This window comes from Kitasatospora sp. NPDC001261 (assembly GCF_042896795.1).
GTDB lineage: Bacteria > Actinomycetota > Actinomycetes > Streptomycetales > Streptomycetaceae > Kitasatospora.
In genome coordinates this window covers 1-47,974 of record NZ_JBIAXP010000013.1, presented here as the reverse complement: position 1 = coordinate 47,974, position 47,974 = coordinate 1, and the positions used below count along the sequence as shown (strand labels likewise).

Genomic DNA, 47,974 nt, shown 5'->3' with positions numbered 1-47,974 from the left:
CCCGGGTGCGCGGGCCCGGGGCCCCCCCCCCCGCCGCGGCGCCCGGGGGGGGGGGGCGGGGGCGCGCCCCCCCCGGGGGCCCCCGGGGGGGGGGCCGGCGCCCCCCCCCCCCCCCCCACTCCCCCACCAGCGGCCGGGCGCGTGGAAAACCGCAGGACACCGCGGGAAATCACGACAGAAGGTGTCGGGTTTCGCGGGGACAGTAGGGGGCGCCGGTCGGTGTCGTGGTGGCACGGGCCGGGACGACGGACAGACAAGGACCCCCCATGCGCGAAACACCCGACGAGCTCCACCGGCTCCAGGCCCTCCTCGACGCCTCGCTCGCCCGCTCCACCGCGCACCTGCGGTCGATCATCAACAGCGAGCGCTCGCTCACCGCCGACCAGCTCACCGGTGTGCTCACCGGCATGTGCACGCTCGCGCTGTCCACGGTGACGGCGAAGGGCGAGCCGCGGATCAGCGGCGTGGACGGGCACTTCCTGCACGGCATGTGGCACTTCGGCACCGCGCGCGGCGCCGCCAAGGCCCGGCACCTCGCCGCCCGGCCCGCCGTCAGCGCCGCGCACCTGCGCGGGGAGGACCTGGGCGTGTTCACCCACGGCACCGCGGAGGTCCTCAACCCGCACGGCGGCGAGCCGGCCGCCGACTGGCCGGAACTGCTCGCGTACTTCCGGGACTTCTACGGCCCCGACGCCTTCGACTGGGACAACGACGTCGTCTACTACCGGCTGCACCCGCAGTGGATGACCGCGTTCGCCCCCGACCCCGCCAAGCTCGACGCGGCCGCCGACGAGGCCTGACCCCGCCCGCACCGGGCCCGCCCGCACCCGGCCCCGGGCCCGGCGACAATGGAGCCGGGCCACCGCACCGCGCAGCCGGCACACACGGGCGGGCCCACCAGGCAACACCAGGCAGGCGACGGAAAGGGGCGACGTGCGGGCGAGCCGGGCCATCGCGCTGCTGCTGCTCCTGCAGAACCGGCGGACGATGACCGCCACGGAGCTCTCGGCCGAACTGGAGGTCTCCGAGCGCACCGTGCAGCGCGACGTCGCCGCGCTGGTGGAGGCCGGGGTGCCGGTGTACGCGGAGCGCGGCCGCGGCGGCGGCTACCGGCTCGTCGACGGCTACCGCACCCGCCTCACCGGCCTCGAACGCGCCGAGGCCGAGGTCCTGCACCTGGCCGGGCTGCCGGGCCCGCTGCGTGACATGGGCCTGGCGGGGCAGGCCCTCGCCGCCCGGCTGAAGGTCGCCGCCGCCCTGGGCGACGCCCCCGCGGCCGCCGCCCGGCGCTTCCACCTCGACGCGCCGGCCTGGTTCCGCGACGCCCCGACCCCCGCGCTGCTCGCCGAGGTGTCGCGCGCCGTGTGGGAGGACCGCGTCCTGCACGCCCGCTACGCGGCGCGCTCCGGCACCCGGGAGCGGCGGCTGGAACCGTACGGCCTGGTCCTGAAGGCCGGGCAGTGGTACCTCGCGGCGCGCGGCCCCTCCGGCCGGGTCGGCTCGTACCGCGTCGACCGCTTCGAGAGCGCCGAGGCCGGCGACGAACGGTTCGAGCGCGACCCGGAGTTCGACCTCGCCGCCTACTGGGCCGCGGCGGCCCGGGAGTTCACCCGCGCCATGCTGCGCGAGCGGGCGGTGGTGCGGCTGAGCCCGTTCGCCGTCGAGAACCTCGCCGCCCTGCTGGAGCCGACGGCCGCCGCCGACGCCCTCGCCACCGCGGGCCCGGCGGACGCCGACGGCTGGGTCACCGCGACCCTGCCGGTCGAGACCTGGGACATCGGCTACCTCGAACTGCTGCGCCTGGGCCCGGAGGCCGAGGTCCTCCACCCGCCCGAGCTGCGCGCCCGCCTGGCCGAGGCGACCCGCCGCGCCGCCGCCCTCTACACCTGACCGCCCCGCCCCCCGACCGGCCCCGGAGCGGGCCCGCCGCCGTCCGCGCCGCCCGGGATAGGTTTCCCCCTGCCGCACACGGCGGTTCGCGAGAAGGGGGCGTACGGGATGACGGACGGATCCGCGGACCGTCCCGCCGAGTCGTTCGTCCGGCTCGGCGGGCGCCGGTTCGCCTACCTGGACTTCGGCGGCCCCGGGCCGGCCGTGCTCGCCCTGCACGGGCACTTCGGGCGGGGCCGGATCTTCGCGCCGCTGGCCGCCGCGCTCGCCGGCCGCTACCGGGTCCTCGCCCTCGACCAGCGCGGGCACGGACTGTCCGACAACGGGGGCGAGTTCACCCCGGACGCCTACGCGGCCGACGCGGCGGCGTTCCTGGAGGCGCTCGGCCCGGCACCGGCCGCCGTGCTGGGGCACTCGATGGGCGGCGCGGTCGCCTTCCACCTCGCCCACCGGCGCCCCGACCTCGTGGCAGCCCTCGTGGTCGCCGACATGACGACCCTCAACCGGGAGCCCGAGACCAGCCCCGTCCTGGACGTGTCCGGCTGGCCCCGCCGGGCCCCGACCCGCCGCGCCCTGGCCCGGGCGCTGGCGGAACGCGGCGTCCCGGCCGGCTACTTCATGGACAGCGCCGCCGAGTTCCCCGACGGCTGGGGGTTCCTCTTCGACACCGCCGACATGACGGCCTCCCAGGCCGCCCTCACCGGCGACTTCACGGCCGTCTGGAACGCCTCCGCCCAGCCCGCCCTGCTCCTGCGGGCCGCCGACAGCTTCCTCCTCACCCCCGCCACCGCACGCCGGATGGCCCGCGAACGCCCGAACACCCGCCTGGCGGAGGTCCCGCACAGCGGGCACTGGCTCTACGCGGACGCCCCCGACACCTTCGCCCACCAGGTCCGCGCCTTCCTCGACCACACCCACCCGGCGGCCCCCGCGACCGCGGCCGGATGACCCGCACCACCCGGCGCGAGGGCCCGGGCAGCCCGTACGGCAACGGCCGCACCTGCGGCCCCGGCCGCGCCTTCGGAACCACGGCCGGAACGCCTTGTTCACCTGCGGGAGAGGAACCCGGCCACTAGAGTCGCGTCCATGACAGACCGCCGCCGGTTCGCGCGGCCCGGGTCTTCGGCCGCACACCGGCGGCAGCACGCGGTCCATCCCGTTCCACCGCACCACCGGCCCGCCCGGCCCGATCCGGCGCGATCCGCATCGCGGCAGGCCGGCCGCCATGTCGCCGAGCAGACGAGGGAACCCGTGTCATGACCATCCGCACCGCCCTCCGCCGCACAGCCGCCGCGGCAGCAGCGGCCGCGCTCGCCACCGGGGCACTGCTGGCAGCCCCGGCCGCCGCCGCACCCGCCCCCACGCCCGCCCCCGCCTCCGCCACCCCGCCCATCACCGTGCTGGCCACCGGCATGCCCGACAAGCCCTTCAGCGATCCCACCGCCGTCAACAACGCCGATGTCGTCGTCGGCTACGCCTGGGCCGACGGACAGAGCAACCAGACCAGCGCGATCCGCTGGAACCCCGACCACCAGCCCACCACCCTGCCGCCACTGCCCGGCGAGGACTACGCGCGGGCCCTGGGGGTGAACGACGCCGGCACCGCCATCGGCACCTCCTGGCCCGCCCCCCGGGCCTACTCGACGGCCACCGCCGTGCGCTGGGCCGCCGACGGCACACCCACCGCCCTGCCCCCGCTGCCCGGCGACACCCACAGCAACCCCACCGCGATCGGCGGCAGCGGCATCGTGGTCGGCGCCTCCACCGACGCCACCGGAAAGAGCCACGCCGTCGCCTGGCACCCGGACGGCACCACCGTCGCCCTCGCCCCCCTGCCCGGCGACGACAACGCCGTGCCCTACGACGTCAACAGCACGGGCGTCGCGGTCGGCCAGTCCTACACCTGGACCGGGCTGCGGCACGGAACCGTCTGGAACCCCGACGGCACCGCCACCGCGTTCGTGACCGACCCGGCCGCCGCCGCCAGCTCGGCAGACCGGATCAACGACGCCGGCGCCATGGCCGGCAGGGTCTCCCTGCCGGAACCGGGCATCGGGAGCGTCTGGCACGGCCTGCTCCGCTCGGCCGACGGCACCCCGCACGACCTGGGACCGCGCACCTACCCCGGGGCGATCAACAGCTCGGGCGCCACCGTCGGCGACCACCAGCCCGACCCGGACCTCCCGCGGACGTACGCCGCGCGGTGGAGCCCGGACGGCACCCTCACCCGGCTCGAACTGGACCGGCCCACGGTCGGCAGGACCACCGCCGCGGACATCAACGACTCCGGCACCGTGGCCGGCTACGCGTGGGACGGCATACCCTCCCGGCAGTACCAGTCGGGCAAGGTCTGGGCCCCCGACAACACCGTCACCGACCTCGACCCGGCCGACACCACCAACAGCGCCCGGTTCGTGAACAACACGGGCCTGGTGGTCGGCGTGCGAATGCTCCGGCCGCCGGGCAGCCTCTACCCCTACCGCCAGGCCGCCGTCTGGCGCCCGTGACACCCGGCCGCCCCCGCCCAGCCCCGGGTACGGCCCGGGACAAGGGGACGGGGCACCCCCGCGGGCGGGCGGCCGGATGACCCGCACCACCCGGCCGCTCCCGGCCGGGGCCGGGAGACCGCTCACGGCGGGGAGGCCGCGCCCGCCCCGGCGTCCTCCCGGCCGCGCCGGCTCTCCTCGTGCCACTGCCGGATGCCGCGGACGATGTCCTGGCCGATCCGGTCCAGCAGCGCGGCCGCGCCGTCCATCCGGGCTCCGGCCGCGGTGGCCGGGCCGAGCAGTTCGGCGCCGTGGCGGGTGATCCCGGCGAGCACCGCGTTGCGCTCGGCGCTGGCCAGCAGCGCGCGGTGCCAGACGTCGTCGTCGATGACGTACCGCTCGCGGCGGTTGCGCCCGTCGCGCTCCCGGCGGACCAGGGCCTGGACCTCCAGGTAGCCGACCGCCTTCGAGACGGACGCCGGGCTGACCCGCAGGCGCCGCACCAGCTCACCCGCCGTCAGGGCGCCGTCCTCGGTGAGCTGGAGGCAGACCAGCACCCGCGCCGTCATCCGGGGCATGCCGCCGAGCGCCAGGAACTCGGCCAGCCGGTCACCGAACTGGCGGACCTCCTCCGTGTCGCGCCCGGGCACCGCCGGCTCCGGCACCGCCTCCCGGCCGGCCGCCGCCCGCCCGCGCCGGGAGCGCTGGACGGTGGCCCGCTGCGCCCGGTCGGCGCGGTAGCCGGACGGGCCGCCGTTGCGGGCGATCTCCCGGGTGACGGTCGACGTCGGCCGCCCGAGCTGCCGGGCGATCTCGCCGTACCCCCATCCCTCGGCCAGCCCGGTGGCGATCCGGTGGCGCTCCTGCTGGGTCAGTCTGGCTCCGGGCATCCGTCCCCGCCCCTCCTCGGTCGGACTCGGTCGGCCCAGTATCGGCCGACCCCGGCGACTGTTGCAATGGAACGCGGGCAGCTGTTGCATTCGTCGGCACGACCATTGCAAGGATGTCCCCGCTCCCACCTGCACAGACCATGCACGGCAATGGAGTTGACGTTGACCCGACCGTGAAGCGGCTCCTAGTTTCTTCCCAGGCCACGAACACCACGCCGAGGGGGAACACCAGCATGGGAATCACCAGGCGCGCCACCGCGCTGACCGCCACCGCCCTGACCACCGCCCTGACCGCGGGCGGCACCGCCACCGCCGCGCCGGCGCCCGCGACCCCGGACGCCCGGAACGGGCACCCCGGCGTCCAGCGGGTCCTGGAGCGCGCCGTGACCGAGGGCGGCGTGCCCGGCATCGTCGCCGAGGTCCGCGACGGGCACCGCGCCTGGTTCGGCACCGCGGGCGTCGCCGACCTGGCCACCGGGCGCCCCCGCCACGCCCAGGAGCGGTTCCGCATCGGCAGCACCACCAAGACCTTCGTCGCCACCGTCGTCCTCCAACTCGCCGCCGAGGGCCGGCTGGACCTGGACGACAGCGTGGAGCGGTGGCTGCCCGGCCTCGTCGACGGGCCCGGCTACGAGCCGGACCGGATCACCGTCCGGCAGCTGCTCGGCATGACGAGCGGGGTCTACAACTACGCGATGGACGCGAAGGTCCGCGCCGAGAACGAGGGCACCGGCTTCCTGCTCCACCGCTTCGACGACTACACGCCCGAGCAGCTCGTCCGCACCGGCACCGCCAACCGCCCGGACTTCGCCCCCGGCGCCGGCTGGACGTACTCCGACACCGGCTACGTCCTCGCCGGGCTGATCGTCGAACGGGCCACCGGGACCAGCCTGGCCGAGCAGGTCGACCAGCGCGTCATCACCCCGCTCGGCCTGAGCGGCACCTACACCCCCGGGCCCGACGACACCGCCCTGCGCGGCCCGCACGCACGCGCCTACTCCCGCCTGGGCGACCCCTCCCCCACCGCCCCCGTCCACGACGTGACCGAGCTCAGCCCCTCCTGGGGCTACGCCGCCGGCGACATGGTCTCCACCACCCGCGACCTCGACACCTTCTTCGCCGCGCTGCTGGGCGGACGGCTGCTGCCGCCCGCCCAGCAGCGGGAGTTGTTCACGATGGTCCCCACACCGCCCGGCGCGTGGATCCCGAACGCCGCGTACGGCCTCGGCGTCGGCTCCGTCACCCTGGACTGCGGACCGACCCTCTGGGGCATGGGCGGCGCCATCAACGGCTCCTGGACCTACACCTTCGGCACCCGCGACGGCGGCCACCTGCTCACCACCAACATCAACGGCGACTGGACCAACGGCAGTTGGCCGATCGCGGTGTTCACCTCCGAGCTGGAGGCCGAGTTCTGCCCCCGGCCCTGACCCCACCCGGGCCCCCGGACGCCGCGGCCCAGGGGGGCGGCCGGGGGCCGGGCGTAGCATCGGGCGGGTGTGGGAGCGACTGGAGATCGAGGGTTTCGTGGTCCTGGCCGAGGAGTTGCACTTCGGGCGGACGGCCGAGCGGCTGGGGGTCTCCAGGGCGCGGGTGAGCCAGACGATCCAGCGGCTGGAGCGCCGGGTGGGCGCGCCGCTGTTCGAGCGGACCAGCCGGCGGGTGCGGCTGACGGAGCTGGGGCGGCGGCTGCTGGAGGACGTCGGCCCGGCGTACCGGCGGATCGGGGACGGGCTGGAGCGGGCGCGGGCCGCGGCCCGGGGCGTCGAGGGGGTGCTCACGGTCGGCTACCTCGGCGGTGCGGCCGGGGAGTTCGTGATGGAGGTGATCGGCGCCTTCGCCCGCCGGCACCCGGGCATCGACGTGCGCATCCACGAGACGCAGGTGGCGTCCATGTTCGAGCCGCTGCGCGGCGGCGGGGCGCAGGTGCTGGTCACCCAGTTCCCGGTGGAGGAGGAGGACCTCGTGCGGGGCCCGGTGGTGCTGCGGGTGCCGCGGATGCTGGCGGTGCCGGCCAACCACGTGCTGGCCAGGCGGGAGTCGGTCGGGGTGGAGGACCTGGCGCGGGACCGGGTGTTCGCCTGTTCGGGGCACGTCCCCGGGTACTGGCAGGAGCGGTTGGCGCCGTCCGTGACGCCCGGGGGGCGGGTGGTGGAGCGCGGGCGGTCGGCGGCGACGCTGGCGGAGACCCTGGCGATGGTCGGGGCGGGGCAGGGCATCTCGCCGGTGGGGGCGGACGTGGCGGCGCACTCGGCGCCGCCGGGGGTGGTGTTCGTGCCGTTCGTGGACGCCGAGCCGCTCGAGTACGGGCTGGTGTGGCGGGCGGGCGGGGACAGCGCGCGGGTGCGGGCGTTCGCGGCGGTCGCGGTGGAGCGGGCCCGGGGGTGGAGCCGGGAGTGGGCGGAGCCCCCGGCGGCGGCGGTGGCGGTGGGGGCGGCGGGCCGGGACCGGTAAGCCTGGCTTACCGGTCGTTGCGCGTTCGGGGGCTGATCCGCGGGGCGGCGGCGGCCAGGCTGGTGCCATGACCAGCGATCTCTCGGCGCGCCGCGCCCCCTGCCCCGCATCCGCCCTCTCCCCCACCAACGCCCGTGCGCCTGAACTTCCGGCCGGGGCCGCCCTGTTCGCGCTCGCCCTCGGCGCGTTCGCGGTGGGCTCCGCCGAGGTGGTGGTCGCCGGGCTGCTGCCGCGGATCGCCGAGGACACGGGGGTGTCCCTGCCGACGGCGGGGGTGCTGGTGTCCGGGTACGCGGTGGGCATGGTCGTGGGGGCTCCCCTGCTGACCGCGCTCGGGGTCCGCGTCGCCCGCCGGCGGATGCTGCTGTACCTGGTCGGCCTGTTCATCGCGGCCGGCCTGGTCACCGCGCTCGCGCCGGGCTTCGGCGCGCTGCTGGCGGGGCGGGTGCTGTCCGCGCTGGCCGGCGGGGCGTACGTGGGGATCGCCTCCGCGGTGGCGACCTCGCTGGTGCCCGAGCGGCGCAGGGCCGGCGCGATCGCCGCCGTGTTCACGGGGCTCGGCCTCGCCAACGTGCTCGGGGTGCCCGGCGGTACCGCGCTCGGGCAGGCGCTGGGCTGGCGGGCCACGTTCTGGGCGGTGACCGCGCTGGGCGTGGTGCTGCTGGTCGCGCTGGCCGTCCTGCTGCCGCACGGGCCGGCGGCCCCGCGGGCCGGACTGCGGGCCGAGCTGCGGGTGTTCCGGCGTGCGGGGGTGTGGCTGGCCCTGGCCGCGACGGCCTTCGGCTGGGCGCCCTTCCTGACCGTCCTCACCTACGTCTCGCCGCTGCTGACCGAGGTCACGGGCTTCGGGTCCGGCGCGGTGCCGGTGGTGCTGATGCTGGTCGGCGTGGGCATGGTGGTCGGCACCCCGCTGGCGGGCCGGCTGGCCGACCGGGCGCCGGCGGCCGCGCTGTACGCGGCGCTGGCCGGGGTGACGGCCGTTCCGCTGCTGCTGCTCGCCGCCGTGCACAGCCGGGCCGCCGTGGCGGCCGCCTTCCTGCTGTTCGGCCTGGCCGGCGGGGCGGTCATCCCGCCGTTGCAGGCCCGGGTGCTGGCGCGGGCGAGCGGCGCGGACAACCTCGCCTCGGCCGCGAACATCTCCGCCTTCAACATCGGCAACGCGGGCGGCCCCCTGCTGGCGGGCGCGGCCCTGTCCGCCGGGGCCGGGTACACCGCACCGCTGGGGATCGCCGCCGCACTCGGCGCGGCGGGACTGGCGCTGGCCTGGGCGGCGCAGCGCAGCGACCGGCGCGGGTAGCGCCCGGAGCGGCGGGCGGACCGGCCCGTCTGCGGGGTGTGATGCGACCGGTGGGCCCGAGCGCTCGCGTCACGCCGCCGCGCGTGCCCGACACCGGCGCCGTCGATCGTGGGCCGGCGGGCTCGGCGGTCGGGTGGCTCAGTGGTCGGCGACGAGGCGCAGGGCGGTGCGTGCGACGGCCTCGTGGACGGGGACGGTGCCGGAGACGAGTTCCAGGACGCGCGGGGCCGTGGCGGGTGTGGTGAGCAGGTCCGCGAGGACGGCCGCGACGTCGGCCCGGTCGATCTCGCCGGGGCCGGTGTGTTCGGCGAGGTGGACCCGGCCGGTGCCGGGCCCGTCGCGGAACCAGGCGGGGCGCAGCACGGTGCAGTCGAGGGCGGGGCGGGAGAGCAGGTCCTGGTCGGCTCTGCCCTTGGCCTGGAGGAAGGTCTCGACGAGGGGGTCGGGCGGGTAGTGGATGGCGGGGTCGGCGCCCATGGCGGAGAGCATGACGAAGCGTCGCACTCCGGCGAGTTGGGTGGCGTCGGCGAGGGTGAGGGCGGCGTCGTGGTCGACGGGGTCGGCCTGTCCGGGGGCGTTGCCGCGGCCGGCGCCGGCGGCGAAGAGCACCGCCTGGGCGCCGGTGAGCAGGTGTGCGAGGTGGTGGGGGGTGGTGTGGGCCAGGTCGGTGACGGCGGGTTGGGCGCCGGCGGCGCGTACGGTGACGGCTTGTTCGGGGCGCCGGATGATCCCGGTCACCGGTAGGCCCCGGGTGGCGAGGAGACGGGTCGTCAGGAGTGCGACCCTGCCGTGGCCGCCCGCGATCACAACCGACATGCCGGTACCTTACGGGGCCGGTGCCCGCCCGGCCGCGACCGGCGCGCGTCTCGGGGCGGGGCGGGCGAGGCGTGGCGGCGGCGCGCGGGGCGGGCGGAGCGCAACGGCGGCGGGCGGGGCGGGTGGTGTGTCAGACGGCGACGAAGCGGCGGTGGCCGTCGGCGGTGAGGATGCGGCCGAAGCGCATGCCGGGGAAGTGGGCGGCGACGAGGAGGTCGTCGGTGTCGGCGGCTTCGTCGGCGATGCGGTTGCGCGCCGCGGAGGCGGCGGCGGGGTCGAGGTCCCAGATCACCTGCCAGTCGCGTTCGCCGAACTGGACGACGGAGTGGGCGATGTCGCCGAGCAGCAGTGCGCGGCGGCCGCCGGAGGACAGGACGTAGGCGGTGGTGCCGGGGGTGTGGCCGGGCACGTGGAGGGCGTCGATGCCGGGGGCGATGGTGAAGTCGGTGTCGAAGAGCTCCAGCCGGGCTTCGACGGGGGTGAGTGTGGCGACGGCTTCGGGGGTGGCGGCGGGGCCGGTGACGAAGTGCTGCCAGTCGGCGCGGTGGGCGCGGTAGACGGCGTTCGGGAAGACGGGGCGGCCGTCGACGGCGGCCCAGCCGACGTGGTCGAAGTGCAGGTGGGTGAAGAGCACGTCGGTGACGTCGGCGGGTGTGACACCTTGGGCGGCGAGGGAGTCGAGCAGGGCGCCGCCGTGGTAGCGGCCGACGTCCCGGGGTCCGACTCCGGCGTCGACCAAGACGGTCCGCTCCCCGCTGCGCACCAGGAAGCCGCCGAGGGGCAGGTGGAGGGTGCCGTGCGGGTCGAGGTGGTGGGCGTGGCAGGCCCAGGGGTCGTCGGTGCCGGGGCGGGTGAGGATCTCGGCGGCGGTCTCGGTGCCTTCTCCGTCCATGACCGCCAGGACCTCGATGTCGCCGATCCTCATGTGCTGCCCCTCTCGTGACGGTGCGTCGTGGGCCCGGGTGGAACGGGGGTCCGTTCGTGGGCCATCGGTGGCAACCGTGCCGGGCGGGCGGGGATTCCCGCCGGTGGGGGGCCGGGCCCCGCCGCCCCTTGCCCGAGGGGGCGGCGGGGCCCTTCCACCCGCGCCAGATGGTCTGTGGGGCCGTCAGACGGCCGCGAGGAGGGGCCCGGGGGCCGCGGCGGCGGGTGCGGCCGCGCCGGGGGCGGGGGCGGGGCGGGTGAGGCAGTCGTCGGTGAAGGCGAGGGCCCGCAGGTGGTAGGGGCGGGCGGCGTGGCCCAGGGAGAGGTTGTGGCCGGCGCGGCGGGCGGTGGCCAGGTGGGCGAGGCCGTCGGGGAAGGCGGCGGTCAGGGCGGCGCGGGAGGCCGGGTCCAGGCGCCACCAGTGCTCGTGGTCGGCGAGGGTGAGGCGTACGGGGACGCGTACGCGGGCGGCGAGGGCGTTGTAGCGGGCGGGCCAGGTGGCCAGTTCGCGGGATTCGAGGGCGGGGACGGGGGTGAGCAGGGTGCGGGCGGCGTGGAAGGTGCCGGGCGGGTAGAGGTGGAGGGGGCCCCAGTTGAGGCGGCCGCCGCCGGCGAGGTCGTCGGGGCGGTCCCAGGCGCCGGGGGCGTAGTGCTGGGCGAGGCCGGAGATGTCGCAGCCGAGCAGGGGCAGGCGGGGGTCGTCGGGCCAGTGGGCGGCGAGTTGGAGGGCTATTTTGCCGCCGAAGGAGTGGGCGAGGAGTTGGACGCCGGCGCCGGTGGGGTGGGCGCGGGCGTAGTCGGTGAGGGCGGCGTGGAGGGTGGCGGCCTGGTCGGCGATGAGCTGGCCGTGCGGCAGGCGGTGGGCGGAGGCGCCGTGGCCGGGGCGGTCGACGGCGAGGACGGTGTAGCCGAGGTCGGCGGCGAGGGTGAGCAGGCTGGTGTCGGGGTGGGCGGGGCCGGCGAAGTAGGCGGCGCGCATGCCGCGGCCGTGGATGGCGAGGACGACGGCCTTGGGGGCGTGGTGTTCGGGTTCGGCGACCAGGGCGGAGACGGGGATGCCGGCGGCGTCCAGGACCAGGGAGCGGGTGCGCAGGTCGTTCTTCACGCGGCGACCCCCGCTCTGGCGGCGTCGAGGTCGGCGAGCCAGCCGGTGAGGTCGCCGGTGCGCATCAGGGAGGTGCCGATGAGCAGGGCGGCGTAGCCGGCGTCGAGGAGGCGGGCGGCGTCGTGGGGGTCGGTGATGGCGGAGGCGGAGACGGGGGCGCGGCAGCCGGCGGCGCGTAGGGCGGGTAGCAGGCGCAGGCTGCGGCCGAGGTCGCCGCGGTCGCGTTCGCGGGTGCGGATGTCCTTGTTGTTGACGGCGACGACGCATTCGGCGATGCGGGGCAGGGTGTCGAGTTCGCGTTCCTCGGTGATCTCGACGAAGGGGGTCAGGCCGAGGTCGAGGGCGGTGGTGACGAGGCGGGTGAGGGAGGTGGCGGGCAGCAGGGCGGCGGTGAGCAGGACGGCGGAGGCGCCGAGGGCTCGGGCGGCTTCGAGTTGGGCGGGGCGGGTGAGGAAGTCCTTCTGGAGGACGGGGAGTTCGGTGGCGGCGGTGACCTCGCGCAGGAGGCGGGGGGTGCCGCCGAACCAGCGGCCGGTGACGACGGACAGGCAGGGGGCGCCGGCCTGTTCGTAGCGGGTGACGAGGTCGGTGACGGTGCGGGGGCCCAGGAGGTCGGCGCCGTGGGGGTCGCGGAGTTTGACCTCCATGACCAGGGGGCGGGGGGCGGCCAGCAGGGCGTCGATGAAGCTCGGGCTCATGCGGGGGTCTCCTGGAGGCGCGGGTGCCAGGCGCGGGTGAGGGCGGTGACGGCTTCGTGGGTGAAGCGGCCGGTGCGGTCGCGGGCGGCGGTGTCGATGTCGGCGCCGGCGTACAGGGGGTGGTCGGTGACGGTGCGGTAGGTGTCGCGGTTGGTGGTGTTGAGGCCGCCGGCGAGGAGGAAGGGGATGGTGAGGCGGGGCAGCAGGGCGTGGACGTGGGCGGGGTCCAGGGCCTGGCCGGTGGAGCCGACGCGGCCGTCGTCGGTGACGGTGTCCAGGAGGAACAGGTCGCATCCGGCGCGTTCGAAGGCGCCGGTGAAGGCGCGTTCCAGGCAGCGGCCGCGGGAGAGGTGGAGGACTTTGACGAGGACGGCGTACGGGAGCTGTTCGCGCAGGTCGGCGACGAGGGCGGGGCTCTGGTAGGCGTGGAGCTGGATCCAGCGGATGCCGGTGGCGCGGGCGAGGGCGGCGATCTTTCGGGCGTCGTCGAGGAAGGTGACGAGGACGGGTTCCAGGCCCAGGCGGATGGCGGTGGCGGCGAGGTCGGCGAGGCGGTCGGCTTCGAGGTCGGCGGGGCCGCCGGGGACGCCGTGCCACAGGCCCACCAGGGTGGGGCCGGTGTCGGCGAGGAGGGCGAGGTCGGCGCGGGTGCGGGCGCCGCAGACCTTGAGGTGGCCGGCGCGCCGGGGGGCCAGCAGGGCGGGGGCGGTCATTTGCCCAGTCCGAGCATGGCGGCGATGCGGTTGTACTGGATCTCGTTGCTGCCGGAGTAGATGGTGCCGGCGACCGCGTTGCGCACGTCCTTCTCCAGTCCGTACTCGGACATGTAGCCGTTGCCGCCGAAGACCTGGACGGCGGCCAGCGAGGTGGCGAGGTTGGATTCGCTGGTGAGGAGTTTGGCGATGGCCATGTCGACGGTGACGTTGTCGCCGGCCTCCAGGCGCTGGGCGGTGTCGTACAGCCACTTGCGGGCGGTTTCGAGGCGGATCTTGGTGTCGACGATCTTGTTGGCGACCGACTGGTAGGAGCCGATGGGCTTGCCGAAGGACATGCGGGTCTTGGCGTAGTCCAGGCAGCGGGTGAGGCGGTGCTGCATCTCGCCGGTGTTGACGATGAAGGTGTAGAGGATCTCGCGTTTCATGACGTGGTCGAGGACGAGGAAGCCGCCGCCGACGCGGCCCAGGACGCGGTCGGCGGGCACGCGGACGTCGTCGAAGTAGAGCTCGGAGAGCGGGGAGGTGCGCAGGCCCATCTTCTTGATGGGGTTTCCGGTGGTCAGGCCAGGGGTGTCGGCGTCGACGAGGAAGGCGGTGACGCCGAGGGCGCCGCCCTGGGGGTGGGTGCGGGCGTAGACGACGACGACGTCGGCGACGGGGCCGTTGGAGACGAAGGTCTTGGCGCCGTTGAGGACGAAGTGGTCGCCGTCGCGTACGGCGCGGGTGCGCATCTGCATGGCGTCGGAGCCGGACTCGGACTCGGTGATGGCGTGGGCGCCGATGGCCTCGCCGGAGGCGATGCGGGGCAGGTAGGCGTCCTTGAGGGCGGGTGAGCCGAAGGCCTGCAGGGGGACGCCGGTGGAGGCCATGGAGGTGGTGACGGAGAAGTTGAGGCCGCCGTCGCGGCAGGTGTGGCCGAGGCCTTCGAGGACGTACATGGTGGTGAGCAGGGACTGGCCCAGGCCGCCGTAGCGTTCCTCGAAGGGCAGGGAGAGGATGCCGGTCTTCTGGATCATGCGCCACTTGTCGTGGGAGAAGGCGGCCTGTTCGTCGCCTTCGATGTGGCCGGCGCTGAGGTCGTCGCCGAAGCGGGCCAGGCCCTCGCGCAGGGCCGTCTGGTCGGCGTTCCAGCGGATCATGGGATGTGCCGCCTTCCTCCCGGGCCGCCGGTGCGGGGCGCGGGGTGGCAGGCCGGCGCCCGGTGGCGCCGGCTCACGTCGGTTCCTGGGGCCCACCCCGGGGGCCCGGGCCCCCGGGGGTGCGGGGGCGGCGGGCCCCGGTGGGGGCGCGGGGTGCCTCTGGGCTCGGGGCCTAGTAGGCGGAGGAGGAGTGGGCGTCGAGCTGGTGGACCTCGTCGCCGCGCAGGGCCGGGGAGAAGACGCACACCAGGCGCAGGTCCTCCTCGGGGCTGGCGACGAGGTAGTGGGCGTCGTGCTCGTCGAGGGCGTAGAGGCGTCCGGGGGTGATGGGGTGGGAGGTGCCGTCCATGTCGATGACCTCGCCGGAGCCGGCGATGCAGTAGCAGGCCTCGAGGTGGTTGCGGTACTCCAGGCGGGACTTGGTGCCGGCGTTGACGACGGTGTCGGTGAGGCTGTAGCCGAGGCCGTCGCTCTCCACCAGGAAGCGGCGGGACAGGCCGTTGCCCCACTCGACGGTCTTCACGTCGGCCAGGTCGCGGATCAGCATGCGGGTTGTTCCTCTCGGGTCGTGGTGCCGGCGGGGGTGGTGCGGGTGCCGGTGGTGCCGGGGGTGGTGCCGGTGGTGCGGGGTCCGCCGGGCCGCTCCGGGAGGGCGGGGCGGGGGCGGAGGTCGGTGAGGTAGGCGCGCAACTCGTCGACGGGGTCGAGGCGTTCGGTCAGCGCGTGCTCGACGCGGGCGACGGCGGCGGAGCCGACGATCGCGGCGTCGGCTCCGGCGGCGGCGACGGCGGCCAGGTCGGCGGCGGCCTTGACGCCGAAGCCGACGGCGACGGGGGTCGCGGGGGCGGCGGTGCGCAGCGCGGTGACGGTGTCGGCGAGGGCGCGGTGGCCGTGTGCGGGGGTGGTGCCGGAGCGGCCGTAGTGGGCGACGAGGTAGACGTAGGCGTCGGTGGCGCCGTGGGCGGCGGCGGTGAGGACCTCGGGGGTGGAGGCGGGGTAGCAGGTGGTGACCTGGGGCAGGCCGGTGTGGTGCAGGGCGTGCTGCCAGGCGGGGCGCAGGCGCGGGGGCAGGGCGTGGACGAGCAGGGCGCGGGCTCCGGCGTCGCGGATGGCGGTGGCGGTGGCGGTGGGGTCGCGGTGGCGCAGGCTGTGGCTCCAGTCGGCGAGCAGGGCGACCTTGAGGTGGGTCAGGCGGGGGGTGAGGTCGGCGAGTTCGGCGAGGACGGTGTCCAGGGTGGTGCCGGCCGTCAGGGCGCGGGTGGCGGAGCGGCGGATGACGGGGCCGTCGGTGGGTGAGTCGGGGAAGGGGACGGCGAGTTCGAGGACGTCGACGCGCTGGTCGTCGAGCATGAGCGCGAGGTCGGTGAGGCGGCCGGCGGGGTCGCCGGCGTTGAGGAAGAGCGCCAGGCCCAGGTCGTCGCGGGGGAAGAGGGGTTCAGACACCGGCGGTCTCCCTGGGGCGGGTGGCCAGGCGCGTGGCCAGGGCGTGGGGGGCGCCGTCGGCGAGGGCGTCCAGGGCGGTGGTGTAGGCGGTGTGCCAGCGGGTGTGGCGGCCGGAGGCGAGGGCGAGGGCGGCGGCGTTGAGGGCGATGGTGTGGGTGGCGGTGGTTCCGGCGCGGCCGGCGAGGGCGCGTAGGAAGTGGCCGGTGAGGTCGTGGGGGTGGGGGGCGAGGTCGGCGAGGGTGCCTTCGGCGGGGGCGACGGCGCCGGCGGGCAGGTGGATGTCGCCGTCGGGGGTGTGGAGGGTGTTGTCGGCGAAGGGCAGGAGTTCGTCGGCGCCGGCGCTGTTGTGGGCGAGCCACACGGTGCGGGTGGTGGTGTTGGCGGCCAGGGGGCGCAGGGCGGCGAGGGCGGTGGGGGTGGCGGTGCCGGTGAGCTGGGCGGTGACGGGGACGGTGGCGAGCAGGGGGCCGAGGGTGTTGAGGAACGCGCCGAAGGGTTTGAGGGTGAGCGGGTAGAGGGTGCGGGCGAGGCGGGTGAGGGCGGGCGGGTAGACGTGGGGGCCGGCGAAGGCGATGTTGTGGCGGGCGAGGTGGTCGGCGGTGGCGGTGTGGCTGGAGGTGAGGGTGATGCCGAGGCGTTCGAGGAGGTCGACGGAGCCGGCGGCGCTGGTGTAGGCGCGGGAGCCGGTCTTGACGACGGGGATGCCGATGGCGGCGGCGGTGAGGGCGGCGGCGGTGGAGAGGTTGAAGGTGGCGGGTCCGCCGCCGGTGCCGACGATGTTGACGCTGCCGGGGTGGGCGGGGCCGGGGTCGGGGGTGCGTTCGGTGAGCGAGGTGTGCAGGGCGGTGAGGGTGTCGGGGTCGGGCAGGCGGGTGGTGAGGGCGGCCAGCAGGGCCGCTGCCTGGGCCCGGTCGCTGTCGGCCGGGCCCAGGGTGCGGTGTTCGAGCTGGTCCCACCACGAGCGCCAGGCCGCCAGGTCGACGGGGCGGGCGGCGAGGAGCGCGGTGAGGGCCTGGTGCATGGCTGTCAGCCGCCCACGGTGACGCCGGCGGCGGTGGCGGCGGTGGTGCGGCGTTCGGTGATGAAGGCGTCGATGGCGGCCACCGAGCGGAAGTTGTTGGGGTCGAGGTCGGTGTCGTCGACGGGGAGGGTGAAGTGGTCCTCGACCCAGGCGATGAGTTTGAGGACGCCAAGGCTGTCGATGACGCCGTCGGAGAGCAGGTCGTGGTCGTCGGCGAGCTGGTCGGGGGTGATGTCGGGCAGGAACTCGTCGATGAGGAACCGCTTGATCTGGGCGATGTTGCTCATGTCGGCAACTCCCTTGCGTCGGTGGCCTGGTGGCCGCTGCTTTGGGTTGGGTGGCGGTGCGGGTGGTGCGGGGTGTTACGGGGCGGGCAGGACGGCCTTGCGGTCGACCTTGCCGGTGGCGGTCTTGGGCAGGGGGGCGTCGTGGATGGCGAGCTTCTCGGGGACGGCGGCGCGCGGCAGGTTGCGGGCCAGGTGCTCGCGCAGGACGAGGCTGTTGAGGGTGGAGCCGGGGGTGCGCTGGACGGCGGCGTGCAGGCGTTTGCCGGTGAGCGGGTCGCTGGCGGCGGCGACGGCGGCTTCGCGCACGTCGGGGTGGGCGAGCAGGACGCGTTCGATCTCGGCGGTGTTGACGGCGACGCCGCGGACCTTGACCTGGAAGTCGGCGCGGCCGGTGAGGTGGACGCGTCCGGCCTCGTCGCGGGTGACGAGGTCGCCGGTGCGGAACCAGCGGCGGCCTTCGCCGGCGCCTTCGGGCTGGGTGGTGAAGCGTCCGGTGTCGCGGGAGCGGTCGAGGTAGCCGGCGGCCTGGAAGGGGGTGGAGACGTAGAGTTCGCCGCTGCCGGGGCCGTCCAGGGGGGTGCCGTCGGCGGTGGCGACCAGGGTGCGTACGCCGGGCAGCGGGGTGCCGATGGGCACGGGCAGGGCGGCGGCGGCGTCCAGGCGGTCCAGGCGGTGCAGGAAGCTGTCGTTGGTCTCGGTGCAGCCGTAGATGTTGTACAGCTCGGCGCCGGGCAGCAGGGCGGGCAGGGCGGCGAGGGTGCGGGCGTCGATGGCGTCGCCGGTGAACGCGGCGTGCTCGACGCTGTCCAGGACGTGGGCGGTTCCGGCGGCCTGGACGAGCAGGGCGTAGGCGAGGGGGACGGCCTGCAGGACGTGGGGGCGGTGGCGGATGAGCTGGGCGAGCAGGTGGCGGGCGTTGAGGGCGTGGGCGGGGTCGATGAGCAGGCAGGTGCCGCCGGCGGCGAGGGTGGCCCACACGTCGAGCAGGGCGAGGTCGAAGTTGAGGGGCGCGTAGTTGGCGACGGTGCGGCCGGGGCCGAGGTCGAAGGTGTCGTGGGCCCAGGCGGTGAAGCGGTCGACGGCGCCCTGCGCGAGGGGGACGATCTTGGGCAGGTCGGTGGAGCCGGAGGTGGTGAGCATGAAGGAGGTGCCGGCCGCGAGGGTGGGCACCGGGGCGGGGTGGGGCAGGGCGGGCAGCCGGGGGGCGTCCTGACCCAGGGGGGCGAGCAGGCGCCGCGCGCCGGCCTGGGCGAAGAGCGCGGCCAGCAGGGCGGGGGCGAGCTGCGGGGAGGGCAGCAGGAAGGGGCGGCGCTCCATCAGGCAGGCCAGCACCAGGGCGACCGCGGCGGGTGACTTGACGGCGTACAGGCCCACCGGTTCGCCCGGTGCCAGGTCGAGGGCGTTCAGGCGGGCGCGTTCGGCGTCGGCGGCCTGCGCGAGCTCCCGGTAGCTGACGCTCTGGTCGTGCCAGAGCAGGGCGGGGGCGTCGGGGCGGGTGCGGGCGTGGGCGGTGAACGCGTCGGGCAGGGCGAGCGGCGGCAGCGCGGTGTCCTGGACGGGGCGGCCGAACGGGGCGCTGCTGGGGGTGGTGGTCATGGCGTTCACTCCCCCGCCGGTGCGATGCGCGCCCAGCCGGCCTTGACGGCGGTGCCGGCCTCGGTGGCGATGGTGAAGCGCACCACGGTGCCCCGGTCGTGGGGCTGGAGGGTCAGGCGCAGTTCGGTGCCGGGGCGGGTGGGGGCGGCGAAGCGGGCGCCGAGCGCGGTGACGCGGGCGGGGTCGCCGCCGGCGTGGCGGTCGGTGATCTCCTCGGCGGCCAGGGCGACGAGGTGCATGCCGTGGGCGATGGTGCCGGGGAAGCCGGCCGCGCGGGCGGCGTCGTCGTCGAGGTGGATGGGGTTGAGGTCGCCGGAGGCGTGGGCGTAGGCGCGGGTGTCGCCGGCGTCCAGCACGTGGGTGAGGACCTGGGGCGGGCCGTCGGGCACGGAGCCGGGGTGGGCGGCCGGCGGCAGGGCGCCGTACGGCTCGGCTCCGGTGGCGCCCAGCAGGAGCGCGGCGGTGGCGAGGTCGGCGAGCGGGGCGCCGGTGGCCGCGTCGGTGAGGCGGGTGGTCAGGGCCAGGCGGGTGCCGCGGGCCTCGCGGCGCACGGCGGCGACCTCGACGGCGACGTCGACGTCCCCCGCCGTGAGCGGGGCGTGGGTGCGGATCTCCTGGGCGAGGTGGACCACGCCGGTGAACCCGTGGTCGCCGGCGGTCAGCGCGCTGACGGTGTGCTGGGCGAGGGCGTGGGCGGCGACGAAGGGGTGCGCGGGGCCGGCCCCGGCGCGGGCGGGGGCGCCCAGGCGGGCGCGGGCCGCGGCCCGGTAGGCGGCCAGGTCGCGGTCGGTGACGTGCAGGCGGGTGCGCGACACCGGACCGGCGGGCGCGGTCACGGCGGGTACGGCCTGTCCGGCGGGGGCGGCTTGTGCGGCGGGTGTGGTCGTGGGTGCGGTCATAGCGGGGTCACCACCAGGGTCGTGTTGTGGCCGCCGAAGCCGAACGAGTTGGACAGGGCCGCGCCGGCGCGCACCGGGCGCGGCGCGGTGTGCACGACGTCGAGGTCCAGGCCCTCTTCGGTCTTCTCGTGGTTGGCGGTGGGAGGGACGGTGCGGGCGTTCATGGCCTCGATGGCGGCGATCAGCTCGACGGCGCCGGCGGCGCCGATCAGGTGGCCGATGGCGCCCTTGGTGGAGGTGACCGGCACGCCGTGGGGGCCGAACACGGCGCGCAGGGCGGCGGCCTCGGCCCGGTCGTTGTGCACGGTGGAGGTGCCGTGGGCGTTGACGTGGGCGATGTCGCCGGGCGCGAGGGCCGCGTCGGCGAGGGCGGCGCGCATCGCGGCCACCGCGCCGGCGCCGTCGGGGCGCGGGTTGGACAGGTGGTAGGCGTCCGCGCTCGCGCCGTACCCGGCGAGCAGGGCGTACGGGGTGCGGCCGCGGGCCCGGGCGTCGTCCAGGCGTTCCAGGACGAGGAAGCCGGCGCCCTCGCCCATCACGAAGCCGTCGCGGTCGGTGTCGAAGGGCCGTGAGGCGCGCCGGGGTTCGTCGTTGCGCAGGGAGTGCGCGCCGAGGTTGCCGAACGCGGCCAGGGTGACGGGGGTGAGGGTGGCCTCGCAGCCGCCGGCGATCACCACGTCGGCGCGCCCGGTCTCCAGCAGCAGGGCGCCGTGGCCGATCGCGTCCGCGCCGGAGGCGCAGGTGGTGGCGATGGTCAGGGCGGGCCCGTTCCAGTGCAGGCGCATCGCGATCTGGGCGGCGGCCGCGTTGGGCATGGTGACCAGCGGCATCAGCGGGGAGACCCGCAGCGGCCCGTGCTCGGTGTACAGCGCGGACTCGCGGTCGCTGGTGGTGCGTCCGCCCACGGCGGTGCCCACCACGATGGCGCTGCGCCCGGGTTCGGGTTCGGGGCGTCCGGCGTCGGCGTGGGCGGCGAGTGCGGCGAGGGTGCCGTAGTGGGCGAACGGGTCGAGGCGGCGGGCGTCCTTGGCGGGGACGAGGTCGTTGTCGGGCAGGTCGGTGACCTTGCAGCCCAGGCGCACCCGGTGGCGGGCCAGGGCGGGGTCGGTGAGGGCGGTGGCGGTGGAGCGCCCGGAGGCGACGGTGCGCCAGAGGTCCTCGACGGTGTGGCCGGCGGGGCTGACCACGCCGAGGCCGGTGACGGCGATCGGCGGCCGGTGGTGGGGGGCCATGGCTTCGTCTCCTTAGCGCGGTCGCGCGGGCGGCCCGGCGGTGGCGGCGGGGGCGGGGCGGGCTGGTCCGGGCCGGCCGGCCGGATCAGGCGGGCGGGGCGGGCCGGATCGGGCGGGCCGGGCGGGTCAGATCAGGCCGGTCTGGGCGGCGGCGGTCAGGAACGCCTCGGCGGCGAAGTCGATGTCGGCGGCGGTGTGGCGGGCGGTGACGGCGATGCGCAGCCGGGCGAGGTCGTTGGGCACGGCGGGGGTGACGACGGGCAGGCCGATGACGCCGGCCTTGCGGCAGGCGGTGGCGTAGTCGTAGGCGGCGTCGTCGCTGCCGGCGATGACGGGCAGGACGGCGGTGGTGGAGTCCATGGTGGAGATGCCGGCGTCGTTGAGGCGGGTGCGCAGGCGCTGGGCCTGGGTCTGGGTGTGGGTGACGCGCTCGGGTTCGCGGCGCAGGATGCGCAGGGACTCCAGGGCGGCGCCGGTCTGGGCGGGGCCGAGGGCGGCGGAGAACAGGAACGGGCGGGCGGCGTAGCGCAGGTGGCCGATGAGGTCGTGGCTGCCGGCGATCCAGCCGCCCATGGAGGGGATGGCCTTGGAGAGGGTGCCGAGTTTGACGTCGACGCGGACCTTGTGGTCGAAGTGCTCCTCGATGCCGCCGCCGGTCTTGCCGATGACGCCCAGGGCGTGGGCCTCGTCGACCATGAGGAGGGCGTCGTAGCGGTCGCAGACCTCGCGCAGTTCGGGCAGCGGGGCGATGTCGCCGTCCATGGAGTAGACGCTGTCGACGATGACCAGGCGCACGCCAGTGGGGGCGGCGGCCTTGAGGCGGCGCTCGAGGTGGTCGACGTCGTTGTGGCGGAAGCGGGTGACGGTGGCGCCGGACAGGCGGCAGCCGTCGACGATGGAGGCGTGGTCGTACTTGTCGATCAGGACGGTGTCGCCCTGGCCGACGAGGGCGCCGACGGTGCCGACGTTGGCGGCGTAGCCGGAGCCGAAGACCAGGGCGCGTTCGCGGCCGGCGAAGCGGGCGACCTCGGCTTCGAGTTCCTCGTGCAGGGGGATGGTGCCGGCCAGGGCGCGCACGCCGTGGTTGCCGGTGCCGTAGACGTCGACGGCGGCCTTGGCGGCGGCCACGACGCGTTCGTCGCCGGCCAGGCCGAGGTAGCTGTAGCCGGACATCATGAGCAGGCGCTCGCCGTCGAGGTCGCAGTAGGCGCTGTCGCGTTCCATGGTGTAGGCGACGAAGCTGTTGCGCCGGGAGGGGTCGGACTCCAGTGCGGCCACGCGGGCGTTCGTTGCGGCGAGCTTCGGCTCCAGGCGGTCCCATGCTCCGGTGGCGTTCACGGGTTTCTCCTTCACGGCGTCACGGTGTTCACGGCTTTTCACGGTTGTTCGCGGCTGTTTCGCGGTTGCGTGCGGCTGTTTCGCGGTTGTTCGGGGCTTTTCGCGGCTCGGGGTGTTTCTCGAAGCCTTCACGCGGGGTGCTCAAGGATGGCTACATTTCTACGGCAGGATGCGCAAGGCGTCCGCAATAGGCGCTTTCCTGGCCTGCGGGAACGCTCTGACGTGCGGAAACCTTGCGTCCACGACGCATTGACCGGCCGGTGGGTATGTTTCCGCAACCGGTGTTGACACCGCGCGATGCGGCGAATGTATGGTCGAAATCCGCCGAAACCGAACGGCTGGTCGGCGGTTTATTGTTCCGATCCGCAATTTCCCACGCCGACGGCCGGAACGGGCCGTCACTTCCGCTTTGGCTCGAGGGGGTTGGAGCTCGTGTTGAAAGGCTTCAGGGAAGACGGTCCGTCCGGTAGATCGGGGGCCCGCGCATGCTGATCCGCCTGACCGGTCTGGTGGCCGTCGAGCACGAGGACGGCGCCCCGCAGCACCTGTCCAGCGCCCAGGCCCAGGTGGCGTTCGCCCGCCTGGTGCTGGAGCGCTCCAGCGGCACCAGCCGCGACCAGCTGGCCGACACCATCTGGCCCGACGGCCTGCCCGACACCTGGGCCTCCGCGCTGCGCAGCGTGGTGAGCCGGGTGCGGGCGTTCGTCACCGATCCGGGGCAGGGGCCCGGTGCGACCCCGCTGATCTCCCAGGGCGGGCGGTACGTGCTGCGGCTGCCCGCGGACGCGGCGGTGGACCTGGAGGCGGCGGCCTCGGCGGTCGGCGAGGCCGGCGAGGCGCTGGCCTCGGGCGGCCACGCGGTGGCGCAGCAGCTGGCCGCGGGGGCGCTGGCGAACCTGCGCGGGGCGTTCCTGCCCGACCACGAGGGCGAGTGGGCGCAGGGGGTGCGCGAGCACGTGGAGGAGCTGCGCATCAGCGCGTTGGAGACGGCGAGCCTGGCGGCGTCGGCGCTGGGCGAGGAGCACCACGCGCTGCGCTGGGCGGACGAGGCGGTGCGCCGGGCGCCGTTCCGGGAGAGCGCCTACCGCTGCCGGATGGAGGCGCTGGCCGCCTCCGGCAACCGGGCGGAGGCGCTGCGCTGCTACCAGCAGCTGCGTCAGGTGCTGGCCGAGGAGCTGGGCATCGACCCGGCCGCCGAGACCCAGGAGCTCTACCTGGCGATGCTGCGCTCCCCCGTGCCGGCGGCGCCGGCGCCGGCGGCGGTGCGGGCGGTGGACCCGGTGCTGATGGGGATCTTCGAGCCGCTGGCGCTGACCCGCCTGGCCCGGGCGGCGCCGGCGCCGGTGCGCGCGGCCTGAGCCCGGGGCCCCGCGCCCGCGCCTGCCGTGGTGCCGCTGCGGCGTGCCCCGCCGGTCCCCGGTCCGGCGGGGCGCGCCGCCTGTCTCCGCGCGCCCTCTCCTTCCGGCCGCCGCCCCGGGCCTCGCGCCGTCGTGCCCGGCGGTCTTCGGCGGTCCCCGGTCGTCCTCGGCGGCCCTTTGCGGGGCCTCTCCCCCGTGCCGCCCGCCACGACGCGCTCCTCTCTTCCGGCCGTCCTCGGCCGCGCGCCGCCGCGCCCGGCGGTCCTCGGCGGTCCCCGGTCGTCCTCGGCGGCCCTTTGCGGGGCCTCTCCCCCGTGCCGCCCGCCACGACGCACCTCCTCTTTTCCCCGCCGTGCCGCGCCGCACATCCCCTCTTTCCCGGCCGTCCTCGGCCGCGCGCCGTCGTGCCCGGCGCTCCCGCGCGGCCCGCGGCCGGCCCCCGTGCGGGGCGGCGGGGCGTGTTGCGCGGGTGTTGCGGTGGGTGTGGGCGGCGGGTGGGGCGCGGGGGCGGTCCGGGGGTCCGGCGCGCCTCCCGGGGGCGGAGGCCGGGGGCCGGGCGATCGTCCCTGGTAGCGTCGTGCTCGTGAAGTCGCGCACACGGCGCGGTTTTTGACTGTCGGACAGACGGGGGTCGAGTGTTGGGAAGGGGTGGTGGGTGTGGGGCGGGCACGCGTGGCGGCGCGGGTGATCGTGCACCCTGGTGTGGAGGACGTGAGCGTCCAGCAGGTGCTGGAGGCGCTCGCTGATCCGGCCCGCAGGACGGTGGTGCGCACGCTCGCGCACTCGGGAGCCGATCTCAGCTGCGGTTCCTTCGACCTGCCGGTGGGGCGTTCGACCTCCAGCCACCACTTCAGCGTGCTGCGCGAGGCGGGGCTGCTGCGCCAGTACTACGTGGGCACCACCAAGATGAACGCGCTGCGCAGCGAGGAGTTGGAGCGGCGGTTCCCGGGGCTGCTGGCGGCGGTGGTGGCCGCCGCCGACGCGGAGGCCCGCCGGGCCCCGGGGGCCTGAGGGCCCGCCGGCCCCCGGCGGGGGGCTGGCCTCCGGTGGTGGTTCAGTCGCCGACGGTCAGGACGATCTTGCCGATCTGGGTGCCGGCCTCCAGGTAGCGGTGGGCCTCGGCGACGGTGTCGAGGCCTTCGAAGACGCGGTCGACGGCGGGGGTGAAGGAGCCGTCGGCCAGGCCGGCGGTGACGAACGCGTGGGCGCGGCGCAGGCGTTCGTCGTCCCGGGTGACCTCGTGCATGGAGAAGAAGCGGCTGGTGACGGGGGCGAAGGTGTCCTGGCCGGGCATCGGGGTGTCGCGGGGGTCGAGGCGGCCGTAGACGGTCAGGCGTCCGCCGGGGGCCAGGGTGCGGGCGAGGGTCAGGACGCCGGGTCCGGCGACGGGGTCGAGGACGGTGCGCACGCCGGATCCGCCGGTGGCCACGTCGACGCGGGCGAGGAGGTCGTCCTCGCCGGTGACGACGACCTCGGCGGCGCCGGCGTCCAGCAGGTGCCGGGCCTTGGCGCGGGTGCGGGTGGTGGCGATCGGGTGGGCGCCCAGGCGGCGGGCGGTGCGGATGGCGGCCAGGCCCACGCCGGAGGCGGCGGCGGTGATCAGCACGTGGTCGCCGGGGCGCAGGTGGCCGTCCTCGGCGAGGGCGCCGTAGGCGGTGAGGTAGGGCATCCACACGGCGGCGCCCTGGGCGGGGGTGAGGCCGGCGGGGTGGGGGACGGCGGCGCGGGCGGGGACCAGGACGTGGGTGCCGTAGACGCCGTAGTCGTTCTGGGAGAACGCGGGCACGGTGTCGACGCGGTCGCCGGGCGTGAAGGCGGTGACGCCCTCGCCGACGGCCTCCACGGTGCCGCTGGCCTCGTAGCCGAGGGTGGCGGGCAGGCGCGGCCGCTCCAGGTAGGTGCCGGCGCGGAAGAGGGCCTCGGCGCGGTTGAGGCCGATCGCGGCCACGCGCAGGCGCAGTTCGCCGGGCCCGGGTTCGGGCAGGGGGCGCTCGCGTACGGCCAGTACCTCCGGTCCTCCGGTGGTCTCGAAGACGACGGTCCTGGGCATGGCGGGCCCCTCCCCCTGGGTGCGGTGCGGATCGGCGTCCAGCCAACCCCGGGCGCGCCCCGCCTGTCAAACTTCGACACCTGTCGGAATAGAGGTCTTCTGTCCGTGGTTGTACGGGAGTTGACTCTTCGTCAGGCCTGCTCGGGGCGGGTCGGGCGGGGGCGGGGGCGTAGGCTTGCCGTCCATGATCGACGGTGGGGACTGGGGCCAGGGGTGGGACGGCACGCGCCGGTGGGTGGAGGGGCTCCTCGCGCCCGGTGAGCGCGTCACGGCGGTGAGCGCGCTCACCGGCGGGTGGACCTCGCGGATGCGCCGCGTGGACGTGGAGCGGGCGGGTGGCGCGGGCCCGTACGCGCTGGTGCTGCGCTCCTTCGTCAAGCCGTTCTACCGCCGCCACGCCCCGGGGCTGCTGGCCCGCGAGGCGGCGGTGCTGCGCCTGCTGGAGGGCGGCGGCGTCCCGGCGGCGCGCCTGCGCGCGGTGGACGGGTCGGGGGCGGTGTGCGAGCACCCGTCGCTGCTGATGACGCACCTGCCCGGCACCGTGCGGGTGGCCGAGGACGGGGAGGCGGGGCGGCGCGCGGGCCTGCTGGCCGCGCAGCTGGCCGCCGTGCACGCCCTCGACGTCGCCGAGGAGGACCGGCCGCGCGCCTGGCAGGCGTGGACGGCCCCCGAGCGCGTGGAGGTGCCCGGGGGCACCGCCCGCGCCGGGCTGTGGCGGCGGGCGGTGGAGGTGATCGGCGGCGCGGTGCCCGCGCACCGCTCCTGCTTCCTGCACCGCGACTTCCACCCCGGCAACGTGCTGTTCACCGGCGCGGGCGCCGACCTGGCCGTCAGCGGGGTCGTCGACTGGGTGGAGACGTCCTGGGGGCCGGCCGACCTGGACGTCGCCCACTGCTCCACCGCCCTGGCCCTGCTGCACGGCCCCGAGGCGGGCCTGGCCTTCGCCGACCGCTACACCGCCGCCGGCGGCCGCACCCTCGCCGACGGCCGCGACCACCTGTACTGGCGGCTGCTGGACGCCCTCGCCTTCGCCCCGGACGCCCGGAAGGTCGCCGAGCCCTGGCGCGAGCTGGGACGCGCCGACCTGACGCCCGCCGTGCTGACGGGACGCCTGGAGGACTACCTGCAGGCCCTGTTCGACCGCTACGCCTGAACCCGCCCGCGCCCCGGGGGCCCGGGGCGCGGGGTGCCCGGGCGGGTGCCGCGGCGCCGCCGCGACGCGGGCGGCGGGACGAGCCGCCGGCGCGTCAGCGGGCCGGGTACCACGCGCGGTACATGTCCAGGACGCGGTCGGCGGGCAGGGCGGGCATCTGCGTGACGAGGCCGTTGCGGCGGTCCACGACCAGGCAGCCCGCGCCCACGTTCGCGAGCGGGTCCGGGTCGGCGAAGACCGGGAAGGCCAGCCAGCCGAGCTCGAACTCCCGGAGCACGACGTCCACCGCGCCGAGGGGGCCGCCCCGGACGGCGCGGTGGCGGGCCAGGTCGCGGGCCCTGGCCTCGTCCGCCGGTTCGCCGGGGGGAAGCGGGGCCGGCGCGGCCGGGTCGAGGCGCCTCGGGCGCCGGCCCTCGACCAGGGCGACCAGGGCGCCGTCGAAGGAGTCGGCGACCTTCCACAGGTCGCCCCAGAACAGGTGGACGGCGCCCTCGGCGTCCATCGCGAGCCGCCCGCGTCCCAGGTCGTACTCCCCGACGGGCACCAGGTCCGGGCCGTACCTCGCGCCGTGGGCGCGCAGGCTCCGGTCCGCGTGGAGCCCGGCCCCGGGATCGATCCGAAACGGCATCCGGGACATGTCCGCACCCGGCCCGTACTGGTGGACGGTCATGCCGCCGAACTCCCGCAGCACGGCCATCACGGGGGCCGGGACGTACGCGGCCGGGTCCCCCCACGAGCGCAGCCGGGCCCGCAGTTCGCGCTCGGGCAGGCGGACGCCCTCGTACCGGCCGGCCGCGGTCAGGGCGCGGAGGACGGGGGCGGGGAAACGGGACGTCACAGCGCGGGCGCCTCCACGACCCGCACGCCGAGCGCGTCGAGCGCGGGTGCGCACGACGAGCAGGGCGGGATCGGGCGCTCGTGCGCCGGATCGCCGGGCTCGCGCAGCAGGATGCCCGCGATCACCGCCCCGGACAGCAGCAGGCCCATGCGCTCGATGACCCGGTCGTGCCCGGGGTCGTGGACGCCTTCGGCGACGAGCGCCGCCCGCGCCTCGGCGGCGACCCGCGACAGCAGGACGACCTCCGGGCAGCGCCCGTGGAACAGCGAGCGCATCGCGGGCGCGGTCCGGTCCAGCAGGCTCCGCACGGCCGGGTGCGCGTCCGTCGTGGCGGTGTGCGTGCTGGTCGCCGTCACCGCCTCGGCCCCGGGGCGCAGCAGTGCGGCGCCGACGCCCGGCGGTATGTCGTCGTCGGACATGGTGCGGCATCAACTCGTCTCGTGTCGTGGCCGGGTGCGGCGCGCGGGAGCGCCGCGACGGCCGGCGGCGGGGGCCGGTGACACGGTAGCGGCGGGCCGCCGGGGTTCCCGCGTGCGGGCCGCGCGGGCGGCGCGGGTACGGCCGGGGGTCGGGGGCCGGCGGGCGGGTGCGCCCCCTGCCCGGGGCGGGGCAGGGGGCGCGGGCCGGCGGGGCCGGTCAGGGGGCCGGGGCGGGCCGGGGCTCCTCGTGCCGCGGCTCGTCCTGCCGCGGCTCGTCGTGCCGCGACTGCTGGTCGGGCTGGGGCCGGGGCGGGTCCAGGCGGCGGCGCAGGAGGACGGCGGCCAGGGCGGCGGCGGCGAGGGCGGCGCCGGCCAGGGGCAGGTGGCGGGGGCCGGCGGTGGTGACGACGGCTCCGCCGAGGGTGGTGCCCAGGGTGATGCCGAGGTTGGAGAAGGAGATGAAGAGGCTGTTGCCGAACTCGGGGGCGTCGGTGGCGTCGCGGGCGAGCCAGGCCTGGGCGACGGCGAGGCCGCCGGAGTGGACGGCGCCCCAGAGCAGGACGGCGGCGAGCATGGGCAGGGGGTGGGGGCCGGCGGCGTCGACCAGGAGGTAGAGGGCGAGGTAGAGGAGCGGGTAGGCGGTGACGGTGCGTACGAGGCCGCGTTCCAGCAGGCGGCCGAAGAGGATGTTGCCGGCGGTCATGACGACGCCGAAGGCCATCAGGACGGGGCCGGTGAGGGAGGGGGCGAGGCCGGTGACGCTCCCCAGGTACTCGGCGATGTAGCCGTAGCCGCTGAACATCGCGGCGAACACCAGGGTGACGGCGGCGACGGCCAGCCACAGCCGGGGCCGGCGCAGGATGCCCAGCTGTCCGGCGTAGGTGGGCGGCGCGGTGTCGGGCAGGTCGGGGAAGAAGGCGAGGACGCCGGCGCAGGCGAGGAGGTTGACGGCGCCGGCGGCCCAGAACGCGGCGGGCAGGGAGATGTGCTCGGCGAGGTAGGAGGTGACGGGCACGCCGAACGCGAAGCCGGCGCTGACGCCGGCGAAGACGGTGGTGGCGGCGCGGGCGGCCTTGCCGGGCGCGGCCAGGCGGGTGGCGGCGGTCAGGGCGAGGGCGAAGAAGACGGGGTGGAGCAGCGCGGGCAGGATCCGGAACGCCAGGACGAGCGGGAAGGAGTGGCCGAGCGCGTAGACGGCGTTGGAGACGGCGAAGAGGGCGAGCGCCGCGGCCAGGACGGTCTTGCGGCGCAGCCGGGAGGCGAGCAGGACGCCGACGGGGCCGGTGGCGGCGACGGTGAGGGCGAAGGCGCCGACCAGCCATCCGGCGGCGGCGGGGGTGACGTGCAGGCGTTCGGCCAGGGAGGGCAGGACGCCGACGACGCCCATCTCGGTGGTGATGATGCCGAACACGCCCAGTGCCAGGACCGGGACGGCCAGGGCGTTTCGGGCGGGAGCGGTGCGTGGCACGACAGCCTCCATTGGATACACAAATCTAGATAGTTGGATGTGTTTGGGTCGAAGAAAAGGGGGCGCCGGGCGGGCGCCCCCCGAAGCGGGGTGGGGCGGGGTCAGAGTTCGTCGCGCACGTACGCGGCGAAGGCGGCGATGGTCTCCTCGTCGCGCCGGTAGAACGTCCACTTGCCGACGCGCTCGGACACCAGCAGCCCGGCCTCGCGCAGGATCTGGAGGTAGCCGGAGACCACCGACTGGGACAGCCCCGAGCGCTCCTGGATGTCGGTGACGCACACGCCGATGTGGAAGCCGACGCCGCGCTCGCGGTAGTACGGCTCGTCGAAGTAGCGCTCGGGCGTCTTGAGCCAGCGCAGGAAGTCCGCGCGCGCCGGGTTGGCGAGCGCCTTGTGCACGGCCAGCGGGTCCAGGTCCACCGCACACGCTCCTTCCGCCGTCCGGCCCCTCGGGGACGTATCTAATATTCTGGATACGATCCGGGGTGTCAAGGCGGGGCGCCCTCGGGGACGGGGCTCGGGGCGGGGTCAGTGGTACTGGGCGATCTGGAGGAGGTTGCCGCAGGTGTCGTCCAGGACGGCGGTGGTCACCGGCCCCATGGCCAGCGGCGCCTGGGTGAAGCGCACGCCCAGGGCGCGCAGGCGCTCGTACTCGGCGTGCACGTCGTCCACGGCGAAGGAGGTGGCGGGGATGCCGTCGGCGGCCAGGGCCGCGACGTAGGCCCTGGCGGCGGGGTGCCGGTCGGGCTCCAGGAGCAGCTCGGTGCCGTCGGGCTGTTCGGGCGACACGACGGTGAGCCAGCTGTGGTCGCCGAGCGGGACGTCGGCCTTCTTCACGAACCCCAGCACGTCGGTGTAGAAGCGCAGGGCCTTGTCCTGGTCGTCGACGAAGACGCTGGCCAGGTTGATCCTCACGGGGGCTCCCTCGGGTGGTTCGGGCCCGGGCGGGCGGGTGGGCGGCGGTGCGCCCGGGCGGGCGGGGCCGCGCGGCGCGTTTCGCACTCCACCGTCGGCCACCGCCCGGCCGCGGGCAAGCCGCGCGGGACGCGGGGCGGGGTGGGACGGGCCGCGGACTGACGGGTCGGCAGCCGGCGGGCGGTGCACGCCGGGCGACAGGCGGGTGGCGGGCGGTGCGCGCCGGGCGGCGCGCGGCCCGGGGCCGTGGTGGCGCGGGTGGCACGGCGGCGCGCCGGTGGTTCACTCGCACGAGTGATTGTGACGCTGTGCGCAACGGCGGACACTCTGGGTATCCGGAGGGCTCGTGGGGGGCTCTCCCGGCGCAGGGAGTGCCGCCATGGCCGCAGTCGAACCTTCCGCCTCCGAGGTCCCGCAGATCACGCACAGCTCGCTGCCCGCCGGCCGGGACGAGGGCCTCGCGGCCATCGGCGGCAACGTCGGCTCCGTGAACCGGGCCTGGTGGACGTGGAGCCCGGGCAACGGGACCTTCAACCTCCAGCTGTCCTGGAACGTCATCGGGATCGACTCGACGGTCGTCATCACGGCCTCCGAGATCGACTCCAACGGCAACCGGTTCGTCGGCGCCGCGGCCTTCCAGGTCTCGAGCATCGCCCCGGGCAACGGCGTGGTGACCTTCAAGATCAGCATCGGGTGGAACAGCCCGCTGCCGATGCGCACCGACGTCGTGGTCTTCAACTGAACCGGCCGCCCGGACCGGCGCCCGCACCCGTACGGTGACGGCCCGTCCGGCAGGCGCCCGCCCCGTGGCACCCGCGGACCCCTCCGCGGGCACCGCGGGGCGGGCGCCTTGCCGGATACCCCGGGGCGACCGGGAGGGCGGCGCGGCCCGACGGCGCCGCAGGAGTCAGGCCGTGGCGGGGGCGCCGCCGGGGGCGGGGGTGCGCACGACGGCGTCCAGGGCCGGGGCGATGACGGCGAAGCAGCTCCCGGTCAGCGCGGCGGGGTCCACCGCCGCGCCGCCGCCGCCACCGGAGGCGCCACCGGCAGCGTCGTCGTCGGCGCTCCAGCGCTGGAGCACCGTGTGGAAGGCCGCCAGCGCCATGTCCGCGGCCAGCCGCGGGTACAGCTCGCGCCCGGCGTCCAGGCCGAGGCGGGCGGCGAGCTCCTCGGCGAGGTCGTCGCGCCACTGCGCCTGGCGCTCCAGGAAGCGCGCGAGCAGGGCGGGGGTGGACAGGACCAGCCGCACCACCTGGCGGGCGCGCTCCTCGTGGCCGGCGCAGTCCTCGACGCTGCGCCACACCGCGTGCCGCAGCGCCACCGAGGGCGCCTCCCCCGCCGGGCGGCGGGCCAGCTCCTCGCGCATCGCCGCGCCGAGCGCGCCCAGGAACCGGACGACCACGTCCTCCTTGGACGCGAAGTAGCGGAAGAACGTCCGCTTGGACACCCCCGCGGCGGTGGCGATCTCGTCCACCGTGACGGCGTCGAACCCGCCGCCCGCCAGCAGCTCCAGCGCCGCCCGCGTCAGCTCGTCGGCCACGAGCTGGCGTTTGCGCTGGGCCAGGGTGGCGGCGGGTCGGGAGGTCACCGCCCCATCCTAGCCCCCACGCCACACACGACGCTCAATGCCCACCTTGACACTTGGTGACAGGAAGGGCACCTTGAGCCGTATGAGTCGTACGCCCCGAAGCAACCACACCCCCGACCACAGCCCCGCCCCCGCCCCGGGCCCCGGCCCGGAGCCGCAACCGGACCTGGACGGGCGGGTGTTCGTCGTCACCGGCGCCACGAGCGGCCTGGGCCTGGCCACCACCGACGCCCTCGCCCGCCGCGGCGCCCGCGTCGTACTCGCCGTACGCGACGAGGACAAGGGCCGGCGCGCCGCGGCCCGCGTGAGCGCCGCCCACCCCGCCGCCCGCCTGGAGGTACGCCGCCTGGACCTCGGCGACCCCCACTCCGTGCACGCCTTCGCCACCCGCCTGCGCGCCGACGGCGTCCACCCCGACGTCCTGGTCAACAACGCCGGCGTCATGGCACCCCCGCGCACCCTCACCCCGCACGGCCACGAGCTCCAGTTCGCCGTCAACCACCTCGGCCACTTCGCCCTCACCGCCCACCTGATCGACCTGCTCGCCCAGGGCCGCGACCCGCGCGTCGTCACCGTCACCTCCGCCAACCACCGCCGCGCCCGCATCGACTTCGACGACCTCACCGGCGAGCGCGCCTACTCCCCCATGGGCCACTACAACCAGTCCAAACTCGCCAACGCCCTCTTCGCCCTCGAACTCCACCGCCGCCTGAGCGCCGCCCGCAGCCCCGTGCGCAGCGTGCTCGCCCACCCCGGCTACGCCGCCACCGCCCTGCCCCGCGCCGGCGCCGTCGCACCGGTACGGCTGCTGTTCGGGCACCTGCTGCGCCCGCTCGCGCAGACGCCCGCCCGCGGGGCGCTGGCACAGCTGCACGCGGCGACCGCCCCCGGGGTGCGCGGCGGCGAGCTGTACGGGCCGGGCGGACCGGGCGAACTGCGCGGGGCCCCGGCGCTGACCTCGCCCGCCCCTCGCGCCCAGGACCCGCGGGCGGGCCGGCGGCTGTGGGAGGTGTCGCAGGAACTGACCGGGCTGCGGTTCACCGTGCCCGCGGCGGACGGCGCCTGACCCCGGAGCGGGAGGGGGGTGAGGGGAGGTCACGACCGGCGCGGCGCGGTGGGGCGCAGCGGGGCACGGGGGGGGGACCGCGCTACGGCAGCGGACACGGCCCGACGGCGGCGGCGGCCGGGGCCGCGGCGGCAGGCTCGCCCGCGGGTGCCGCCTCCCCCGTGACCGGGCGGCAGGTCCCGGCCCACCCGTCGCCCCGCCCTCGTCCGCCGGGAACGCCGGACCGGTCCCGGCCAGGGGGCGGCCGGACACCACCGGCGCAGGGCGCGGCCGTACGGCGGGCGGGGACGGGCGCGGCCGTGCGGCGGGCGGGGGCGTGTGGTCGGCGGGTTGACGGTCTGTGCGGCGGGGCCCGCGGGGTGGGCCCCGTGCGGGCCGGTTCGCCGCTTCCCTGTCCGGGTCCCTGTTCCCGCTTCCCGCTGCCGTTTCCTGTTCCGGCCGGTCGGGGTGTCCGGTATTGGTGGTCGCCCCGGGCGGGGGTGGGGGCGGGCAGTAGGATCGGCGGCGTTGCATCCCGTACACACTGCTGGTAGGAGGCTTTTCATGGCTCAGGTCACGCTGAAGGGGAACCCGGTGCAGGTCGGTGGCGCGCTGCCGGCCGCCGGCAGCCAGGCGCCGTCGTTCACGCTGGTCGGCGAGGGGCTCGCGGACGTGTCGCTGAAGGACTTCGCGGGTCGGCGCAAGGTCCTGAACATCTTCCCCAGCATCGACACCCCGACCTGCGCGACCTCGGTGCGCACGTTCAACGCCAAGGCGGGTTCGCTGGAGAACACCGTGGTGCTGTGCGTGTCGGCGGACCTGCCGTTCGCGCAGGCCCGGTTCTGCGGCGCGGAGGGCCTGGAGAACGTCAAGACGCTGTCCACCCTGCGCGGGCGGGACTTCCACGACGTCTACGGTGTGGCGATCGCCGACGGTCCGCTGGCCGGGCTGACGGCGCGCGCGGTCGTCGTCCTGGACGAGAACGACACCGTCCTGCACACCGAGCTGGTCGCGGAGATCGCCGACGAGCCGAACTACGAGGCCGCGCTCGCCGCCCTCGTCTGACCGGCCGGCACCGCGCCCGCGGTGCCGACCCCTTTTGTGGTGCGGCGGCCCGCCCCCGTGTCCCGCCCGTCCCCGCTCCGGCGGGACGGGCAGGACGGGGGGCGGGCCGCCGTCGCTTTTGCCCGTCCCGGACGCGCCGGGCGGAGGACGACCGCCGTGGCGGGCGTCCCGTGGCGGGCGTCCCGCGGCGGGCGTCCCGCGGCGGGCGTCCCGTGGCGGGCGTCCCGTGGCGGGGCGCCGGGGCAGCCGGTTCAGGCGGCCAGGGTGTCCTTCAGCCAGGGGGCGATCAGGGCCATCGCCTCGCCGAAGCGGGAGACGGCGCAGTGGCCGGTGTCCGGGATCAGTTCGACGCGGGTGTCGCGGCGGCCCTCGAACACCAGGGTGTCGGCCTGGGGGACGTGGACGTCCTCGGTGCCGTTGACGACCAGCATCGGCCCGTTGGCGTCCCGGTCCAGCAGCGGGCGCAGGTCGAATCCGGCGAAGGCCGCGTCGAGTTCGGCCCTGGTGGGCGCGGTGTCGAAGCCCAGGGCGTTGCCGACGATGCCGTCCATGCCGAAGGCGAAGCCGCGGCCGGGGGCGAAGGCGCGCTCGACCGGGCCGCCGAGCACCACGGAGGCGTCCACCGCCCCGGTCAGCCCGGTGCGGGCGGAGTAGTAGCCGCCCATCGAGATGCCGAAGTGGCCGACCTTCCCGTTGCCGGCCGCGCGGGCGAAGGCGACCAGTGCGGCGATCACCTCGTCCCCGCCGTGCGGGGTCATCGGCAGGTGGGCGCTCTCGCCGGTGCCGGGGAGGTCGAACAGCAGCAGCCGCGCCGGCAGGGCGAACGCGAGCTGCTCCCACATGCCGTGCAGGTCGGTCTTCCAGGAGTCCACGCCGCCGCTGGCCAGGACGAGGGGCGCGTCGGCGGGCAGGCCGGGGGCGGCCATCAGGTGGACCGGCACGGCGGCCTCGCCGCCGCGGTGGGGGACGGTGAGGACGCGGCGCTCGAACTCCACCGGGAAGCCGGGGGCGGCGAGGACGTACTGCTCGACCTGGCGGGCGAGCGCGGTGCGCTTGGGCCCGTCGGCGAGGGAGGGGAACTTGGCCCAGCCGTACGCCTGCGCGGCCTCGCGGTGGCGCCCGGCGGCGGCGTGGCGGGCGGCGAGGGCGGACCACTCGTACACCCACCCGCCGGGCCGGTCGGGCCACATCACGGTGACGGCGGCGCGGACCGCGTCCACCTCGCCGGCGGGCAGGCCGAGGGTCATCTGCGGGTAGCGCTCGACGAACAGGTCCCGCGGGTCCAGGGGCCAGGTGAAGGACATGGTGGTGCCTCCTGTCGCACTCAAGCTTCTTAAAGCCGGAACACTTGCGTTAACGACTATGCGCCCGCACCGGCACCTAACGCAAGCAGCCCTGCGTTAGTGTGGTGGCCGAGGTGATCGACATGACCGAACACGAGCCGGAGCCGGAGTCGGAGCCGCAGTCGGAGCCGCCGCCGGTGCGCCGCCGCCCGGGCGGGCGGGCCGCGCGCGTGCGCCAGGCCGTCCTGGACGCCGCCGCGCAGGTACTGGCCGAGGAGGGCGTCGACCGGCTCACCGTCGCCGGGGTCGCGGCCCGCGCCGGCGTCAACGAGACCACCGTGTACCGGCGTTGGGGCACCCGGGAGAAACTCGTCCTGGACGCCATGCTCACCGGCAGCAACGAGGGCGTCCCCGTCCCCGACACCGGGGCCGTCCGCACCGACCTGGCCGCCTTCGCCCGCGCCCTGGCCCGCTACCTCGCCACCCCCACCGGCCGCTCCGTCGCCCGGGCCGCCGCCCTCAGCGCCGACGACCCCGACCTCGCCGAGGCCTGGCAGACCTTCTGGCACTCCCGCCTCGACCAGGCCGGCGCCATCATCGCCCGGGCCGTGGACCGCGGGGAACTCCCCCCGGACACCGACACCGCCCTGGCACTGGAACTGCTCTGCGCCCCCCTCCAGACCCGCTGCCTGCTCGGCCACCGCCCCGACGAACCGGACCTGCCCGAACGCCTGACGGACCTGGTCCTGGACGGCCTGACGGGCGGGAACCGGGCCACCGCCCCCCGGCAGCGCCCCTGACACCGGCCGCCCCTCCCCCGGCCCCGGCCCGGCGAAGGGGGCGCCGTCGGCCCGACGGCATGCCCGCGCACGCCGGGCAGGACGACCACTCCCCCGGAACCGGCCCCGGCCCGGCGAAGGGGGCGCCGTCGGCCCGACGGCATGCCCGCGCACACCGGGCAGGACGACCACTCCCCCGGAACCGGACGAGCGGCCCCGGAGCAAGGCCCTGGCCCACGTCCTGCGACCGGTGACGGTACGCAACGGGTCACGTGTTCCCACCGGGCCCGTAGCGGGTTCCGGCGGCCAGCAGCCGGCGGTCGCGACGCAACCACGCTCCCTGTTCAGGGAGTTGCCGTTCCCGTCGGCACCGGAGGCGACCGTCGCCGGGGGTGGGACCGGACGTCGGGAGGCGGCGGGCGCGGTGAGCGGGACGCGGCGGCCGGCCCCGATCGTGGCCGCCCGCCGCCGAGCGGACCCGGGAAAGCCAACGGGGCCGGGCGAGAGGGCCGTTGACCACCGGCAGCCCCGCTCAGGCCACCGGCAGCCGGTGGCCGCCTGCGGACGCCGTGCGGGTCACAGCGGCCGGCGCCAGTGGCGGTAGGTGTGCGGGGTCCTGGTGAAGCCGCTGTCGCCGAAGGGGTTCGCCAGCGTGCCGTCGAGGGTTCCGGCCAGGAAGTCGCCGAAGCCCGCCGCGAAGCGGACCCAGCGTTCCTCCCGGTATGCGGGCTGGCGCTTGAAGACGACGACGTCCCAGCTGTCCGGGTCGCGGGTGTCGCAGAGCCAGAAGACCACGTCGCTGTTGGCGCTGCTCGCGAAGGGCAGGAGCCTGCCCTTCTCCAGGTCCTCCGGGGCGGTGCCGGTGGGGGCGGCCGGCTCCTGCCGGGGGTCGAAGTCCAGTGCGTCGAGGAGGTCGCCGTACGGGGAGCCGTCCACCGGCGGCGTGCTGACGCCGAGGTACTCGTCCAGCTCGCCGCCGCCGTAGAGCGCGACGAAGTCGCGGTAGTCGGCGGGCAGGCGCAGGCCCGTGGTGCGGGCCAGTTCGTCCCAGTCGACGCTGTCGCCCGGGGTTCCCGGCTCCCCGATCAGGGCCGAGAGGCGGGTGACGGCCGGATGGACCATGGCGGTGTCCCCTTTCGTGGGCGGCGGGTTCCGGGCGGTCACCGTACTACCCGGCGTCCCGCCCGGTGAAGGTCGAGCGGGCTGTCGGACCAGCGCCCGTCCCGCCGGGCCCCGACCGCCCAGGGCAGCGGAGCGGCGGACTTCCGGGCACCCGCAGGGCGCCATACCGCGCGTCGTGAACCGCGAAGACCTGATCGCCGCCCTCGAACGACACGGGACCGACGGCGCCGGCCGGGTGGACCGGATCGGCCGGGACGGCACCCGGGATCCCGGCTTCCGGGGACCGCGGCCGCCGGGAGGGGAATGTCCGTTGTCAGACCACGCAGAACTCGTTGCCCTCCGGATCGGCCATCACCACGTGGTCGGGCCTGCCCCACAGCTCCTCCTCACGGACCACCGTCGCCCCCGCGGCGGTCAGCCGCTCCACCGCCTCGACCACGCGCGGCCACCGCACCTCCCACGGCGTCACACGGCCGCCGCCGGCCTGCACGTCCACGTGCACCCGGTTCTTCACCGCCTTCGGCTCCGGCACCTTCAGGAAGGACAGGGCGGGACCCGTCCCCTCGGGATCGCAGAGGTACGCGCCGTCGTCCCACTCCTCCCGCGGGACCCCGTGGCAGGAGAGCCACTCCTCCCAGCTCCCGAACCCCGCCGGCGCGGGCCTGTGCACGTAGCCCAGCGCCAGCGCCCAGAACCCGGCCAGCCTCGCCGGGTGCGCGCAGTCGATCGTCAGGCTCCACCCGGTCGCCATGCGGCCCTCCTCGCTCGGATGCCGCGACCGTACCGCCCGCCGCCGACACCACCGCCGACACCACGGCCACACCGCCCGCGGGCGCCCCGCACGACGCGGACCGCGACCCGCAACGACCCGCCCGGGCCCCGGAACCGACCCGCCCGGGACAGGGGGCGGGCGCCGCCCCGACCGCGACGGCGGCGACGGCGGCGGCCCGTGCAGCCGCCACCGCCGTCCCCGGAGCGCTACGCGAACGGCCGGCGGTCCGGCGCGCAGACCGTCCCGGGCGCCGGCAGCCGGCCCTCCACCAGGTAGCGCTCCTGCGCCCCGGCCGCGCAGGCGCTCGGGTTGCCCAGGACCGTGTGCCCGTAGCCGTCGACGGTCAGCAGGCGGGCCCCGGCGAGGGTGTCGGCCATCGCGCGCGAGCCCTCGTAGGGCCAGGCCGGGTCACCGGTGTTCGCGACGACCAGCACGGGCGCGGCGGTGCGGCGGTCCCACGGCCCGTCGTAGCGGTCCCGGGCGGCCTGGGAGGGCCAGGACGCGCAGCGCTGGGTCTGCCACACCCAGTACGGGCCGACGGCGCCGGAGCGCGTCTCGGCGAGGGCGGCCAGGGCCGGGTAGTCGGCGCCGGCGGGCGGGTTGGCGGTGTCCGCGCACAGGGTGCCCAGGGTCTGCGCCTGCCCCGACAGCGCGCCCGGCGCCGGTGCCGGGGCCGGGGTGGGGGCTTGCGGTGCGTCGGGGGCGGTCCACAGCTGCTGCAGCCACGCGCCCAGGGCCGCCCAGCCGCTGTCGGGGACGCCCGGCAGCGGCGCGGCCGTGTACAGCATCGACGCCACGGTGGACACCGCAAAGGCGTAGGTCACCTCCCGCGCCGGCGTGCCGGGCGCGAGCGGCCCGCGGCGCAGCCGCTCCAGGAGGGCGGCGAACCTGGCGCGGGTCGCGTCCGCGTCGCCCGCCGCGAACGCGCACGCCGCGGGGCCGGCGGCGGCGCAGCGGTCGAGGAAGGCGTCCAGGGTGCGGGCGGAGGCGAGGTCGCTGCCGGTGCGCAGGAACGGGGGCAGGGCGCGCTGCCGGGGGGTGCGACCGGTGGACCAGGCGCGCGGGTCCAGGGCGCTGTCCAGGACCATCGCGCGTACCCGGTCGGGGAAGAGGTTGGCGTAGACGGCGCCGAGCAGGGTCCCGTACGAGGTGCCCCAGTAGGTCAGGCGCCGGTCGCCGACGGCCTGGCGCAGCAGGTCGAGGTCGCGGGCGGTGTCGGCGGTGGACAGGTGGGCGAGCAGGCCGGTGGTGTCGTTGTCGGCGCAGTGGCGGGCGAGGCCGGTGTAGGCGCGGGTCCAGGCGCTCTGCTGGTCGGCGGCGGTCGGGAAGCCGGCGGGCAGGCCGTCGAGGAGGGCCTGTTCGGCGGCGGGGTCGGGGAAGCAGTGGAGGGTGGTGGAGGCGCCGGTGCCGCGCGGGTCGAAGCTGACGATGTCGAAGCGCCGGCGGACCTGTTCGGGGAAGAGGCCGTAGACGGCGGGCAGGGCCGCGGTGCCGGGGATGCCCGGGCCGCCGGGGTTGAAGAACAGCGAGCCGATGCGGTGGGCCGGGTCGGTGGCGCGGTGGCGGATCAGGGCCAGGTCCAGGGGTGTTCCCCGCGGGTCGCGGTAGTCCGTCGGCACGGCGGCGGTGGCGCACTCGAAGCCCTGGGCGCAGGGCCCGTCCCAGTGCAGGCGCGGCACGGGCGCAGCGGGCGCGGCGGTGTCAGCGGGCGCGGCGGGGTTGTCGGCGGTCGCGGCGGGCGCGGCGGTCGCGGTGTGGGCCGGGGCCAGGGCCGCCAGCACGAGCACGGCCGCGGCAGCACGGAACGCGGTACGCGAAACGGTACGGAAGGCGGTGGCGGGCCGGGGTCGGGGCACGGGCGGCTCCCTCGTCGTCGTGTGTTCCTGATCGGGCGTCACCGAGTCTTGCGTCGACCGCTGTCGGCACACCGGCAGGACGCTGTCCCGCCACTGACACACCACCGTCACCACCGGCACCACCCACAGCACGGGCGGCGCGCGGCCGCTCAGTAGGCTGCGGCCCATGTTCGAGTACCACGGCTGGATCAAGGTTCTGGAGAGCGCCGGCGCCGACGACGAGGAGTACGACGACGACCGTCTCCACCTGATCGTCGGGGGTATCGAGGAGCGCATCCGGGAGATCGGCAGCCCGTACCTGCTCGATCTGCGGTGGATGAACGGGGAGGTGTTCGTCCACTTCGGCGGCTTCGCGAACCACCGTGACGCGCGGATCCCGGCGTTCTTCCGCGAGGTCGGTGAACGGGCGCCGGGCTCCTACGGCCTGCTGCACGTACGCGACGACGAGGACCCCGGCCGTGAGAACGAGGTCCTCGTCCACAGGATGGCCCGCGGACAGGTGAGCGAACACACGGATCCGCTGCTGTCACCCTGCATCCCCGTCCTGGAGGACCCGTTCCAGGGGTAGGACGCGACGCCGGCCGGACCCGCCGCAAGGGGAACGACAACGCCGGCCGGCCACAGGCCGGCCAGGCGGGCGGGCGGCTTCCGGGACGGCCGGCGGGCGGTGGCTGGCGGGGCGGGGCGGGGCTGCCGCTGCCGCGCGCCCAGCCGGGGCCTGCCGCGACACCCCCGAGCGGGAACGCGGGTGCGCCCCCTCGGCCCCCTGTCCGGCACGGGGCCGGACAGGAGGCCGAGAGGGCGCGGCACGAGGCGACCCGCGGACCGGCCACCGGCCACCGGCCACCGGCCACCGGCCACCGGCCACCGGCCCGGAGCGGACCCGGGCGGACGGACCCGGCCGCCCCGGACGGACGGGTCCGGCGGCCCGGCCCCGGGTGCCCGGGGCGCCGGGTCAGGTGATGGAGGCCCCCGAGTCGATGCTGATGACCTGGCCGGTCATGCAGTCCTGGTCGAGGAACAGCGTGATCGAGCGGGCGACCTCGCGCGGGGTGACGAACCGCGGCACCGGGACCTTCTCCCGCATGCCCGCCACCACGTGCTCGGGCAGGGTGTCCGTCATGCCGGTGATCATGAATCCGGGCGACAGGGCGTTGACGGTCACCCCCCGGCGGCCGCACTCCGCCGCGAGCGTGCGGGTCAGCCCGATCAGGCCGGCCTTGGACGCCGAGTAGGCGGTCTGCCCGGCGGTGGCGATCAGCGCCGACGGGGAGACGATGTTCACCACCCGCCCCCAGCGGGCGCGCAGCATCGCCGGCACGCACGCCCTGGCGGTGTGGAAGGAGCCGACGAGGTTCGTGTCGATCACCTGCCGCCACTCGGCGGGGTTCTGCATCGCCATCAGCGCGTCCTTGCGGACCGCCCCGTTGTTGACGAGCACGTCCACCGGCCCCAGCGCGGCCTTGACCTGCTCGTACATCGCGGTGACCGCGTCCCAGTCGGCGACCGAGCCGCTCACCAGCACGTGGTCGTTGACCAGCTGGGCGGCGACCTTCTCCGCCCCGGCCCGGGAGCTGTTGTAGTGCACCGCGACCCGGCAGCCCGCCGCGTCCAGCGCCAGCGCCAGCTCGCTGCCCAGCCCCCCGGAGGCGCCGGTGACCAGCGCCACCGGGGAGTCGGGCCTGGCGCCGAAGGCGTCCTTGCCGCTCACCGCGCCACCCCTCCCCACGTCAGCAGGACCGAGCCCCACGTCATGCCCGCGCCGAACCCGGCCAGCAGCACCGTGTCGCCGTCCTTGACCCGACCCGAGTCCAGGGCCTCCGCCAGCGCGATCGGGATCGACGCCGACGCGGTGTTCCCGTAGCGCTCCAGGTTCGTCACCAGCCGGTCCGCGGGGATCCCCGTGTGGGAGAGCACCGAGTTGATGATCCGGATGTTCGCCTGGTGCGGGATGACGTGGTCGACGTCCTGCGGTGTGATCTTCGCCTGCTCCAGCGTCTCGCGGATCGTGCGCACCGTGTAGCGCACGGCGTTCAGGTAGATCTCATTGCCGTTGATCTGCGCGTAGTGCAGGCCCTCGGCGACGGTCCGCTCGGTGGTGGGCATCCGCGAGCCCCCGGCGAGGACCTTCAGGCTGTTCTTGCACGAGCCGTCCGCGCCCAGGTTCCACGCCCGGATGCGGTCCACCGCGCCCGGCCGCAGGACCACCGCGCCCGCGCCGTCGCCCACCAGGATCGACAGGTCCCGGTCCCGCGGGTTCGCGGTCAGCGTGTGGGTGTCCGAGCCGATCAGCAGGATCGGGCGCGGGTCCATGCGCAGCAGGCCCGCCGCGGTCACCAGCCCGTACACGAAGCCGGCGCACTCGGAGTTCACGTCGTGGGCGCTGCCCGCGATGCCCAGCTCGTCGTGGACGAACGCCGACGTCGCCGGCGAGGGCTGCTCCGGGGTCGCCGTCGCCACGATCAGGTGCGCGATGTCCGCGCCCGTCAGGCCCGCGCGTTCCAGGGCCCGGCGCCCGGCCTCCACGGCCATCGACGCCGTGGTCTGCCCCGGGCCCACCGCCCTGCGCTCACGGATCCCGCACCGCGAGACGATCCAGTGCTCGTCCACGCCGAAACGCTCCGCGAGCTCGGCACTGGTCACCACCCGTTCGGGCACCGACATGCCCCAGCCGGTGACGTCGAAACCGCTCACCACCCGACCCCTCTCCTCGTCCGCCCGCCCGCGCCGGGTTCTCAGTTGGCCTCGGCCGGCACGAGCGCCAGGATCCGCTCGTGGACCACCCGCAGCGTCGTCGTGTCGTCGATGTCCGCGAACAGCGACTCGTCCGCCGGGATGTGCGGGTACTGGTTCTGGAAGCCGTACAGCCACTCCATCAGGTCCAGCGAGTCGACGTCCGCGATGTGCTGCAGCGCGGCGTCCGCGTCGATCTCCTGCGCACCGGAGACCGCCTGGAGCTGCTGGGCCAGGTCCTCGATCGTGGGAATCTGAGACATCAGTGATCGTTCCTCTCCTCGCCCACCCCCGTTTCCCGGGTGATGGGCACGTCAACGCGTCGAATGAACATGCCAGGAACAACCGCCGCCACCCCGCCCCGCACCCGTACCCCGACCACCCCGCCCACCGGCCGACACATGCGGACGGGCGGGCAGGCGGACTGGCGGACGAACGGACGCGAGCGGGCCGGCAGACGGGCAGACGGAACCGGGCGCCTCGGCGACACCCCGCACAGGGCCTGGGCGAACCCGTACCCGCGGACCCGCACCGCACCGCTCCGGAGAACCCTCCCGGCCACCCGCACCACCGCACCGCCACCCGCACCACCGCACCGCCGCCCCCGGCCGGCCCCCGGACACGCGCCCCCGCACCCCGCCCCCGGGAACACACCACACACGGCACCGAGGGGACGGACGAACGAGCGGACACACGGCCACAAGGAACGGACGGACGGACAACAAGCAGGCGGAACAGAAGCAACGACGGGCGGGACGGGCGGGACAGCCGGCGGGAGAACCCTCCGGAACAACACGGCACGACCCCCGGGAACAGCGGTCGACACCACCCGGGAACCGAAGCACCCCCCGCGACAGGCCGTGGGGGCCGCGTGTCTTGCCGAAACCGCATGAAACCCGCCCCCACGCAACCGGCCCGCAACCCACCCACCCCCCGCCCCCTTGCGCACCGCTTGCGAGACACACGCTTACCTGACCCACAACACACCGCACCCGCACGCACACCACCCCGCCGTACCGGCCCGCACGGCGACCACCGCACAACACCGGCCCGGCACCACACCAGGCGCCACCGACCACCCGGCCGGACACCGCACCCGCCACCCCGGACGACACCAACCACCCGGGGACGCAGCCGAGTTCAGCAAGACCACCCGGGCGTCACCCAGCCGCCCGACACGGCAGACACCGAAGAACCGCGAACGGCCGCACCGCCCGCCCCGGACGACACCAACCACCCGGGACAGCGGCCGAGTTCAGCCGGAACCACCGCCGCACACCGGACGGCACCCAGCCGCCCTGAACGACGGCCGGCCCAGCACCACACCACGCGGCACCGAACGGCCCGACCGTTCTCCCGGACGGCACCAACCACCCGGGACAGCCGCCGAGTTCAGCAAGACCACCGCCGGACACCGGACGGCACCCAGCCGCCCACCGCAGGCACCAGGACAGCGGCCGGACCTGTCACCCCGGCCCGCACCGGGCCGACCACCACGGAAACGGCCCGACCGGGCCGCCCACCCGCCCACCCCGCACCGGCCGACCCACCGCCGTCCGACAACCCCACACACCCACAACCGTCAACCGAGGGGCCCCATCCCATGACCACCGTCGAAGCCCGCACCATCAACCCCGACGTCGAGGCCATCCGCCACCACTACGAGGTCCCCAACGAGCTCTACCGGCTCATCCTCGGCCCCACCATGATGTACTCCGGCGGCTACTGGGAGGACGGCGAGGACCTCGTCGCCGTCCTCGACGAGGCCCAGGAACGCAAACTCGACGCCTTCACCGACCTCGCCCGCGCCGCCCACACCGACACCGTCCTGGACATCGGCTGCGGCTGGGGCACCATGCTCAACCGCCTCACCACCGTCCACGGCGTCAAGAAGGCCGTCGGCGTCACCCTCTCCCGCACCCAGGCCGACTTCGTCGACGCCCTGAACAACCCCGCCATCGAAGCCCGCGTCGAAAGCTGGGAAGACCACCGCCTCGCCGACGGCCAGGCCCCCTACGACGCCGCGTTCTGCATCAACGCCCTCGAACACTTCGTCCTGTCCTCCCTCACCCCCAAAGAGCGCACCCAGCGCTACCGCGTCTTCTTCAAGCAGGTCCACTCCCTCCTCAAGCCCGGCGCCCGCTTCGTCCTGCACACCATGACCGTCGAGAACCCCCCGCTGCGCCGCCAGCTCCTCGACGACCTCAAGTTCCTCCAGCGCGAGGAGTTCGAAGGCTGCCACATCCCCCGCCTGCCCGAACTCGCCGCCGGCCTCGACGGCCTCTTCGAGGTCACCGAGATCCGCAACGAACCCGAGTCCTTCGCCCGCGCCTGCCGCGCCTGGCTCCAACTCCTCGCCGCCCGCCGCGACGAAGCCGTCACCATGACCGACGAGACCACCGTCGCCCGCTTCGAGCGCTACCTCGACATCTTCGCCTACACCCTCGAAGACCACATCTTCAACAACTTCCGCGTCACCCTCACCCGCCGCGCCTGACCCCCGGGCCCACCCAGGACACCCGAGACAAGGACACCGACGCCATGACCACCACCCCCGCCCCCAACCGCACCACCAACACCACCACCACCGGCACCGGCACACCCACCGACGCCAGCACCGGCACAGCCCCGGCGGCGGGGGTGGCCCCCACCCCCACCACCAACACCACCGGCACCAACACCGCGGGCACCGCCACCGGCACCGGCACGGGCACGGCCGGCAGCGGTACGGCCGCCGGTACGGCCCCCGGCAGCGGCAGCAGCACGGCCACCGGTACGGCCACCGGCAGCGGCACGGCCACCGACACGGGAACCAGCACGAGCACGACCGGCGGTGCGTCCGCCTCCGGCACGGGCGCGGCCGCCTCCGGCACGGGCGCCACCACGACCGCCCCCCGCACCCCGCACCGCACCACCAGCACGGCCACCGCCGCGGCCATCACCGCGGCCATCACCGTCGCCGCCACCGCCGGCACCACCGCCGGCACCGAGCACGCCACCGCCCCCCACCCCACCGGCGACCTCGCCGTCCGCCACCTCAAAGTCGCCGTCATCGGCGCCGGCATCTCCGGCCTCGGCACCGCCATCGGCCTCCTCAAAGCCGGCATCGACGACTTCCTCGTCTTCGAACGCGCCACCGACCTCGGCGGCACCTGGCGCGACAACACCTACCCCGGCTGCGCCTGCGACGTCCAGGCCCACCTCTACTCCTACTCCTTCGCCCGCAACCCCGACTGGAAATCCACCTTCGCCACCCAGGCCGAAGTCCACGCCTACCTCAAGGACTGCGCCACCCGACACGGCGTCGACCCCCACCTGCGCTACGACCACGAACTCCTCGACGCCACCTGGAACGACACCCACCACCACTGGGACATCCGCACCAAACACGGCCGCTACACCGCCCAGGCCCTCATCACCGGCACCGGCTACCTCTCCGACCCCGCCATCCCGAACATCCCCGGCCTCGACACCTTCACCGGAACCGTCTTCCACTCCTCACGCTGGAACCACGACCACGACCTGACCGGCCGCAACGTCGCCGTCATCGGCACCGGCGCCTCCGCCATCCAGTTCGTCCCCGCCATCCAACCCGACGTCAACCGCCTCGACCTCTACCAGCGCACACCCCCCTGGGTCGCCGCCAAACCCGACAAGCCCAACACCCCCCGCCACACCTGGATGCTCCGCCACCTCCCCGGCTACCAGCGCTTCCGCCGCACCTTCAACAAACACGGCCGCGAAATCGTCGCGTTCTTCATGTCCCGCCCCTCCCGCACCACCGGCATGAAGAACATGGCCGCCGGCCACCTCAAGAAATCCGTCACCGACCCCGCCCTGCGCGCCCGCCTCACCCCCGACTACACCGTCGGCTGCAAACGCCTCCTCTTCTCCAACACCTGGTACCCCGCCATCCAACAACCCAACGTCGACATCGTCTCCGACACCATCACCCGCATCGGCCCCACCCACATCACCACCACCGACGGCACCACCCGCCACATCGACACCATCATCCTCGCCACCGGCTTCACCGCCACCGACCGCCCCGTCGCCCACCTCATCCACGGCCGAAACGGCCACACCCTCGCCGACACCTGGAACCGCGACGGCATGACCGCCCACCGCGGCACCACCATCCACGGCTTCCCCAACCTCTTCATGCTCCTCGGCCCCAACACCACCCTCGGCCACTCCTCCCAAACCGTCATGATCGAAGCCCAGATCACCTACATCCTCGCCGCCCTCAAAACCCTCCACACCCACCACCTCACCACCCTCGACGTCCACCCCCACGCCCAAACCACCTACAACAACACCCTCCAAAACCGCCTCAAAAACACCGTCTGGAACACCGGCGGCTGCACCAGCTGGTACACCGACACCAAAGGCAACAACCCCTCCATCTGGCCCACCTACACCTGGCGCTTCCACCACCAAACCCGCACCTTCGACCTCACCAACTACCAAACCACCACCCACACCAACCACACCCCCAACCCCTAACCCACCACCCACACCCGGCACCCGCACACCCGCCCACGCCCACGCCCACGCCAACGGCCTACACGCGCCCACACCCGCACGCACGCGCCCACGGCCCGAACAAGGACGAGGACACACCAACAAGGCCAACAGGCACCGGGAACAAGAACAACGGGCAACGGACAACGAGCAAGGGGACAAGGGGACAACGGACAGGCCGGCCCACACCACGGACCGGCCACCCACCCCACAACAACAACACACGACACGGGCGGCGGGCAGCAGGCAGCACGGCCAGGACCGACGAAGCCAACGCGGTGAGACCCGAAGACCGGCAGGAACACACAGCACCGGGCACGGGCCCAGCGGGCAGCGGCAGCGGCAGCGGCAGCGGCAGCGGCAGCGGCAGCGGCAGCGGCAGCGGCAGCGGCAGCGGCAAAAGCCAGCACGGCCAGGACCAACGAAGCCAAATGCGCTGAGACCCGAAGACCCGCAGGAACACCCAGCACGGCCAGCTGAAGCACAACAGCAACAAAGCCGGCCCCCCGCCACCACAACCAGTACGACCAGCGAACAGGCAGCGCCGGGACAACCGGGCCAGCAGCGCCAACCGGGCAGCTGCCAGGACCAAGCCGGTGACGCCGACAAGGCCGGTAACACCAGCAGGAACCAGCACGGACGCAAGCACTCGCAGCACGGCACGACCGACCGGAAGGGCCGGTCCACCTGGGCGACGGGACCGGCAGGAACCACCGGCGACACCCGCAAAACCAGAGCACCAGGACCAGTACCGACAGCAGGAACAGCCGGCAAGG

Annotated in this window: 46 protein-coding genes; 17 read left to right on the top strand and 29 right to left on the bottom strand. The window is 75.5% G+C overall.

Annotated features, from left to right (window positions below; translation table 11 throughout):
- Window positions 1–266: 266 nt before the first annotated feature.
- The 4 genes from ACFY4B_RS18515 (at window position 267) to ACFY4B_RS18500 (ending at window position 4,397) form a co-directional block, all read left to right on the top strand.
- Complete coding sequence (locus ACFY4B_RS18515) at window positions 267–800, top strand: pyridoxamine 5'-phosphate oxidase family protein (RefSeq protein ID WP_074006278.1); 534 nt, start codon at window positions 267–269, stop codon at window positions 798–800.
- A 133-nt stretch (window positions 801–933) separates the two neighbouring features.
- Window positions 934–1,890 (top strand): helix-turn-helix transcriptional regulator, encoded by a 957-nt coding sequence (locus tag ACFY4B_RS18510; RefSeq protein ID WP_387968877.1) that lies wholly within the window; start codon window positions 934–936, stop codon window positions 1,888–1,890.
- A gap of 108 nt (window positions 1,891–1,998) precedes the next feature.
- Window positions 1,999–2,838 carry an alpha/beta fold hydrolase gene (locus tag ACFY4B_RS18505; RefSeq protein WP_387968875.1) on the top strand — a complete coding sequence of 280 codons (840 nt, stop codon included), beginning with the start codon at window positions 1,999–2,001 and terminating at the stop codon, window positions 2,836–2,838.
- Between the two features lie 308 nt (window positions 2,839–3,146).
- On the top strand, window positions 3,147–4,397 hold the full coding sequence (locus ACFY4B_RS18500) for a hypothetical protein (RefSeq protein ID WP_387968872.1): 1,251 nt from the start codon (window positions 3,147–3,149) through the stop codon (window positions 4,395–4,397).
- Between the two features lie 122 nt (window positions 4,398–4,519).
- On the opposite strand, the gene ACFY4B_RS18495 is transcribed toward ACFY4B_RS18500, so the two are convergent.
- Window positions 4,520–5,266 carry a MarR family transcriptional regulator gene (locus tag ACFY4B_RS18495; protein ID WP_387968870.1) on the bottom strand — a complete coding sequence of 249 codons (747 nt, stop codon included), beginning with the start codon at window positions 5,264–5,266 and terminating at the stop codon, window positions 4,520–4,522.
- Window positions 5,267–5,499: 233 nt separating this feature from the next.
- Between ACFY4B_RS18495 and ACFY4B_RS18490 the strand changes: the two genes are divergently transcribed.
- The 3 genes from ACFY4B_RS18490 to ACFY4B_RS18480 all read left to right on the top strand — a co-directional run bounded on the left by ACFY4B_RS18490 (window position 5,500) and on the right by ACFY4B_RS18480 (window position 9,017).
- Window positions 5,500–6,696, top strand: coding sequence for a serine hydrolase domain-containing protein (locus ACFY4B_RS18490; RefSeq protein ID WP_387968868.1), 1,197 nt, complete (start codon window positions 5,500–5,502; stop codon window positions 6,694–6,696).
- 67 nt (window positions 6,697–6,763) lie between these two features.
- The gene (locus tag ACFY4B_RS18485) at window positions 6,764–7,720 is read left to right on the top strand and encodes a LysR family transcriptional regulator (protein WP_387968866.1); all 957 of its coding nucleotides are present in this window, start codon (window positions 6,764–6,766) and stop codon (window positions 7,718–7,720) included.
- Between the two features lie 67 nt (window positions 7,721–7,787).
- Window positions 7,788–9,017 carry an MFS transporter gene (locus tag ACFY4B_RS18480; protein WP_387968863.1) on the top strand — a complete coding sequence of 410 codons (1,230 nt, stop codon included), beginning with the start codon at window positions 7,788–7,790 and terminating at the stop codon, window positions 9,015–9,017.
- Window positions 9,018–9,155: 138 nt separating this feature from the next.
- On the opposite strand, the gene ACFY4B_RS18475 is transcribed toward ACFY4B_RS18480, so the two are convergent.
- The 14 genes from ACFY4B_RS18475 to ACFY4B_RS18410 form a co-directional block, all read right to left on the bottom strand.
- Window positions 9,156–9,833 (bottom strand): SDR family oxidoreductase, encoded by a 678-nt coding sequence (locus ACFY4B_RS18475; protein WP_387968860.1) that lies wholly within the window; start codon window positions 9,831–9,833, stop codon window positions 9,156–9,158.
- Between the two features lie 130 nt (window positions 9,834–9,963).
- Window positions 9,964–10,758 carry an MBL fold metallo-hydrolase gene (locus ACFY4B_RS18470; protein ID WP_387968857.1) on the bottom strand — a complete coding sequence of 265 codons (795 nt, stop codon included), beginning with the start codon at window positions 10,756–10,758 and terminating at the stop codon, window positions 9,964–9,966.
- A 183-nt stretch (window positions 10,759–10,941) separates the two neighbouring features.
- Complete coding sequence (locus ACFY4B_RS18465) at window positions 10,942–11,862, bottom strand: alpha/beta hydrolase (protein ID WP_387968854.1); 921 nt, start codon at window positions 11,860–11,862, stop codon at window positions 10,942–10,944.
- On the bottom strand, window positions 11,859–12,560 hold the full coding sequence (locus ACFY4B_RS18460; protein ID WP_387968851.1) for an indole-3-glycerol-phosphate synthase: 702 nt from the start codon (window positions 12,558–12,560) through the stop codon (window positions 11,859–11,861). Before ACFY4B_RS18460 ends, ACFY4B_RS18465 begins: the two co-directional genes overlap by 4 nt.
- On the bottom strand, window positions 12,557–13,273 hold the full coding sequence (locus tag ACFY4B_RS18455; RefSeq protein ID WP_074006269.1) for a hypothetical protein: 717 nt from the start codon (window positions 13,271–13,273) through the stop codon (window positions 12,557–12,559). Before ACFY4B_RS18455 ends, ACFY4B_RS18460 begins: the two co-directional genes overlap by 4 nt.
- Window positions 13,270–14,415: an acyl-CoA dehydrogenase family protein gene (locus ACFY4B_RS18450; RefSeq protein ID WP_049656704.1), complete on the bottom strand. Its 1,146-nt coding sequence runs from the start codon at window positions 14,413–14,415 to the stop codon at window positions 13,270–13,272. The genes ACFY4B_RS18455 and ACFY4B_RS18450 overlap by 4 nt, the downstream gene beginning before the upstream one ends.
- Before the next feature lie 172 nt (window positions 14,416–14,587).
- Window positions 14,588–14,962, bottom strand: a complete 375-nt coding sequence (locus tag ACFY4B_RS18445; RefSeq protein WP_049656703.1) for an ectoine synthase — start codon at window positions 14,960–14,962, stop codon at window positions 14,588–14,590.
- The gene (gene trpA, locus ACFY4B_RS18440) at window positions 14,956–15,858 is read right to left on the bottom strand and encodes a tryptophan synthase subunit alpha (protein ID WP_387968849.1); all 903 of its coding nucleotides are present in this window, start codon (window positions 15,856–15,858) and stop codon (window positions 14,956–14,958) included. The genes ACFY4B_RS18445 and trpA overlap by 7 nt, the downstream gene beginning before the upstream one ends.
- Window positions 15,851–16,879: a hypothetical protein gene (locus tag ACFY4B_RS18435; RefSeq protein WP_049656702.1), complete on the bottom strand. Its 1,029-nt coding sequence runs from the start codon at window positions 16,877–16,879 to the stop codon at window positions 15,851–15,853. The genes trpA and ACFY4B_RS18435 overlap by 8 nt, the downstream gene beginning before the upstream one ends.
- A 5-nt stretch (window positions 16,880–16,884) precedes the next feature.
- Window positions 16,885–17,166 carry an acyl carrier protein gene (locus ACFY4B_RS18430; protein WP_049656700.1) on the bottom strand — a complete coding sequence of 94 codons (282 nt, stop codon included), beginning with the start codon at window positions 17,164–17,166 and terminating at the stop codon, window positions 16,885–16,887.
- Window positions 17,167–17,241: 75 nt separating this feature from the next.
- Window positions 17,242–18,762 carry an AMP-binding protein gene (locus tag ACFY4B_RS18425; protein ID WP_387968846.1) on the bottom strand — a complete coding sequence of 507 codons (1,521 nt, stop codon included), beginning with the start codon at window positions 18,760–18,762 and terminating at the stop codon, window positions 17,242–17,244.
- A 5-nt stretch (window positions 18,763–18,767) separates the two neighbouring features.
- Complete coding sequence (locus ACFY4B_RS18420; RefSeq protein WP_387968843.1) at window positions 18,768–19,661, bottom strand: MaoC family dehydratase; 894 nt, start codon at window positions 19,659–19,661, stop codon at window positions 18,768–18,770.
- A complete protein-coding gene (locus ACFY4B_RS18415; RefSeq protein WP_049659472.1) occupies window positions 19,658–20,893 on the bottom strand; it encodes a beta-ketoacyl synthase in 1,236 nt (411 codons plus the stop codon). Before ACFY4B_RS18415 ends, ACFY4B_RS18420 begins: the two co-directional genes overlap by 4 nt.
- 126 nt (window positions 20,894–21,019) lie before the next feature.
- Window positions 21,020–22,231, bottom strand: a complete 1,212-nt coding sequence (locus tag ACFY4B_RS18410) for an aminotransferase class I/II-fold pyridoxal phosphate-dependent enzyme (RefSeq protein WP_049659474.1) — start codon at window positions 22,229–22,231, stop codon at window positions 21,020–21,022.
- A 485-nt stretch (window positions 22,232–22,716) separates the two neighbouring features.
- Here ACFY4B_RS18410 and ACFY4B_RS18405 point away from each other — a divergent pair, with 485 nt between their 5' ends.
- Entirely contained in the window at window positions 22,717–23,589 is an 873-nt protein-coding gene (locus tag ACFY4B_RS18405; protein ID WP_380740881.1) for a BTAD domain-containing putative transcriptional regulator, read from the top strand.
- A 657-nt stretch (window positions 23,590–24,246) separates the two neighbouring features.
- Window positions 24,247–24,600, top strand: a complete 354-nt coding sequence (locus ACFY4B_RS18400) for a helix-turn-helix transcriptional regulator (RefSeq protein WP_049660701.1) — start codon at window positions 24,247–24,249, stop codon at window positions 24,598–24,600.
- Between the two features lie 43 nt (window positions 24,601–24,643).
- Here ACFY4B_RS18400 and ACFY4B_RS18395 read toward each other — a convergent pair whose 3' ends face one another.
- A complete protein-coding gene (locus tag ACFY4B_RS18395; protein WP_387968840.1) occupies window positions 24,644–25,639 on the bottom strand; it encodes a zinc-dependent alcohol dehydrogenase family protein in 996 nt (331 codons plus the stop codon).
- Between the two features lie 184 nt (window positions 25,640–25,823).
- Between ACFY4B_RS18395 and ACFY4B_RS18390 the strand changes: the two genes are divergently transcribed.
- The gene (locus tag ACFY4B_RS18390) at window positions 25,824–26,792 is read left to right on the top strand and encodes a phosphotransferase family protein (protein ID WP_387968837.1); all 969 of its coding nucleotides are present in this window, start codon (window positions 25,824–25,826) and stop codon (window positions 26,790–26,792) included.
- Window positions 26,793–26,886: 94 nt separating this feature from the next.
- On the opposite strand, the gene ACFY4B_RS18385 is transcribed toward ACFY4B_RS18390, so the two are convergent.
- The 5 genes from ACFY4B_RS18385 to ACFY4B_RS18365 all read right to left on the bottom strand — a co-directional run bounded on the left by ACFY4B_RS18385 (window position 26,887) and on the right by ACFY4B_RS18365 (window position 30,431).
- Window positions 26,887–27,630, bottom strand: a complete 744-nt coding sequence (locus ACFY4B_RS18385) for an SUKH-3 domain-containing protein (protein ID WP_387968834.1) — start codon at window positions 27,628–27,630, stop codon at window positions 26,887–26,889.
- The gene (locus ACFY4B_RS18380; protein ID WP_387968831.1) at window positions 27,627–28,049 is read right to left on the bottom strand and encodes a YwqJ-related putative deaminase; all 423 of its coding nucleotides are present in this window, start codon (window positions 28,047–28,049) and stop codon (window positions 27,627–27,629) included. The genes ACFY4B_RS18385 and ACFY4B_RS18380 overlap by 4 nt, the downstream gene beginning before the upstream one ends.
- 217 nt (window positions 28,050–28,266) lie before the next feature.
- On the bottom strand, window positions 28,267–29,517 hold the full coding sequence (locus ACFY4B_RS18375) for an MFS transporter (RefSeq protein WP_387968828.1): 1,251 nt from the start codon (window positions 29,515–29,517) through the stop codon (window positions 28,267–28,269).
- A 101-nt stretch (window positions 29,518–29,618) separates the two neighbouring features.
- A complete protein-coding gene (locus ACFY4B_RS18370) occupies window positions 29,619–29,936 on the bottom strand; it encodes a helix-turn-helix transcriptional regulator (protein WP_198959518.1) in 318 nt (105 codons plus the stop codon).
- 108 nt (window positions 29,937–30,044) lie between these two features.
- The gene (locus ACFY4B_RS18365; RefSeq protein ID WP_049660971.1) at window positions 30,045–30,431 is read right to left on the bottom strand and encodes a VOC family protein; all 387 of its coding nucleotides are present in this window, start codon (window positions 30,429–30,431) and stop codon (window positions 30,045–30,047) included.
- Window positions 30,432–30,810: 379 nt separating this feature from the next.
- Here ACFY4B_RS18365 and ACFY4B_RS18360 point away from each other — a divergent pair, with 379 nt between their 5' ends.
- A complete protein-coding gene (locus ACFY4B_RS18360) occupies window positions 30,811–31,173 on the top strand; it encodes a hypothetical protein (RefSeq protein WP_049661667.1) in 363 nt (120 codons plus the stop codon).
- A gap of 165 nt (window positions 31,174–31,338) precedes the next feature.
- Here ACFY4B_RS18360 and ACFY4B_RS18355 read toward each other — a convergent pair whose 3' ends face one another.
- Complete coding sequence (locus ACFY4B_RS18355) at window positions 31,339–32,019, bottom strand: TetR family transcriptional regulator (protein ID WP_380737684.1); 681 nt, start codon at window positions 32,017–32,019, stop codon at window positions 31,339–31,341.
- Between the two features lie 82 nt (window positions 32,020–32,101).
- On the opposite strand from ACFY4B_RS18355, the gene ACFY4B_RS18350 reads away from it, so the two are divergent.
- A complete protein-coding gene (locus ACFY4B_RS18350) occupies window positions 32,102–33,085 on the top strand; it encodes an oxidoreductase (RefSeq protein WP_387968825.1) in 984 nt (327 codons plus the stop codon).
- A gap of 543 nt (window positions 33,086–33,628) precedes the next feature.
- On the top strand, window positions 33,629–34,129 hold the full coding sequence (gene tpx / locus ACFY4B_RS18345) for a thiol peroxidase (protein ID WP_049659074.1): 501 nt from the start codon (window positions 33,629–33,631) through the stop codon (window positions 34,127–34,129).
- A gap of 251 nt (window positions 34,130–34,380) precedes the next feature.
- Here tpx and ACFY4B_RS18340 read toward each other — a convergent pair whose 3' ends face one another.
- On the bottom strand, window positions 34,381–35,433 hold the full coding sequence (locus tag ACFY4B_RS18340) for an alpha/beta hydrolase (protein WP_387968823.1): 1,053 nt from the start codon (window positions 35,431–35,433) through the stop codon (window positions 34,381–34,383).
- A 122-nt stretch (window positions 35,434–35,555) separates the two neighbouring features.
- Here ACFY4B_RS18340 and ACFY4B_RS18335 point away from each other — a divergent pair, with 122 nt between their 5' ends.
- Window positions 35,556–36,212, top strand: coding sequence for a TetR/AcrR family transcriptional regulator (locus ACFY4B_RS18335; protein ID WP_387968820.1), 657 nt, complete (start codon window positions 35,556–35,558; stop codon window positions 36,210–36,212).
- Between the two features lie 555 nt (window positions 36,213–36,767).
- Here the strand turns inward: ACFY4B_RS18335 and ACFY4B_RS18330 are convergent.
- The 3 genes from ACFY4B_RS18330 to ACFY4B_RS18320 all read right to left on the bottom strand — a co-directional run bounded on the left by ACFY4B_RS18330 (window position 36,768) and on the right by ACFY4B_RS18320 (window position 39,941).
- On the bottom strand, window positions 36,768–37,313 hold the full coding sequence (locus ACFY4B_RS18330; protein ID WP_387968817.1) for an SMI1/KNR4 family protein: 546 nt from the start codon (window positions 37,311–37,313) through the stop codon (window positions 36,768–36,770).
- Window positions 37,314–37,626: 313 nt separating this feature from the next.
- The gene (locus tag ACFY4B_RS18325; RefSeq protein WP_387968814.1) at window positions 37,627–38,064 is read right to left on the bottom strand and encodes a VOC family protein; all 438 of its coding nucleotides are present in this window, start codon (window positions 38,062–38,064) and stop codon (window positions 37,627–37,629) included.
- 227 nt (window positions 38,065–38,291) lie between these two features.
- Window positions 38,292–39,941, bottom strand: a complete 1,650-nt coding sequence (locus tag ACFY4B_RS18320) for an alpha/beta hydrolase (protein ID WP_387968812.1) — start codon at window positions 39,939–39,941, stop codon at window positions 38,292–38,294.
- A 166-nt stretch (window positions 39,942–40,107) separates the two neighbouring features.
- On the opposite strand from ACFY4B_RS18320, the gene ACFY4B_RS18315 reads away from it, so the two are divergent.
- Window positions 40,108–40,509, top strand: coding sequence for an Imm7 family immunity protein (locus ACFY4B_RS18315; protein WP_387968809.1), 402 nt, complete (start codon window positions 40,108–40,110; stop codon window positions 40,507–40,509).
- Between the two features lie 387 nt (window positions 40,510–40,896).
- Here ACFY4B_RS18315 and ACFY4B_RS18310 read toward each other — a convergent pair whose 3' ends face one another.
- Genes ACFY4B_RS18310 through ACFY4B_RS18300 form a run of 3 tightly spaced genes read right to left on the bottom strand, consistent with a single transcriptional unit; the run spans window position 40,897 to window position 42,937 of the window.
- On the bottom strand, window positions 40,897–41,652 hold the full coding sequence (locus ACFY4B_RS18310) for an SDR family NAD(P)-dependent oxidoreductase (protein WP_049656301.1): 756 nt from the start codon (window positions 41,650–41,652) through the stop codon (window positions 40,897–40,899).
- Window positions 41,649–42,635: a 3-oxoacyl-ACP synthase III family protein gene (locus ACFY4B_RS18305; RefSeq protein ID WP_049656304.1), complete on the bottom strand. Its 987-nt coding sequence runs from the start codon at window positions 42,633–42,635 to the stop codon at window positions 41,649–41,651. Before ACFY4B_RS18305 ends, ACFY4B_RS18310 begins: the two co-directional genes overlap by 4 nt.
- Window positions 42,636–42,676: 41 nt before the next feature.
- Entirely contained in the window at window positions 42,677–42,937 is a 261-nt protein-coding gene (locus ACFY4B_RS18300) for a hypothetical protein (RefSeq protein WP_049656300.1), read from the bottom strand.
- 1,340 nt (window positions 42,938–44,277) lie between these two features.
- On the opposite strand from ACFY4B_RS18300, the gene ACFY4B_RS18295 reads away from it, so the two are divergent.
- Both ACFY4B_RS18295 and ACFY4B_RS18290 read left to right on the top strand, forming a co-directional pair.
- Complete coding sequence (locus ACFY4B_RS18295) at window positions 44,278–45,171, top strand: class I SAM-dependent methyltransferase (RefSeq protein WP_074006253.1); 894 nt, start codon at window positions 44,278–44,280, stop codon at window positions 45,169–45,171.
- Window positions 45,172–45,215: 44 nt separating this feature from the next.
- Window positions 45,216–47,180: a flavin-containing monooxygenase gene (locus tag ACFY4B_RS18290; RefSeq protein WP_387968806.1), complete on the top strand. Its 1,965-nt coding sequence runs from the start codon at window positions 45,216–45,218 to the stop codon at window positions 47,178–47,180.
- Window positions 47,181–47,974 lie beyond the last annotated feature (794 nt).

What these genes read in the sequence shown, in the direction of transcription:
- ACFY4B_RS18420 (WP_387968843.1), bottom strand. Translation starts at nt 19,661, where the DNA reads ATGACCGCACCCACGACCACACCCGCCGCACAAGCCGCCCCCGCCGGA.
- ACFY4B_RS18340 (WP_387968823.1), bottom strand. Translation starts at nt 35,433, where the DNA reads ATGTCCTTCACCTGGCCCCTGGACCCGCGGGACCTGTTCGTCGAGCGC.
- ACFY4B_RS18455 (WP_074006269.1), bottom strand. Translation starts at nt 13,273, where the DNA reads ATGACCGCCCCCGCCCTGCTGGCCCCCCGGCGCGCCGGCCACCTCAAG.
- ACFY4B_RS18460 (WP_387968851.1), bottom strand. Translation starts at nt 12,560, where the DNA reads ATGAGCCCGAGCTTCATCGACGCCCTGCTGGCCGCCCCCCGCCCCCTG.
- ACFY4B_RS18430 (WP_049656700.1), bottom strand. Translation starts at nt 17,166, where the DNA reads ATGAGCAACATCGCCCAGATCAAGCGGTTCCTCATCGACGAGTTCCTG.
- ACFY4B_RS18405 (WP_380740881.1), top strand. Translation starts at nt 22,717, where the DNA reads ATGCTGATCCGCCTGACCGGTCTGGTGGCCGTCGAGCACGAGGACGGC.
- ACFY4B_RS18435 (WP_049656702.1), bottom strand. Translation starts at nt 16,879, where the DNA reads ATGCACCAGGCCCTCACCGCGCTCCTCGCCGCCCGCCCCGTCGACCTG.
- ACFY4B_RS18350 (WP_387968825.1), top strand. Translation starts at nt 32,102, where the DNA reads ATGAGTCGTACGCCCCGAAGCAACCACACCCCCGACCACAGCCCCGCC.
- ACFY4B_RS18315 (WP_387968809.1), top strand. Translation starts at nt 40,108, where the DNA reads ATGTTCGAGTACCACGGCTGGATCAAGGTTCTGGAGAGCGCCGGCGCC.
- ACFY4B_RS18505 (WP_387968875.1), top strand. Translation starts at nt 1,999, where the DNA reads ATGACGGACGGATCCGCGGACCGTCCCGCCGAGTCGTTCGTCCGGCTC.
- ACFY4B_RS18470 (WP_387968857.1), bottom strand. Translation starts at nt 10,758, where the DNA reads ATGAGGATCGGCGACATCGAGGTCCTGGCGGTCATGGACGGAGAAGGC.
- ACFY4B_RS18425 (WP_387968846.1), bottom strand. Translation starts at nt 18,762, where the DNA reads ATGACCACCACCCCCAGCAGCGCCCCGTTCGGCCGCCCCGTCCAGGAC.
- ACFY4B_RS18490 (WP_387968868.1), top strand. Translation starts at nt 5,500, where the DNA reads ATGGGAATCACCAGGCGCGCCACCGCGCTGACCGCCACCGCCCTGACC.
- ACFY4B_RS18415 (WP_049659472.1), bottom strand. Translation starts at nt 20,893, where the DNA reads ATGGCCCCCCACCACCGGCCGCCGATCGCCGTCACCGGCCTCGGCGTG.
- ACFY4B_RS18330 (WP_387968817.1), bottom strand. Translation starts at nt 37,313, where the DNA reads ATGGTCCATCCGGCCGTCACCCGCCTCTCGGCCCTGATCGGGGAGCCG.
- ACFY4B_RS18290 (WP_387968806.1), top strand. Translation starts at nt 45,216, where the DNA reads ATGACCACCACCCCCGCCCCCAACCGCACCACCAACACCACCACCACC.
- ACFY4B_RS18500 (WP_387968872.1), top strand. Translation starts at nt 3,147, where the DNA reads ATGACCATCCGCACCGCCCTCCGCCGCACAGCCGCCGCGGCAGCAGCG.
- ACFY4B_RS18295 (WP_074006253.1), top strand. Translation starts at nt 44,278, where the DNA reads ATGACCACCGTCGAAGCCCGCACCATCAACCCCGACGTCGAGGCCATC.
- ACFY4B_RS18300 (WP_049656300.1), bottom strand. Translation starts at nt 42,937, where the DNA reads ATGTCTCAGATTCCCACGATCGAGGACCTGGCCCAGCAGCTCCAGGCG.
- ACFY4B_RS18480 (WP_387968863.1), top strand. Translation starts at nt 7,788, where the DNA reads ATGACCAGCGATCTCTCGGCGCGCCGCGCCCCCTGCCCCGCATCCGCC.
- ACFY4B_RS18390 (WP_387968837.1), top strand. Translation starts at nt 25,824, where the DNA reads ATGATCGACGGTGGGGACTGGGGCCAGGGGTGGGACGGCACGCGCCGG.
- ACFY4B_RS18395 (WP_387968840.1), bottom strand. Translation starts at nt 25,639, where the DNA reads ATGCCCAGGACCGTCGTCTTCGAGACCACCGGAGGACCGGAGGTACTG.
- ACFY4B_RS18380 (WP_387968831.1), bottom strand. Translation starts at nt 28,049, where the DNA reads ATGTCCGACGACGACATACCGCCGGGCGTCGGCGCCGCACTGCTGCGC.
- ACFY4B_RS18335 (WP_387968820.1), top strand. Translation starts at nt 35,556, where the DNA reads ATGACCGAACACGAGCCGGAGCCGGAGTCGGAGCCGCAGTCGGAGCCG.
- ACFY4B_RS18445 (WP_049656703.1), bottom strand. Translation starts at nt 14,962, where the DNA reads ATGCTGATCCGCGACCTGGCCGACGTGAAGACCGTCGAGTGGGGCAAC.
- ACFY4B_RS18450 (WP_049656704.1), bottom strand. Translation starts at nt 14,415, where the DNA reads ATGATCCGCTGGAACGCCGACCAGACGGCCCTGCGCGAGGGCCTGGCC.
- ACFY4B_RS18475 (WP_387968860.1), bottom strand. Translation starts at nt 9,833, where the DNA reads ATGTCGGTTGTGATCGCGGGCGGCCACGGCAGGGTCGCACTCCTGACG.
- ACFY4B_RS18325 (WP_387968814.1), bottom strand. Translation starts at nt 38,064, where the DNA reads ATGGCGACCGGGTGGAGCCTGACGATCGACTGCGCGCACCCGGCGAGG.
- ACFY4B_RS18360 (WP_049661667.1), top strand. Translation starts at nt 30,811, where the DNA reads ATGGCCGCAGTCGAACCTTCCGCCTCCGAGGTCCCGCAGATCACGCAC.
- tpx (WP_049659074.1), top strand. Translation starts at nt 33,629, where the DNA reads ATGGCTCAGGTCACGCTGAAGGGGAACCCGGTGCAGGTCGGTGGCGCG.
- ACFY4B_RS18495 (WP_387968870.1), bottom strand. Translation starts at nt 5,266, where the DNA reads ATGCCCGGAGCCAGACTGACCCAGCAGGAGCGCCACCGGATCGCCACC.
- ACFY4B_RS18515 (WP_074006278.1), top strand. Translation starts at nt 267, where the DNA reads ATGCGCGAAACACCCGACGAGCTCCACCGGCTCCAGGCCCTCCTCGAC.